A 54,170-nucleotide genomic window follows, 5' to 3' on the forward strand; every position below is an offset into this window, starting at 1 on the left:
TAAACCCAGATGTGGCTAAAAGTATAATCGAAAGTTATCAGTCCGTTTTAGCAAAAACAGAGCAGGATGGGTTAAATCCTATAACTGCAACTATTATTCGATTAGCGATAGATGGTCTTTATTATTCACAATTGTTAAATGTAGCTCCTTTAGATAAAGAAATGCAGCAAAAAGTAATTGAACAATTAGTTGATATGACAAGAAATGAGGAATAAAAATGAATGCTTATATATTATTAATTACGTCGGTTCTTTGTGAAGTATTTGGCGCTTCCATGTTGAAATCCTCAAATGGATTTAAGAAGCTTTTCCCTTCACTTGGCGTCGCAATTGGATATGGATTAGCTTTTTATATTCTCTCCTTATCACTCAAAACACTACCAATAGGTACAGCTTATGCGATATGGGGCGGATTAGGAACAGCTTTTACAGCGTTGATAGGAATGACGATATTTAAAGAAAATAAGAACCCTAAAAAGTTACTTGGCCTACTTTTTATTATAGGAGGAGTTATGATTTTAAAATTTGGAGGGAGTCATTGATTATGATGAAAGGAGAAAAGAATATGAAAAGTTATATTGCTTTAGCGATTGCTATTATCACAGAGGTATTTGCAACTTCTATGTTAAAAATGTCTGAGGCTTTTACAAATTTGCTCCCTTCTATTGGGGTAATTCTTGGTTTTGGGCTTTCGTTTTACTTCGTGTCACTTGCCCTTAAGACCATTCCTTTAAGTATAGGATATGCAATTTGGTCAGGGGTAGGAACCGTATTAACAGCATTAATTGGAGTTTTAGTTTGGGACGAACATTTTAATGTTTTTATTTTTGGGGGTATCGTAACAATTATAGTTGGGGTTGTATTAGTAAACTCACAAGGTAAATCAGAAGTAGAAAATCAAAGGTAGTTTTAATGTTAGATTTTTTTTAAACTACAACTTTATTTTATATTGTCTAAAAGAAAAATTAATCCTTGCAAACCTAATATATATCGTATACATTATGTATACGAAATGTATACCGTCTGTATACAAAATATATTAAGAGGTGAAAGTGATGGCAGAAACATATCGTAAAGCCAAGGTGTTAAAATTCCTAGAAAAATTGCGTGAAATGAAAGAGATGAATTTAAAATATTCACAAATGTATTTGATGAATTTAAAAGAATTAAATCTCCATATGGAGAAAGACATGTTGTTTCTGGAAAATGTAGAAGAAATGGAAGAGATTTTAGAAAATCTACAGTTTAAGAAAAATGCAGAAAACATTATTTTATCAACAGATCAACTAATGTCTTTTAAAGAAGCAACTAATGCAATAAGAACAATTAAAGATATAGATATTATTTTAGAAGAAGCTGGAGAGTTTTTTGACTTAGATATTCCTGAAAGGAAAGTAAAATCTGAAATGGTAAATTACACGATTCAATCTATTGACCCAATGGATATGACTGGTATTAAAAAGCAATATTATATTATGTTAGGAGAAATCGGTGTATCATACCCTGATGGAACAGGGGATGAAGAATTTGTAGCGGCCGCAAATAAAGTATTTCTGGAGTACGTTACACAAAAAGACATTACAAAAGTAGATGATGGGTTTATTGTTTCGCTACCAGTATATGCTTCTCATCAAGTGATAAAAGATTTAATGAATGCAGAACTATCAGTTCTTGCAATGGTTCCTATAAAAGAAAAAGAGTAAAATATAGTAGATAATAAGGGGAAAATAAGTAAATGGCTGAATTTAGAAATAAAGTATTAGATATTTTAGAAGAAATATGTGAAACCGGCATAGTAAAAGAAAATCTAGATGTTGAACTATTTGAAGAGGGTATTCTTGATTCCTTTGGTACGGTGTCCTTATTAGTAGAGTTTCAAGATCGTTTGGGTATTGAATTATCTATTTCTGATTTTGAGCGCGATCATTGGACAACGCCAAACATGATCGCTAGTAAACTGGGAGAAATGAGATGAAGCAACCAAAGTTTGGTCCGCTATTTTTAGCTTTATTTCTCTTTTTTGGAATGTTATTGATTCCACTTTGCTTTCTTACGCCATTAGTTAGTGAACAAAAGGTTGAAGATGCAACCACTTCACTAAAAAAAGAGATGTTTCAAGGAATTGTTTTACAGCAAAAAATGCTAATGGATCAGAAATATCTTCCTATGTATGGCTCATCAGAGTTTTCACGTTTAGATGTGTACCACCCCTCAAACTATTTTAAGATTAACAATCAAGGCTTTATCCCTTTTTTAGTTGGACGAGGTGGAACACAAAGTTTGACTCATGTACTAAGTCTTTCTGCATTAATGGATAATTTAGAAAACCGAAAAATGGTATTTGTACTCTCACCACAATGGTTTGTGAAAGAAGGCTTGGATGAATTACACTTCGCACCAAATTTTTCATCTCAACAAGCCTATCATTTTCTTTTCAATGATGAATTACAACCTGAGATGAAAAGACAGATCGCTAAACGCCTTTTAGAATTCGAGATTGTACAAAAAGATAAACTGTTAAAAAACTCATTAGAGGGTATTGTATATAATGACACAATTCATTCCCTAAAATCTACGATTTCTAAGCCGTTTGCATATCTATACCGTAATATCTTAGATCGCAAAGACTTAATGATGTCAATATTTGATATTAAATCTCGTAAGGCAAATGTTGATCCTGAATTAAGATTGCTTACCTGGGAAAAAATTCGTAACCATGCGGAGAATACTGGAGAAATGGAATCGGATTCTAATGCATTTGGTATTGTAAATCATTACTATAACAAAAATATTAAAAGTAAGTTAGATAACTTAAAAGGTTATCGAGCGCATGAGTCATATACGGAATCACCCGAATATAAAGATTTTCAACTTATATTAGATATTTTAAAACAAAAGAAAGCAAAACCACTCTTTATATCCGTTCCATTTAATGGACCATGGTATGATTATGCAGGCGTTCCAAAAGAGCGACGTGATGAGTATTATAACAAAATATATGCACAAATCAAAAGGGCTGGATTCCCTATTGTAGATTTTTCTAACCATGAATATGATAAGTATTTTTTAAAAGATACAATTCATATAGGTTGGAAGGGTTGGGTATATTTTGATGAGGAAATTCAAAAATTCTATCAAAATAAATAATGATTATTAATTGGATTTAACATAAATGATGCTTTCTGTTACTCTATTTAAGTAAAAAAATCTCATGGTGAAAAATGAATCTCAAAAATATTCTCTGTAAGAGAAGCGTTCCAAAATAGTGAAATGATTAACCGGCTTCATAATATATAAGGAACCAATTATCATAACAAATGTTCCTAGTAAGAAACTAGCTATATGTCTTATCAAGTTCAGTTCTCCTTTAATTATGTTTTCTATATAAATTCATATGGAATATAACGTATTTCTGAAAGATTGTCTTTATTTAAAATAATAATATAAATTTCTGTTAAGTTGATAGTGCATGTAGTCATTTCATGGAAATGAATATCTAAATTGAATATTTTAAAAAGCGTAGAAAGATTAAATTTCTACACTTTTTCTTCTTAAGAAATATTTATTGTTGTTCTAAATTTCTTATATAAGATTTTACAGCTTGTAAGACGCAAAAGAATGGAAAAAAGATTTATTAAGAAGCAAAGGTGTAAACGTTATTGAGTATGAAGCTGATTATAGTAAAGCAGTAGAAGAGGGGCGTCAGCAAGCAGATGTAGATCCTAGCTGTTATTTTGTAGATGATGAAAACTCACATGATTTATTTTTAGGATACGCAGTAGCAACATCGCGTTTACAAAAACAATTAGAAGAGTTAGAGATTGTAGTAAACGAAGAACATTCTTTATTCGTTTACCTTCCGTGCGGAGTAGGAGGCGGACCTGGCGGCGTCGCATTTGGTTTAAAGTTATTGTATAAAGACAACGTTCACTGTTTCTTTGCGGAGCCAACGCATTCTCCATGCATGTTACTCGGTTTAATGACAGGACTTCATGATAAAATTGCTGTTCAAGATATCGGGATTGATAATGTAACAGATGCGGATGGACTAGCGGTAGGAAGACCATCTGGATTTGTCGGTAAAACGATGGAACCATTTTTAAGTAGAAATTACACAGTAAGTGATGAAGAGTTATATAGATTGTTGAAGGAACTAGCAGATACAGAAAATATTTATTTAGAGCCTTCTGCGTTAGCAGGTATGATAGGGCCAGTGAAAGTATGTAAAGAAGATGAGTATTTACAAAAACAACAGTTAACTGTGAAGGTAAAGAAAGGTACTCATATTGTGTGGGGAACTGGTGGAAGTATGGTTCCCGAAGACGTGATGAATGGGTATTATAAACAGGTGTGGAAGTAACGTTAAAATAAAAATGGGGCTTTTTACAGCCTCATTTTTTTCATGTGCATAAAATTCTTTGTTATTTTCGCATGAGTTCATTATAGTATAGATATAAAGAATTAATATCAAATAAATACAACAAAAAGCTTTATTTTACATAATAAGAGGATGTGTATACGATGTCATTACAGACTAAATATATAGCGGGTATTTCGCTTGGGGTTATGGGAGTAGGTTTTGCGGCTTCTATTCCTTTTCAAGGGACGGTAGCTGGTGAGATTATACAAGGGGGATTTGAAGCTGGGTTAGTTGGCGGACTTGCAGATTGGTTCGCAGTTACAGCATTATTCCGTCACCCGATGGGAATTCCAATTCCGCATACAGCTTTGTTACCTAAAAACCGTAAACGAGTAACGAAAGGGCTCATCAATACGTTAGAAAATGAGTGGCTAACGAAAGAAAGTATTACGAATAAAGTAAAAGAAATGCAACTAGCACAAATGGTGCTGCAAATTGCAGAGAGAGAAATGCAGTCTGATGCTGTGAAAAAAGGGATTGTAACGATTGCGGAGAAAGCGATTGTTTCAATAGATACGGAAAAATTAGCGGTTATTATTGAAAAAGAATTAAAAACATATTTGCATACAATGAATACAAGTAACATTTTACAAGTGCTTGTTGATCAATTAGTTGTGCAAGAATATGATGAAAAGACACTTGATTACATATTAGTAAAAGTGAAAGACTGGACAGCGCAAGATGAAGCGCGTTACCAACTCGGAAGCTTAGGTATGAAGGCGATGGAAAATATAAAAGTAGATGGATTCTTGCAGTTTACTTTGAAATCATTTATGAATATTGTAGATGAAGATAAAATTGGCGGCATTTTGCAGAAGTTTATTATTAGTAATATTAACAGCTTACAAGATGCTGATAATAGCACGAGACAACTTATATTAGCGAAAATTCGTCAAGAAATTATAAATGTAAAAGAAAATGAAGCGTTGCTACAGGAATTAGAAAAATGGAAAGAAAAGTGGATTGCAAATTGGGATGGTACTGAAAAAATAAAAGAACTGCTTGAGCAAGTACAACAAAAAGCAGTTGCCTTTGTAAACAATGAAGAATTTGCGGATAAGTATGTTATTCCATTTTTACAAAAACAAATGAATAAAATAAAAGATGACGAAGTGACTGTTCAAAAAATAGAAGGTTGGTTACAAAAACAAGTTGTGAAGCTTGTTGAGAATAACCATTCGAAAATCGGAAAGCTTGTGCAAGAAAATCTTGATAAGTTAGATGATAAAACGTTAATTGAAATGATTGAAAATAACGTCGGTAAAGATTTGCAATGGATCCGAGTAAACGGAGCTGTTTGCGGATTTATGATTGGCTTAGTGTTAGAGGGAATTAAAGCGATTATATGAGAAAAACCTTCCGCAATTGCGGAAGGTTTTTTTTATTTTTCAATAACGCTCATATTTAAATTGTAAGCTTTCTCAATATTTAACTTGTATGTTCCATTCCCGGTTTTAATCGAATTTTTATACCAATGTTCTTGCCCGTTTAATTCTGGATTTTCTTCTGAAGTATTCTCTTCTTTTTTTGTTACATCTTCAACTTGTTCCCAAGGTGTGCTGCCATGTGGTTCCTTTTGATTTGTTACTGCTGTTAAAAATACATCACTCTCTTTTGCAAGATGGACAGACACTCTTGAGCTTTCTTGTACAAACCAATTATTTTGTAATTGACCTGGATAAAGGGATAGTTCGTTATTTGAAGCACGAACTTCTACATTTTTATTTTGTGGAAGAACGAGTGTCGGTTTGACCTGTGGTGCGGAATTCCATAACGTATGTTGAACTGGTAATGATTTTAAAGTGATATACATCGTTTCCCCGGCTGTTTGAACGGAAAGAAAATCTTCTTGTTTTAAATTAAGTTTTTCATTAGCTTTCGTCGTCATTTCATATGTTCCAAGAAGATGAATTTGATTTGTATCATTTCCCTCTATTGTTAGAGGGTGCTGTCCTGCATCCACTACAATTTTCTTTATAGATTCAGGTATATTAAGTTGTCCACTTGGAATATTACTCGTTTGGCGAGTGGTATGAATAGAATGACGAACCTCATCTAGTAATCCAGTTGATAATAAACAGTAAAAAGCAATGCCAACACTTCCTAAAACACCGATAAAGAAAATACTAAAAATATCATATTTAATAAATGATTGTTCCTTCTTAGAAATTAGAAGGTAAAGTAAAATTTCCACGCCAAGTATAATAAGTAAAACAGGCCACCATGCTGTTAAGGAATCTAATACCTCAGTACCTTTTATAACTGAAAATAGTAAGAAGCAACCTAATGCAATAATAGAAAGCCCCATTGAAAATGTTCCAACGCGCCATGTTCTCATTCTTTCGTACCACCTTTATTTTCTTTATTTCCAAGTAACAATTTAAAGCCGCCACCAATTAAGAGGAGTGCAACGATAGATGTTTGGAAATAGCGATAATACAGCTCGCTAAGATGAATGTTAAATATAGTTGCAAAGTAATCATTCAAAATAGGAAGGACTGTTTGATCTAATAAATAATAACCACCGAGTGTAATTAACCCAATACCGATCCATCTTTGATGATTGATAAAATAATCAATGATAGGTTCGTCATGTACACGTTCTTTTCCATACTTTGCGGTTTGCTGTAAAGCGTCAAAAAAGCTATAGAACCAAATGATTGGAACTAAAAATAAAAACGCAGAAAGTCTTAATAAGTCAAGTAAGTATATGGAAAGTAAAAAGGCTGCCATAAGCTGAAGACCGCGTCGCTGTAAGCCTAAATACATATGTCCTGCTCCGGGGAACATCGCTAAAATAGAAGCGAATGTTTTACTTTTCTTTCCTTGTTCACGGTGCTCTTCAAACTCTTCGAAAATCGTACGATCATCTAGTTGCTCGCCACGTTCTTTTTTCTGGAGTTGCTGAACAACATCGAAGAAATTGTAAATCCATAAAACAGGTAACGTCACGAGAAAGATAAGAAAACTTTCTTGAGATGTTAAAAGTGCAACGAAAATAATCATACTTCCGATTCCTGTGCAAGCTACTAAAAATGTAAGTCCACGTTGCATAAGTCCTAATTGAAAATGTCCAAGTCCAGGAATGATTGATAGAAGAATGATATAAAATCGTTCGCTCTCTTTAGAGGACTCTGTTAATTCTCCGGTTGCTTGTTTTTTCGATTGGTTAATAATTGTGATAACTAAATCTAGTAAGTTGACCACCCATAACACGGCTAGTAAAAATAGAGAAAGAAAAGCAAGTTCGCGCGCTATTAATTCTACTACGCAAAAAACTGCGAAAGAAAATAGTAATAAAGCTCCTCCGCTGTATAAAATAAACCGTCCAAATTTCTTTAAATATAAATGTCCAAGCCCAGGAATTAGCCCTAATACAAGTGCTAAAAAGGGATTTTTATTCATGCTTTGAACCTCCGTCCTTTTTTGATGTGTCTACTGATTTGTTTACAATTTGTTGTGAGATAGAAGACTCGTTATGTTTTGAAGATTTCTCTAAATTTGATGTCGCTGTAAAAATATATTGGAATAAACCACTTACCATAAAAATAATTGTAGCCGCAGTGGCAATTATGTAGTGAATCATGGTGCGCTTTAGTGAGTTTGTTTTTATATTTTCATTAGGTTGCAGCGTTTCAAAATCAATTTGCGTCATAACTTCATTCGTAAATGAATCATCATTTATCATTGGAAGGTTTTCCTGTTGTTCATCGATACTTTCCATATAAAGTGCTAAACAATGGTCACATGCATAAAGGTGTTCTTCCATAGATTCACGTTCATTGTTCTCTATAAAATCTAGTGTATAATTGCGCCAATCTTCTTTTGAATAATGCATCATAGAAACTCTTCCTCCTTCCAATGTTTTTTAATCCATTTTCTTGCCCGATACAGTTTCATTTCGACTGTTTTCACTTCGATGTTTTCCTGCAAAGCAATTTCGTGATAACTTTTTTCTTCTAAGTAATGTGCGAGAACGACGTCACGATAATTTTCAGGAAGTTCTCTCAGTTTTTGAGCAATGAGTAATTTTTGCTCTTTCGTCAATAATAAAGCCTCAATATTTTGAGAGGATTTTATATTTTCCTCAGTTTCTTTACATAAGGAGAGTTCTTCGTTTTCTCTAGCTTTTTTTCTCTTATAATCAATAGCGTGATTGGTGGCAATACGTGCCATCCACGTTTTTAATCCGCGAAATTGATAATTTGGGAGAGAGGCGTGAATTTTTACGAATACTTCTTGTGTAACATCTTTCGCATCTTCTTCATGTCTTAAAATAGAAAAGATAACTTGAAAAATATAATGACGATATGTTTGCACAAGGATACGAAAAGCATGTTCGCTTCCTTGCTGTGCTTTTTCAATTAATTGTTTTTCCTCAATGGGTCTCTCCCTCCTTTTTGACGCATTCTATTATATAGACGTAAGAAATGACTGGTCCCCCTACACATGTTGTAAAAAAAGAATAATATATTTTTAGAAAGGAGGCTATATGAAAAAAGGTGTGAAAAAATGGTAAAGAGAAGTATATAATGAGCAAGTGGGAAATGTTATAGGAAGAAAGGATGTGAATGTTAGTAGGGGAATGTCCATACTAACAAACATGAAAATAAAAATATTAATAGCAGATGATAATTCTTTTATTAGAGAAGGTATGAAAATTATTTTAAATACATATGAAGAGTTCGAAGTGGTAGATACAGTAAATGATGGGAGAGAAGCAGTGGACTATTGCAAAAAGAACGACATTGATATCGCCCTTTTAGATGTTCGTATGCCAAATATGAACGGGGTAGAGGCGACGAAATTCATTTGTGAAGAGACGAAAACGAAGCCACTAATTTTAACGACGTTTGATGATGATGAATATATTTTGGACGCAGTGAAGAACGGTGCAAAAGGTTATTTATTAAAAAATAATGATCCGGAGCGTATTCGTGATGCGATAAAAGGAGTATATAACGGCCAAACTGTTATGCAAGATGTAGTTCTCGATAAAATTAAGTCTAATTTAATGGAAAGTAAAGAGGAAGAATGTAAAATAGATAAAAGTCTTTTTACTGAAAGAGAGCTTAGTATTATCGCATTAATTGCAAAAGGCTTTTCGAATAAAGAAATCTCGAAGCAACTTTTCATATCAGAAGGAACAATTGCAAATTATATTACATCAGTTTTAGGGAAAACCGGACTGGAACATCGCACACAAATTGCGATTTATTACTTAACAGGGAAAGTAGATTAAAGATATGGAATTTTGGTTAATTGTAAGTAAATTAATTGTCTTTATATATATTGTGTTTAGTTACATTTATTTAAATGTAGAGAACTTACCATGGATTATACTTACTTTGCTTTTATATCTTTCTGTAAACGTGCTGATCTCTATATTTAAAACAGATACGTACAAAAACATATTAACTTGCGTATCAATTGGTCTAGTTATGTTATTTACATGGAAGATTCATTCGTTCTTTATTTTATTTTTACCATTGAACTTATATGAACTTATATTCCGTTATATAGAGAAGAAATGGCAACTCTTCATCATGATGATGATTCCTATTATATTTACAGATGAAAGTATTCGAATGACATATGGATTAATTGTTGCATTTTCTTTTCTCGTATTAACGATGGCAGAACGGTATATATCGCGTGTATTAAAACTTGAATCACAAAATGATAAGATGCGAAAAGATATGCAGCGATTGACGAAAAGCTTACATGAAAATAAAGAGTATATAAGGCAATCAGAATACACATTTAAGTTAGAAGAGAGAAATCGACTTTCTCAAGAAATTCATGATAAAATTGGTCATTCGATGACGGGTGCGCTCATTCAAATGGAAGCAGCAAAGAGATTAATGGCGATAGATAAAGAAAAATCTGCTGAGTTATTACAAAATGCAATTCATATTTCGAAAGATGGAATTGAAAGCATTCGGATTACATTAAAAAATATGAAACCACCAACTGAGCAAATTGGTATTCATCGTATGAAATTATTCATAGAGGAATTTGCCGGTAAGCATGATGTGAATATTCCTTTCGTTTATAAAGGGAACTTAGATATGATTTCACCGATTCAGTGGAAGATTATCGGTGAAAATGTTACGGAGGCATTAACAAATGCGATGAAATATGCTGATGCGACAGTCATTTCAATCGATATTCATGTACTTAACAAGATGGTGAAAGTGCAAGTGAAGGATAATGGAAAAGGTGCAACACTTGTTAAAAAAGGTCTCGGGATTATGGGGATGGAGGAACGAACGGCGTCTGTAAATGGTAAAATTATTGTAGATGGAACAAGTGGTTTTTCAGTAACAATGTTGCTACCGATATGAGGATGAATCATCTCATATGAAAAAAGTGAATAATCTCATGTGAAAAGAATGAACTTCTGCACTGAGCAGGTTCATTCTTTTTGTTTATACTAAAAGCAGAGAAACCGAAATAGGGGTGAAACGATGAATACTTTAGAAATTAAAAATTTAACGAAAAAATTTGGTGATTTCATCGCAGTTGATAATATGTCTTTATCTATTAAAGAAGGAGAAATATTTGGCTTTTTAGGATCGAATGGTGCTGGTAAGAGTACGACAATCAACATGATTGCTGGTTTGTTAAGAAGTAATGAAGGTGAAATTAGCATACTAGGAAAAAATATAAAGAAACATAATCGATTTGCGAAGATGAATATCGGTATCGTTCCGCAAGATATTGCAATTTATGAAGAGTTAACAGCTTATGAAAATGTGAAATTCTTTGCTGGATTGTACGGATTACGAGGAGCGGAATTAAAAGCTAGGGTCGAGGAAGCTCTTCAATTTGTAGGACTTAGCGATAAACAGAAAAGCTATCCAAAGAACTTTTCTGGTGGGATGAAGCGAAGACTGAATATCGCTTGTGCAATTGCTCATAGACCGAAGTTAATTATTATGGATGAGCCGACAGTTGGAATTGATCCACAGTCAAGAAATTATATCCTGCAGTCTGTTCGGAAATTAAATGAAATGGGAAGTACGATTATTTATACGAGTCACTATATGGAAGAGGTAGAAGAGATTTGTACGAAAATAGCGATAGTAGATCACGGTAAAGTGATTGCAGAAGGAACGAAAGAGCAGTTAAAAGCGATTATTACTGATACGAAAGATATTTGGATTGAAGTGAAATCGGTAGAGAATTTAGATGTAGAAAAATTAAAAGAGATAAACGGTGTGAAAGCTGTTCAAATTGAAGAGAACGTAATTAAAGTAAATTCTGATGCAGGATTAAATAATTTAAATAAAATTGTTCAGCACTTCATCAATCATGACATTGAAATCCGTTCGTTAGAGGAGCAGGCTCCTAACTTAGAAACGGTATTCCTTACGTTGACTGGTAGAAACTTACGAGATAAATAAACGGTAAATGAAGAAAAGGTAAAGGGAGGTTCATCAATTGAACATCTTCAATATTGCAATTATGCATATGAAAAGAGATTTCAGAGACGTAAGAACTTTAGTTTTTATGTTAGCATTTCCGATTGTGCTTATGCTTGTATTAGGAACAGCATTAACAAACGCATTTAATAGTGATAGTCATTCGATTAAAGATATACAAGTGCTATATAAGGATGAAGCAAGTAGCACGTTTTCTCAAACGTTTGAAGCATTTGCGAAAGAAGTTGATAAATCGGGTATTCATTTTAAAAAAGCTTCTGAAGGTATAGATGGGAAGGAAGCGGTGAAGCAAAATAAATATGCTGCTTATGTAGAACTAAAGAAAGATGGTGCGAAATTTTACGGAAGTGACAAAAGTAGTATTGAGGGAAGTATTGTGGAAGGCATGCTAACAACATTTGTTGATAAGTACAATGTAGCAGCCGAAGTTACAAAAGTTAATCCTAGTAAGGTGAGCGCAGTTATTTCAAATGGAAATCATAATGATTATATAAAAGAAACATCTTTACAAGCTGCGAATAAACCGGGTTCTATGGATTACTATGCGGTTGTAATGACGACGATGATTGCACTGTACGCTGCGATGGGAGCAAGTTTTCTAATTCGAGGCGAACGAATACGTAAAACAGGAGATCGCCTTATTGCTGCACCTATAAGTAAGGCTGAAATTTTCATTGGGAAAGTGCTTGGTAGTCTTGTAGCAAACGCCCTGTGCATATTGCTCGTCATGTTATTTAGTAAATTTGTCTTTCAAGCGAATTGGGGCGATCATCTTGGAATCATATTTCTTATTTTATTAACAGAAGTCTTTCTAGCAATTAGCTTCGGTTTAGGGATTGGATATATTACAAAAACACCTGAAGCGTCTAGAGCAATTATTATGGTGGTAGTGCAATTAGCTTCTATTTTTGGCGGTGCATATTTCGTAATAGAAGAAAATTTCGTTACGAATTTATCACCATTAACGTGGGCAAACACAGCTGTTATGAAAATTATTTATGCGAATGATGTAGGGGCAGCACTACCAGTCATTTCTTTAAACATTGGAATATCAGCACTCTTTTTATTAATTGCAATTATTGCATTACGTAGACGGGAGGGGCTATAGTATGAAAGATATTTTATGGCTCATACAAAAAACGTTATCTGTACTTTTGAAAAATAAAAAAGGGTTAATCATTATTATTAGTTTGCCAATAATCGGGACGCTCATCTCTTTTTCGATATACGGAAATGCAGGGCAAGGAACGTTAAATATCGGGATTGTAAATAAAGAAAATGAGCCGATAGCAAACGATACGATAAAGTTTTTAGAAGGATTAAATCATGTGAATGTGAGTAAGGTTAAGGAGTCTGAAGTAGAGGATAAACTCACTTCCAAAAAACTTGATGGAGTTATTACATTAGCTTCTGGTTTTTCAAAAAGTGTTCGAGAAGGGGAACCAGATCATATAGAAGTTGCATCGATTAAAGGTGATCAAGTAACGGGGTTTATAAAATCATATTTATACAACTATATAGATAATGTAGCAGCTATTAGTAAAGTAGCAGGAACAGATCAAAGTGCATTTAATAGTATGTACGCAGGGTATCAAAAAAGTTCATTTAAAATGAAAACGGAGACGCTAGAAGATACATCGAAAAATAAAGATATGACAAATCAAACGATGGGTTATCTTATTATGTTTATGCTGTTTTCAGCAGTGAACTTATCAGGATTTATTTTAAAAGAAAAAGAGAATAGAACGTACTTTAGATTATTATCAACACCAATTGACGGAAAGAAATTTATATTGTCCAACGTCGCGGTAAATATGATGATATTAACATTGCAAATTGTCATTGCAGTATTATTTCTGACGAATGTTTTTCATACAAATATTAATATGCCTTTCATAGTAATGATTGGTGTGCTTATGATATTCGCTTTAATTGCAATTGGTTTATCATTAGTCATTGTGTCTTTTTCAAAAAGTTCAGCTGCTTCAAATGCAATGCAAAATTTAGTGATAGTACCAACATGTTTGCTTGCTGGATGTTATTTCCCGTACGACATTATGCCAAAGGCGGTACAAAAAGTAGCTGATTTTCTTCCGCAGCGTTGGTTATTAGATACGATAGCAAAACTACAACAGGGAATACCGTTCTCAGAGTTGTATTTAAACATATTAATCTTATTTGCTTTTGCAATTGCATTCTTCTTAATTGCGATTTATAAATTTGGAAGAAATAATGATGCGAGAAACTTTGTTTAATACAAAAAAAGGGTGTGACGTAAAGTCACATCCTTTTTTGTATGAAGCATGAAATATAAATTGGAATGACAAAATAGAAAGGTGGAAAGAAAAGGAGCGGAAGGAAGTCAAAATGATAAAAAAAATATTACGAGTTACTTCTATTATTATTGCTATTGTTGTTTTTATTGTAATTTGGATGCATATTGATGTTACTTTAGGTAGGAAAATGGAAGCTGTGGAAAACATGCCGACAGAGTATGCACCTCATCATAGTGATTTTCAATTATATGTAGAAGGGAAGTCTTTTTATAAACAATTATTTACTGATATAAGAGAAGCCAAAAGCTCCATTTACACGTATTTCTTCATTTTGTCGGATGATAAAAGTAGCCATACTTTTTTAAACTTATTAAAAGAAAAGGCAAAAGAAGGAGTAAACGTCTATTTATCCGTTGATCGTATTAATGATTTATCATTCGAAAGAAAGATGATAAACGAATTGCGGGAAAGTGGTGTACATTTTACATATAGTAGAAAACCTAAATTACCATTCGGGTTTTATTCACTTCACCATCGTAATCATCGCCGTATTACGACAATTGATGGGGAGATTGGTTATACGGGTGGTTTTAATATAGGGGATGAGTACTTAGGGAAAGATAAACACTTTGGGTACTGGCGAGACTATCATGTACGGATAAAAGGAGAAGGCGCAAAAGATTTAGAAGAACAATTTGCTTTAGATTGGAAACGAGATACGAAAGAAGAGATAAAGAGGAGTACGAATAAAGCTAGTAAAGGGAATACATTACATACTATGACGAGTTACAATGGGCATTACGTTGCTGAAAAATATATAGAGCTCATTAAACAAGCTCAGCACTCCATTGTAATTGCAACGCCGTATTTTATAGCGAAAAATAAAGAATCAATGAATGCTTTAATTGCAGCACAAAAGCGTGGTGTTACAGTAAAAATACTTTGGTCATATAAACCAGATTTACCTCTTATAAAAGAAGCGGCGTATCCATATATACGTCAAGCTGTTAATAATGGGATTACTGTATATGGGTATAAAAAAGGAATGTTCCATGGAAAATTAATGCTTATTGATAATGAATTAACCGTTATTGGCACAACAAACTTTACTTCGCGTAGCTTCAATATAAATGATGAAATGAATTTTTATATTCATGGCGGTCCTATTGTAGGGCAAGTTAATAAGGCGTTAACAGAGGATTTTCGTGATTCAAAAGAAATGAGGAAAGAATTTTTTGAGAAGTTATCTTTTTGGGATCGTTGTAAGGAGAAATTTGCGGGATGGGTTGATTTTTATTTGTGATGATAAAGGAAGAAAGGGTGTCTAGAAAAGACGCCCTTTTTTGATGGGAAATAATTATTTTTCATGCACAAGCAATGAAGCATCATCATTAATCAACGTCCCCACATGTTCACCTAAGCAAATTCTTTTCATTACTCCAGGCTCATCAAAGTTAAAGACGTGTGCTGGTAAATTATAATCACGGGCAAGCAATAAAGCAGCTTGATCCATTACTTGAATGTTTTGCCTAACAACATCGTTATAGTTTAGTTTTCGATACATTTTTGCTGATTTATTATGCTTTGGATCACTAGTAAAAACGCCGTCGACTCCTTGTTTTGCAACTAATATGGCGTCACTATTCATTTCAATAGCCCTTTGAACACTTGGGTAATCTGTCGTAACGAACGGTTGCCCGTTACCACCTCCAAAAATAACGATATACCCGTTATCTAAATGGTGGACTGCACGTAGGCGAATGTATGGTTCAGCTACAGCATTAAACGGGATGGAAGTCATAACGCGCACTTCTGTATTTGTTTTACTTGTTAAAACGCCGCGTAGCATTAAGCTGTTAATGATTGTACCTAACGTACCGATATTGTCAGCTTCTACACGATCGATTCCCCATTCTTCCGCTAGATGACCTCTAAAAATGTTCCCGCCACCGATGACGATGGATACTTCGATACCTAAATCAACAATGGATAAAATTTCGTTTGCGATATGTTCTAATCGTTTGGAGTTAAAGCTATTTCCGGTTTGATCGGCAAGTGCACCGCCGCTTAATTTAATTAAGACACGTTTATATGGCCTCATAACAATTCCCCCTATATAGATCGCAATAAAAAAGGAACAAAGGCAAATGCCTTTGTTCCTTTTTAAGAAAATGAAAAAGAAAAGAAGAAGATAGAACGAATTTTTGCACATAATTTTTCATATCATCCACTCCTTTTCATTTTGATTTGTTGTAAGTATATATCTTTTTGATTATACGAAACAATCTGATTACTTATCAAGTATATTTTATAGTTTTTTAACAAAATGGTGTCAATGAAAAAAAGAAGAAAAATATTTGAATTTTTTGTGACGAACTTGTAGGTTTTTGTATGATTTTGTAGGTTCGCTTATAAGATGTGTGAGTAGCTTTTATAAATTCAAATTGAAAGCGTTCGCATGAAGGGGATGAACATAAATGAAAAAATTCGGATTGGCAACACAAATTTTTGTCGCGCTTGTTTTAGGGATTGTAGTAGGGGCAGTCTTTTATGGCAATAAAACGGCGATTTCTTATATCACACCAATTGGGGATATATTTATTCACTTAATTAAGATGATTGTAGTACCAATTGTTATTTCAGCATTAATTGTTGCAGTAGCTGGTGTAGGAGATATGAAAAAGCTTGGGAAACTGGGCGGTAAGACAATTCTTTATTTCGAAATTATTACGACGATTGCTATTTTAATGGGATTACTTGCGGCAAATATATTCCAACCGGGTACTGGCGTTGATATGAATAACTTACAGCAAAGTGATATTTCTTCTTATAAACAAACAGCCGATGCAACCGAGAAGAAAGGTTTTGCTGATACAATTGTTCACATTGTACCAAAAAACGTATTTGAATCGATTGCACAAGGTGACTTATTACCAATTATTTTCTTCTCAGTATTATTCGGTTTAGGAGTTGCGGCAATTGGGGAAAAAGGAAAGCCTGTCTTTAACTTCTTTGAAGGTGTACTCGAAGCGATGTTTTGGGTTACAAATCAAGTTATGAAATTTGCACCATTTGGTGTATTCGCATTAATTGCGGTTACAGTTGCAAAATTTGGTGTAGCAACATTACTTCCTTTAGGAAAACTAGTGCTAGCTGTATACGTAACTGTTATACTATTCGTTGTGATTGTATTAGGTATTAATGCACGAATGGTTGGCGTAAATATTTTTACATTAATGAAAATTTTAAAAGAAGAACTAATTCTTTCATTTACGACAGCAAGTTCAGAAGCTGTTTTACCTAATATAATGAGAAAAATGGAAGAGTTCGGTTGTCCAAAGGCAGTTGCCTCTTTCGTAATTCCGACAGGTTATACATTTAACTTGACTGGATCGGCTATTTATCAAGCGTTAGCGGCATTGTTTGTTGCACAAATGTACGGTGTGCACATGTCACTGACAGAGCAAATAACGTTATTATTCGTTCTCATGTTAACATCCAAAGGTATGGCGGGAGTTCCAGGTGCATCGTTCGTTGTTGTATTAGCAACGTTAGGTTCAATGGGGTTACCACTAGAAGGTATCGCGTTAATTGCGGGAATTGACCGCATTTTAGATATGATTCGCTCATCTGTCAATGTATTAGGAAATGCATTAGCGGCCATTGTTATGTCGAAGTGGGAAGGCGAATTCGATAATGAGAAAGCAAAACAATATGTAGAAACAGTCAAAGAAACAAAAGCAGCATAAGAAATCGTTAAGGAGTGAATAATCATGGCAACATTAACTGAAGTTAAAAATGGTGTTCGAATTGAAAAAGATTTTTTAGGTGAAAAAGAAGTACCAAACTATGCATACTACGGCGTACAAACAATGCGTGCAGTTGAAAACTTCCCAATTACAGGATACAAAATCCATGAAGGTTTAATTAGAGCGTTCGCAGTTGTAAAAAAAGCTGCAGCGCTTGCGAATACAGATGTAGGAAGATTGGAATTGAACAAGGGCGGCGCGATCGCAGAAGCTGCTCAAGAAATTCTTGATGGAAAATGGCATGATCATTTCATTGTAGATCCAATCCAAGGCGGAGCAGGTACTTCAATGAACATGAATGCAAATGAAGTCATTGCCAATCGTGCGCTTGAATTATTAGGGATGGAAAAGGGAGACTATCATTATATTAGTCCAAATAGTCATGTAAACATGGCACAATCAACAAACGATGCATTCCCAACGGCGATTCATATCGCAACATTAAACGCATTAGAAGGTTTATTACAAACGATGGGTTATATGCACGATGTATTTGAATTAAAAGCAGAACAGTTCGATCATGTGATTAAAATGGGTCGTACACATTTACAAGATGCTGTGCCAATTCGTCTTGGACAAGAATTTAAAGCATACTCTCGTGTACTTGAACGTGATATGAAACGAATTCAGCAATCACGTCAACACTTATATGAAGTGAACATGGGGGCAACTGCAGTTGGTACAGGTTTAAATGCAGATCCAGAATATATTGAAGCAGTTGTAAAACATTTAGCTGCAATTAGTGAACTACCACTTGTTGGTGCAGAAGACTTAGTAGATGCAACGCAAAATACGGATGCATACACAGAAGTATCAGCAGCACTTAAAGTATGTATGATGAATATGTCTAAAATTGCAAATGACCTTCGCTTAATGGCATCAGGTCCACGCGTTGGCTTAGCGGAAATTATGCTACCAGCTCGTCAACCAGGTTCATCTATTATGCCAGGAAAAGTAAATCCTGTTATGCCAGAAGTAATTAATCAAATTGCGTTCCAAGTCATTGGTAACGACCATACAATTTGCCTTGCTTCAGAAGCAGGACAATTAGAATTAAACGTTATGGAACCAGTACTTGTTTTCAACTTACTTCAATCAATTAGCATTATGAATAACGGTTTCCGTGCCTTTACAGACAATTGCTTAAAAGGAATTGAAGCGAATGAAGATCGCTTAAAAGAGTATGTTGAGAAGAGTGTAGGAATTATTACAGCCGTGAACCCTCATATCGGTTATGAAGCAGCAGCTCGCGTTGCGAAAGAAGCAATCGCGACAGGGCAATCCGTTCGAGAACTTTGTGTGAAAAATGGTGTACTGTCACAAGAAGACTTAGAATTAATTCTAGATCCATTCGAAATGACACACCCAGGGATTGCAGGAGCAACTCTTTTAAAGAAAAATTAAAAGAAGAGGGGGGACAAGCCCCTCTTTTTTGTTTACAATATAGAAATGCTATATATGAATAGAGGTAGGGATGTTATGAGCAAGTTTACAGTAGCTTCTAATGGTTCATTAGAAACGACATTAAGAGGAGTAGAAGTATTATCAACACCGCTTTTAAATAAAGGGGTCGCTTTCACGCAAGAAGAAAGAGAAGAATTAGGTTTAAAAGGGTTATTACCGCCAGCAGTTTTAACATTGGAAGAACAAGCACGCCGAGCATACGAACAATTTTGTTCTCAGCCGGATGATTTATTAAAGAATGTATACTTAACAGCGTTACATGATCGAAATGAAGTATTATTTTATCGTATTTTAACAGATCATTTACGCGAAATGTTACCAATCGTATATACACCAACTGTTGGTGTAGCGATTCAAAGATATAGTCATGAATATCGTAAACCACGAGGTGTGTATTTATCAATTAACGATCCGTCAGGTATTGAAGAAGCGTTTGCCAATATTGGTGCAACAGCAGAAAATATTGATTTAGTCGTTGTAACAGATGGAGAAGGTATATTAGGAATTGGTGACTGGGGCGTTGGTGGTATTAACATCGCAATTGGAAAATTAGCTGTTTATACAGCCGCAGTTGGAATCGATCCTAGCCGCGTATTACCGGTAATTTTAGATGTAGGTACAAATCGTGAAGAATTATTAGACAATCCATTTTATATTGGAAATCGTCATCCTCGTATAACTGGTGAAGCTTACGATGAATTTATTGATACGTTTGTACAAGCGGTAAGTAAGCAATTCCCGAAAGCACTTTTACATTGGGAAGACTTTAGTTCTAGAAATGCACGAAAAATTCTAGATAAATATCGTCATGATATTTGTACGTTTAATGATGATATTCAAGGTACAGGTGCAGTTTCACTTGCTGCTGTGCTATCGGCAGTGAAAGCTTCGGGTGTACCACTAAGTGAACACCGCGTTGTTGTGTTTGGTGCTGGTACGGCTGGAATCGGTATCGCAGATCAAGTTAGAGATGCGATGGTCCGCGTAGGCGTATCAGAAGAAGAATCATATAAGCGTTTCTGGTGTATTGATCGTAACGGATTAGTTACAGATAATATGGAAGATCTTCTTGATTTCCAAATTCCGTATGCAAGAAAAGAAGCGGAAGTAAGTGAGTGGAAACAAAATGGTGTGATCGGACTTGCTGAAGTTGTGAAACATGTGAAACCGACAATTTTAATCGGTACATCAACTGTTGCTGGTGCATTTAAAGAAGAAATTATTAAAGAAATGGCTTCTCACGTAGAAAGACCAATCATTTTACCAATGTCGAATCCGACGCCACTTGCTGAAGCAAAACCAGGCGATTTAATCGAGTGGACAGAAGGAAGAGCGTTAGTTGCAACAGGAAGTCCATTTGAACCAGTTACATATAACGGTGTAACGTATGTGATTGGACAATCAAATAATGCACTTATTTTCCCAGGTCTTGGTCTTGGAACAATTGTCGTACGTGCAAGCGTTATGACGGATGGAATGTTCGCAGCAGCAGCTGAAGCAGTTGCAAGTATGGTGGACACAAGTCAGCCAGGAGCACCTATTTTGCCAGAAGTTGAAGAATTACGTAATATCTCGGAAATGGTAGCAATTGAAGTAGCGAAAGTTGCTGTTGCAGAAGGTGTAGCTAGAGAGAACTTAAGTGATAACGATATTAAGATTGCAGTGAAAGAAGCAATCTGGGAGCCTGAGTATCGCCAAATAAAAGCGGTAGAAAAGGTTAGAATATAGAAATAAAGCCCGTTTATAATATAAGCGGGCTTTCACTTTTATTACTGAAAAAAGAGTATAGGAAGTGGCACCTTTGAGTTGGAATCAATTATGGAAGAAAGATATATCCCTTTTAATTATATTAATGGTAGTTGTTCCGATTGCAGGAGAGCTTAATTTTCATCCTTTTAATGATACGTTTCGGGTTAGCTTTGGGACGCCGTTATTCTTCTTTTTATTACTATTTTTAAGAAGAATACCAGCAGCTGCTGCAGGTATTCTTGTCGGTATATGTGTAGTCTTATTCCGCGTATGCCTTGACTGGGTCATGCAAGGCTCATTTCATATGACACAATCATTTTATTTGCGTTATCCTGTGTTCTTTTATTATTTTATTTATGGAAGTCTTTTTTCACTTTGTAGGGTGAATAAGTTTCATCAGAAGCCAATTGTTATTGGGTGCCTTGGAATTTCAATTGAAATTGTTGCAAGTATGTCGGAACTTGCGTTTTATCACATGTTAGTACTAGGTACAACAATAACAATTTCTGAAGTAAATAAACTCATCATTATTGCTATTTTCCGTAGCTTCTTTGCACTTGGCTTTTTAAATATGATGAATTTATATGAAACGAAATTAAAAGAATCACAAGTTCGAAAAGAAAATGAAAAAATGTTCATGCACCTTTCAAATTTATATGTAGAATCTGTTCATTTGAAAAAAACGTTACAAAATGCAGAATTAATTACACAAGAAGCGTATCAATTATATCGGAATTTACAAGCGAATGATGATTCCAGCAGTAAAACAGCATTGAAAATAGCAGGAGAAGTGCACGAAATAAAAAAGGATAATCAAAGGATTTTTGCAGGATTATCTAAACTGTTATTAGATAAAAATGTGGCTGAGTATGTAGAAGGTCATGAGCTTACAGAAATGATTGTAAGAATAAATGAAAAGTATGCTGAAATGTTAGAGAAAGATATACGTTTTTCTAAACATATAGAAGGTGAACACGCTGCATATCACGTGTATACAGTGCTATCAATTTTTAATAACTTAGTTGCGAATGCAGTTGAAGCAATTGAAGATAGAGGTCTCATTCGTATTAAGTTATATAAACGAGAAAAAAATGTAATCTTTGAAGTGATTGACGATGGCCCAGGTATCGCACAAAAGTATAAGAAATTAGTATTTAAGCCCGGGTTTACTTCAAAGTATGATCAAACAGGAACACCGTCCACAGGTATTGGACTTTCTTACATAGATGAAATGGTAACAGAGCTCGGCGGAGCAGTAAGGTTAGAAGACAATGAAAATGGGAACGGGTGTAAGTTTATCGTTTGTTTACCGGAGTGCAGTTTAAAGCGGGAAGGGGAATAGGTTTGTTTTATTATATTGTAGATGATGATGAAGTTTTCCGTTCGATGCTTTCGCAAATTATTGAGGATGGCGATCTTGGGGAAGTAATTGGAGAATCGGAAGATGGAGCGTTTATTGAAGCAGAACAGTTAAATTATAAAAAAGTGGACATTTTATTTATTGATTTACTAATGCCGATGAGAGACGGCATTGAAACAGTTCGCCATATAGCATCTTCATTTACTGGGAAAATTATTATGATTTCCCAAGTTGAATCGAAACAGCTCATTGGTGAGGCATATACACTTGGTGTGGAATATTATATTACAAAACCACTAAACAAAATAGAAGTAGTATCTGTTGTACGAAAAGTGATAGAACGTATTCGTTTGGAACGTTCTATATATGACATTCAAAAATCATTGAATAATGTGTTTCAGTGGGAAAAGCCGCAAATGCGTAGTGAAACAGTGCAAGAAGGGAAAAAGATATCAGATTCAGGACGCTTCTTACTATCAGAACTCGGTATTGCGGGAGAGAATGGAAGTAAAGATTTACTTAGTATGCTGGAATATTTATATGGACAAGAAAAGGCACAAACATTTGAATTTGGATTTCCTGCGTTAAAAGATATTTTCCACCAAATTACACTGAAAAAATTAGGGGAACTAGCTTCAGATGCAGATATAGAGAAGGAGAAAAAAGCATCTGAACAACGTGTAAGAAGAGCAATTTATCAATCATTAAACCATTTAGCTTCCCTTGGACTAACAGACTTTTCAAATCCGAAATTTGAAAGCTATGCTCCGAAGTTTTTTGATTTCACTGTAGTTAGAAAACGGATGACAGAAATGACAAAGGATGGGGTAGCGACTTCTGGCCATATACGAATTAATACGAAAAAATTTATTCAAGTGTTGTATTTTGAGGCGAAACGACTGATGGAGATAGAGTGAAAAGGTGCTTATAAATAAGCATCTTTTTTTGTTAAATCAACATTTTATATTTTCTCGTGAAGCATGTAAAATGTTAAGTAAGAGAAAATGGTTTTACATTAAGGAAGTGTCAAAACAATGAGTTTTACATTAAATAAATCGATTATTAAAGAAGTTTGCGGAGAAACCTCATATAAAAGAGGAGAAGCTTATTATAAATCAAATAAAGTAATCGTCAATCACTATGATGAAACGAAAGAAATTTGCGAGGCGACGGTAAAAGGGAACGAAGATTTTCATGTTACAGTAGAAAAAGCTAAGAAAGGTGATGTTGTTGCGAGATGTAGTTGTCCTTCGTTAGCGTCTTTTCAAACGTACTGTCAACATGTTGCAGCCGTACTAATACAAATAAATTATAACCAGCAAACGGGTGGAATGGGCCCTGTTAGTAGTAAAAATGATCAATTAACAAACGGGATGTTTCAGTTGTTTGCAGATAAACCACTGAGGCCAAAAAGTAAACAACATCGGTTTGATACACGTGAAATATTAGATGTTGCGTTTATATGTTTACCAGTAGCGACGAAAAGCGGTGGGGCTCTTCTTGGAATTCAGTTAAAACTTGCGAAAACATATTTTATAAATCATATTAGAGAATTTCTTTCTAAAGTGGAGAAGAGAGAGACTTTTCATTGTTCCAATGAATTTACATATACGCCAGATGTACACAGTTTTAAACAAGAAACAGACGCGATTATACAACAACTCATTAAAATATATCATAATGAAAAAATGTATGAAGATGCACTAGAAGTACATGCGAAACAAGATGAAAGTATGATATTTATACCGCCAGCTTCGTGGAATGATATGCTCTCTGCACTTTCTAGAGCCGAGTATGTACAGCTAAAACAAAATGAGCAACTGTTTCAGGGATTACACATTTCAAAAGGGTTATTGCCATTACATTTTGAGTTTACGAAAGGGAATAATGGCGGGTTTACCCTTCATATAGACGGTCTAAATCGTGTTCGAGTTATGGAGATGTATAACAACGCTCTTTACGATGGGAAATTATATCATTTACCCATGGAAGATTGTATGCGACTTATTGAATTACAAAAGATGATGAGTCGCTCAAATAGCAATCAGTTTTATATTCCTGAAAATAAGATGGAACATTTCGTAGCGAAAGTTGTGCCTGGATTAATGAAACTTGGAACAGTGCGCATTGATGAAGTAATATCCGATCGTGTTGAAACGCCGTTGCTAAAAGCAAAGCTGTATTTAGATCGAGTAAAAAATCGTTTGCTAGCAGGGCTCGAATTCCATTATGGAAACGTCGTGATTAATCCGCTAGAAGAAGACGGGCAACCTTCTGTTTTTAATCGTGATGAGAAAAAGGAAAAAGAGATTTTAGACATTATGAGTGAAAGTGCTTTTGCGAAAACAGAAGGTGGCTACTTTATGCATAATGAAGAAGCTGAGTATAACTTTTTATATCACATTGTTCCAACGTTAAAAGGTTTAGTTGATATTTACGCGACAACAGCAATCAAATTACGTATTCATAAAGGGGATACAGCGCCACTTATTAGAGTGAGAAGAAAAGAAAGAATTGATTGGTTATCATTTCGTTTTGATATAAAAGGAATACCGGAAGCGGAAATTAAAGGAGTATTAGTCGCTCTGGAAGAGAAACGTAAATATTACCGATTAGCGAATGGTTCTTTATTATCACTAGAGAGTAAAGAGTTTAATGAAATTAATCAGTTTGTAAAAGAATCAGGTATTCGAAAAGAATTTTTACGTGGGGAAGAAGTGAATGTTCCGCTTATTCGGAGTGTAAAATGGATGAACGGACTTCATGAAGGTAATGTTTTAAGTTTAGATGAGTCTGTGCAAGATCTAGTGGAAAGTATTCAAAATCCGAAAAAATTAAAGTTTACAGTGCCACAAACTTTACATGCTGTAATGAGAGAGTATCAAGTATACGGATTTGAGTGGATGAAGACACTCGCCTATTACCGTTTTGGCGGTATTTTAGCAGACGATATGGGACTTGGAAAAACGCTGCAAAGTATTGCTTATATAGATTCTGTTCTGTCTGAAATTCGAGAGAAGAAGCTGCCTATATTAGTCGTTTCACCGTCCTCGCTTGTTTATAATTGGTTTAGTGAATTGAAAAAATTCGCTCCACATATTAGAGCAGTTATTGCAGATGGAAATCAGACAGAACGGCGAAAAATCTTAAAAGATGTAGCAGAATTTGATGTCGTAATTACGTCATATCCATTACTGAGAAGAGATGTAAGATCGTATGCGAGGCCGTTTCATACACTATTTCTTGATGAAGCACAGGCGTTTAAAAATCCGACAACGCAAACTGCAAGAGCAGTGAAAACAATTCAAGCTGAATATCGTTTCGGACTAACGGGAACGCCTGTAGAAAATTCATTAGAAGAGCTATGGTCTATCTTTCACGTCGTATTTCCAGAATTATTACCAGGAAGAAAAGAATTCGGTGATTTAAGGCGTGAAGATATTGCGAAGCGCGTAAAACCGTTCGTATTAAGACGACTAAAAGAAGATGTATTACAGGAGCTTCCAGATAAAATAGAGCACTTACAGTCATCGGAGTTATTACCAGATCAAAAGAGACTATATGCTGCTTACTTAGCGAAATTAAGGGAAGAAACATTAAAGCATTTGGACAAAGATACGTTACGTAAAAATAAAATTAGAATTTTAGCCGGCTTAACGAGATTACGACAAATTTGTTGTCATCCCGCTTTATTCGTTGATGATTACAAGGGAAGTTCAGCTAAATTTGAGCAACTGTTAGACATATTAGAGGAATGTAGAAGTACTGGTAAGAGAATTTTAATCTTTTCTCAATTTACGAAGATGCTGTCCATTATTGGTCGTGAATTAAATCGTCAAGCAATTCCATACTTTTATTTAGACGGGAATACACCTTCGCAAGAACGTGTAGAACTATGTAATCGATTTAACGAAGGAGAAGGGGACCTATTCCTCATTTCTTTAAAAGCTGGTGGTACAGGTCTTAACTTAACAGGTGCCGATACGGTTATATTATACGATTTATGGTGGAATCCAGCTGTTGAACAACAAGCAGCAGATCGGGCATATCGAATGGGGCAAAAAAATACAGTACAAGTTATTAAATTAGTAGCACACGGAACCATTGAGGAAAAAATGCACGAACTGCAAGAGAGTAAGAAAAATTTAATTGCTGAAGTGATTGAGCCAGGAGAAGAGAAATTATCATCAATCACGGAAGAAGAAATTCGAGATATTTTAATGATCTAATAAAGAAAGCTATGCCTTCAAATATATGAGGGCATAGCTTTTTCGTTGTAATAATTATATTTTGTTTTGTACAAAGTAAAGAAACTAAATGTTATTTCTTTGTACCTTTACTTTTGTATGGCTTTGCAGCTTTCTTTTTCTTTGCACTTGATTGCCAACGGTTCCACCCTTTACTTCCTGTACCTTGTCCTACACCTTTTTTCGGTTTTGCTTTCGTTTTACTCATATAATCACTCCGTTATATAAAAATCTAATTTGATAATAGTCAATGATTTAGAAAATACTCTTTATAAATGACTATGTTTGCTTTAAGGAAAACAAACTGCTTGAATGCTATAGTATATCATGAATTTGCAAGTAAACTGAAAGGAATTACAAAGAAAATGAAAATAATAAGAAATACTGCGGATTCTATATTCCGAACGATCACATTAATTATTGTGTATACGTTAGTTTCGGTCAGTGAAACATTTTTTGGATTGACGAGGCAGAAAAAGTAAAGATGTTAAATTAACAACAATCAATAAAGCCGTAAAATAAAGAATTGAAAAATATTTTAAAACTTTTTGTTGACTTTCTTTATTTTTTGTATAGAATAATCATTAATAAAATGTTTCAGAGATGTGACAACAAACGACTATGAAAGGACGAGTAGTAGTAGGACGTAGTTTAAGCGAGTCAGGGGTGGTGTGAGCCTGATACGAAGCCTATTATGAAGAACCTCCTGGAGTTGCTAACCGAAATCCTTTATAGGAAAGTAGACTTAGCCGGGAACTTCGCCGTTACAAGAAGAACAGTATCGAGATATTTCATCTCCGTATTGTATAAGTGAGCAACCTCTGTTGCTAATTTGGGTGGTACCGCGGAACCAAAGCCTTTCGTCCCAGTTTTTTGGGAAAGAAGGGCTTTTTTTGTTGGCTTCTTTTCACAACATCCAAACATTTTAGGAGGAAACCACCATGTATCAATCATTAATGACAGTAAGAGAGACTCAAATCGCAATTAAGGAAGTTAAAACATTTTTCGAGGACCAATTAGCAAAACGCCTTGAACTATTCCGCGTATCTGCACCATTATTCGTAACGAAAAAATCAGGATTAAACGATCACCTAAACGGTGTAGAACGTCCAATTGAATTTGATATGTTACATTCAGGAGAAGAATTAGAAATTGTTCATTCACTAGCGAAATGGAAACGATTTGCATTACATGAATACGGATATGAAGCTGGTGAAGGTTTATATACAAACATGAACGCGATTCGTCGTGATGAAGAACTTGATGCAACGCATTCCATTTATGTTGACCAATGGGATTGGGAAAAAATCGTTCAAAAAGAATGGCGAACTGTTGAATACTTACAAAAAACAGTACAAACAATTTATGGAATATTCAAAGATTTAGAAGATCACTTATTTGAAAAATATCCGTTCCTTGGAAAGTATTTACCGGAAGAAATTGTTTTCGTTACTTCTCAAGAATTAGAAGATAAATATCCAGAATTAACACCGAAAGATCGTGAACATGCAATTGCAAAAGAACACGGTGCTGTCTTCATTATCGGAATTGGTGATGCACTTCGTTCAGGTGAAAAGCATGATGGACGCGCAGCTGATTATGATGATTGGAAATTAAACGGTGATATTTTATTCTGGCACCCAGTATTACAATCTTCATTCGAATTATCATCAATGGGAATTCGTGTTGATAGTAAATCACTTGATGAGCAGTTAACGAAAACAGGTGAAGACTTCAAACGTGAGTATGATTTCCATAAAGGTATTTTAGAAGACGTACTACCATTAACAATTGGCGGTGGTATTGGACAATCAAGAATGTGCATGTACTTCTTACGTAAAGCACATATCGGTGAAGTTCAATCTTCTGTATGGCCTGACGATTTACGTGAAGCTTGCAAGAAGGAAAACATTCATCTATTTTAATAGAAGAGAGAGAATAGCTTAAATATAGAGCTATTCTCTCTTTTTTTACTGTGTAAACGAATGGTTTACAGTGAGTTTTACTAATGGTTTCTTTCTTTTTTGGAACCTTTTATGTAATAATTTGTTAAAGGAGGCGACGTTATGAGCTTAGGACAACAACTTAAAAGATTACGAGAGTCACAAGGATTTTCACAGGAAGATGTTGCTAAGAAAATTGGTGTGACAAGGCAAGCAGTGTATAAAGTGAAACTTTAATCAGTGGGCGATTTATCCTACTGATTATTAGTTGAACCAATCGGGCTTTTATAGGCAGTTAATCGCATCTGGCTGCCTTGATTGTGCTTAAAAGCTTTGATGAGATTTACTGCCTGTTAAAGCGGGGTAAGTGGGAACATGATAAAAGCTGTCCGGATATTGATAATTTAATTTTGCTTAGCGAAATGTATAATGTCACGCTAGATGAATTAATAAAAGGAAACGAAAGCTTTAAAGAGAAAATACATATTGATGAAGATGAGGATTTTGAGAAAGAGAATGAGTTTGGTTTTTATATTGGGTTTGGTTTGCTAATTGTGAGTGCTTTCGTAGATTATGAAGGAATGCAAGAGATATTATTAGGAATAGCATTATTCATGATGGTTTTTTATTCTGACGTAAAGAAAGTTATGTTGAATGAGTTCAAATCGTTTTTCAAAAGAAAAGATATATATGATAAGAAGTGAGAAGAGTCAGTTATATTTCCTAGGAAAGATTATAACAAGTAACTGAATTGTTTTATGGTAATTTTGAGATGTTGATAGTATGTTAAAAAGTCCAAACAAGCATAACCCCGTTCTAAAGTTAGGACGGGGTTGAAAATCTAAGCTTTATTAAGAATGAATTTCTTTCAAATATTTTTCATTCAGTAAAACATTACTTATTTGTTACCGAGTTCTTCCGCTAAACCGATTAAAATGCCTTCCGTTCCACGAATATAGCAGAGTCGATACGAGTCCTCGTACTGAACTATTTCGCCAATGAGCTGAGCACCATGCTTAGTAAGTCTCGATACCATTTCGTCAATGTCCTCAACAGTGAACATGACGCGCAAATATCCGAGGGCATTTACAGGAGCTGTTCGATGATCTGCAATAGTAGGTGGTGTGAGAAATCGCGAAAGTTCAATTCGGCTATGGCCATCTGGTGTTACCATCATAGCAATTTCCACGCACTGAGAACCAAGTCCGGTTACGCGACCAGCCCATTCACCTTCGACAGTGGCTCGTCCTTCGAGGTTCAAGCCAATCTCCTCGAAGAAAGAGATTGCGTTATCAAGAGATTCTACAACGATGCTGACATTATCCATTCGTAGTAATTTGTTTTTTGCCATAGTCTTATCTCCTTATGTATAAAAGTTTATTATTTAATCATCCTCATAATTATACTACTAAGTAGTTACAAATTCCTTTCATTCAAAAACACCTTGTCACAGTATAGGAAAATGTGACAAGGTGTTTTTTTTATGTCATATAGCATCTTGTTAACGAACAGCTTTTGTTTAATTAGGAAGGAAGTAGATTAATATGATTTTTTTATATGTGTTACTGAACATATAAAATTAGATCATCTGCACTAAAGGCTCAATTTTCGCCATAAATGATTGATGCAGCGCCTCAACACCTGTCACTAAATGAAGGCGGTCAATAACGACAGACACTTTAATTTCTGATGTACTTACCATTTTAATATGAATATCTTCTTCTTTTAAAGTAGTGAACATATTCGCAGCAACACCTGGATTAGAGACCATACCAGATCCTACAATTGATACTTTTGCTAAATGATTTTCATATTCTACTGATTCATAGTGAAGTACCTCTTGATTTTGTTCCAATACTTCTAATGTTTCTCTTAAATCATTAGAATGGATGGAGAAGGAGAGGTGAACAGTTCCTTCATTTGTGATACTTTGAATGATGATATCTACATTAATATGTGCCGCTGCTAATGTAGAGAAAACAGTTGAAAGCGAGCCTTGTTCCAATCCTTTCACTGTGATGCGTGTAATATTATCTTCAAATGCAATACCTTTAACGATTGATTGTTGTTCCATGTTACATTCTCCTTTTACAATTGTTCCATTTTCTTGTTCCATACTTGAGCGAACTTCTAAAATGACATTATGATTTTTAGCAAACTCAACAGCACGTGGGTGTAATACACCAGCACCGAGGTTTGCAAGTTCTAACATTTCGTCATAAGAAATTTCATCTAATTTATAAGCATCTTTTACAACTCGTGGATCTGTCGTATATACGCCGGTCACATCTGTGTAAATATCACATTTTTTTGCGTTCAGTGCAGCAGCTAATGCAACAGCAGTTGTATCAGAACCACCTCGTCCAAGCGTTGTAATTTCATGGTTTTCACTAACGCCTTGGAAGCCAGCTACGATAACAATCGTACCTTCAGCAAGATAAGATTGAATTCGATCTGTATGAATGTCAGTAATCCGTGCACTATTATGTACAGATTCTGTCGTAATACCAGCTTGCCATCCTGTTAATGAAATTGCGTTATAACCTTTTGCTTGTAGTGCCATCGTTAATAATGAAATAGTCACTTGCTCTCCTGTTGATAGAAGCATATCCATTTCGCGTTTACTCGGATTTTCTGTAATCGCGTTAGCGAGTGCGACAAGTTCATCTGTACTTTTTCCCATTGCCGAAACGACAGTGACGATACTATGTCCTCTTTCATATTCTTCAATAATTAAATTTGCTACATGTTGAATGCGTTCAACGCTTCCGACAGAAGTGCCACCAAATTTTTGTACAATCGTTTCCATTACGAATTCCTTCTTTCATCCATTTTTAAGAATAGATTAGGACATATATAAATCCCAATATTCCTGTAGTTACCAGAGAAAAACAAAAAACACCATCTCAAATAAGTGAGGATGGTGCTGTTACAGGAAAAGGGAAACAGAAAACGGAGCTAATAAAAAAACCGCCAAAAAAGGAATACCATAAAAATGATATCTCTTTTTTGTAGATAGCTCTTCATACGTACACGTCTGTACATATGACAGTTCTGTTTCTATTCGAAAACAGCCCCAATCGATACATACAGAGAAATATATCGATTTCGGCAATACTTCCTTTCATCTAATTTCATAGACATCTCTGTGTCTCCATTAGAATACTCATAAGTATCGCAACCTCTATCTCACGTTTTAGGCGAGAGTGTTTGATTTATGAAGTTGTTGGTAACATTTGTTTTATAATAATTTAAATTTTTCGAGGAATCAAGTGTTTTATATATATTTTAAAAATTCTATTTTTTTATGAGGAAGTTTGTGAAAAATGTAGCAAAATAAATTTATTACATGTACATTAAAATTATAGTTCATTGGAGGTGGAAGAATGAAAGGGAAAAAGCCTATTTATGTTTCAGCAGAAATGAACACAACAATGGAGAAATTATGGGAATATACGCAAGAACCACATATACATACAGAATGGGATGCTCGCTTTACTGAAATTTCATATTTAGAGAAAAAAGAAGGAGAACCACAGAAATTTTTATATAAAACAAAAATCGGATTTGGACTTGAAATAGCTGGGGAAGGGGAATCGATAGGTGAAATAAGAAAAAAAACGGGTGAAAGAATTTCTTCTTTAAAGTTTTGGACGGATAATACATTATCTCTTATTCAAATAGGGCGTGGTTATTGGAAGTATACACCGTGTAAAGAACACATTCATTTTGAGACACAATATGATTATGATACGAGGTTTGGTCGTATAGGGAATGTAATAGATTGCTATATGTTTCGGCCGTTATTAGGCTGGGCGACTGCTTGGAGTTTTGACGCTTTAAAATTATGGTTAGAAAAGGGACTTCATCCTAGATTGCTCATTAGAAGAACAATGACGTATTGGCTCGTATGTTTTTTATTTGCTTTCGTATGGATGTATCAAGGAATAGTACCGAAACTAGTGTTTACTCATTCAGAAGAAGTAAAAATGCTATCGGTGATGGTTGGTTCAACTGAACATAGTGTTTTTGTACTTAAAATAATTGGATTACTAGAAATTATTTTTGGTGTCCTATGGCTGTTACCATTTCCAAAACGAAAAGTATTTGTCGTACATATTTTTATGTTAATAGCCTTAACGATAGCAGCAGGATTTACGAATATCGCAAGCTTTACAGAGCCGTTTAATCCAATTACGTTAAATCTACTTCTAATTGGATTATCGATTGTCGGTTATATAAATAGTACGAATTTGCCAAGTGCGAAAAATTGCAAGAGGAAGAGAAAGGGATAATGTATGGCTAATATGTATGAAAGATTATTAGGGAATTCTTATAAAAAACTTCATCCGAAATTACAGAAACGTTATGAGATTACAGAAGAAAATAGCTTTATTGGAGAAGGAAAGATGGATGAAATTTACGGTGGTTCTTTTTTCGTAAAATTCATATTAAAAATTGCATCGAAGTTTCGAATGTTTTTCTCTGAGAGAGGTAAGGGAGTGCCATTTACAATACATAATACCGCTGAGCGTGATGAACATGGACATGAACTTGTGCGGTGGAATCGTACTTTTTATTTTCATAATAAGAAAAGGTATTTTAATGCGGTAATGAAACTTGATGAAAATGAAATTGTAGATTATTTTGGTGAACCACATTTACTCGTCTCTACATTGAATTTTCATATTGATGAGTTAGGGGCAATGCATATTTCTTCAAAGAAACAATGGTTTTACATGTTTGGAAGAAAAGTTCCACTACCTAGATTCTTATACGGTGAGGCCAACATTGTAGAAAGTTATGATGAAACACAACAATGCTTTCGAATTCATGTTCAAGTACGCAATCCGTTAATTGGTTCATTATTTTCATATAAGGGAACGTTTGTGGAGAGGAAATAAATAATATGAAAAATATAATAGTTGGACTTGTTTGTTATATTATTTTTCTAATATGTGAGTGGTCAAATATAAACCCAGTGGAAGCAATTATTTTATTATCTATGTTGTTATTTATACCGATGTCATTTAGCATCATTGATAAGAAAACAAGAAATGGATCATATGTATTCTTTTATGAATTTGTATCGTTTTTATATCCAATCGCAGCAATTAGTGCAATGCTAGCTTTCGTAACAAGTCACTATTTTTTTGCGCTATTTTGGTTTGTATATACAGGAATTGTCGCGTTATTTGGTGTGAGTAGATTACTAGAAAGAGGATGGAAACCGTTAGAAGAAACGGCAATCGATAGTGCGTTTATTTATTTGTTTTTAGGTGGTTTCTGGTTTTTTGCCTCAGTAGCAAAGCTTTCCATTATGCACTTTAGTTCTGACATTGTTTTACTCACAGCTGCACACTTTCATTATTCGGCATTTCTATTGCCGTTATCGGCTGGTTTAATAGGGCGGAAGAGAGAAAAGAGCAGTAAAGTATATGATGCAATTATGTTTATTATAGTCATTTCACCGATGACAGTTGCGATTGGAATTACGCACTCAAGGGTATTTGAATTTTTTGCAGTGTTCCTATATTTATGTGCGATTTATGGGTATGGAATTTATGTTTGGCGGGCGAAATTTAATGCTATCAGCGCAAAAATCCTCCTAATCATATCGTCTAGTACACTCATGGTAACAATTATGTTTTCACTTATATATTCGTATGGGAATTTGAAACATGTAATGACGATTACAATTGCTCAAATGGTTTGGATCCACGGTGTTGTGAATGGAATTGGAGTAGCGTTGCCGGCATTTGTCGGCTGGATGATTGAAAAGAGTGTTCCGAACTATAAATATTACGGGAAACCAATGAGCAGATTAAGAGGAGAGGCGACAGTTGGTGAAGCATTTTTACATAACAGAAATGTAATAGATAGCAAGGAATACAAAGGTTTAGTTGATAAAATGAATGATTTCCATAGTGGGATATTTGATAGGGCCAAGATTCCTGTAAGTATTATTCGTTTTTATGAAAATACAACAGAGTATGAATTACAATCGCATATTAAATGGACTCGCTGGTTCCGCCCGTTTGCATTTTGTTATGAGAAAATGAGTAAGCGTGTAGGACAAATACATTTAGGAATGGGCGGAAAGTGGGAAACGATGCACGGCTCTATCATAGGGATAATGGATGAGAAGGATGGAAGGGAGAATGTAAGAGCTTGGTTAAGGAAAAATGAAGCAGGAGCATCTATTTTTGTAGCTCTTTACTCAAAACATACGTATAAGAATGAGACATATATGAATATCGCATTGCCTCTACCATATTCGAATATGACGGGGGTTTTAAAATTACGTAATGATAATAATAATTTAATTATTACTAGTAAGCTGAGAAGAAATGGTAAGGGAGATGAGGGGATCTATATACATACTCGTTTCTTTACAATCCGTTTACCGTTAGCAGAAACTTTTATTATTAAAGAGAACAAGGATCAAATATTAGTAGCAAAACATAGAATGTGGATATTCGGAGTTAAGTTTTTAGAAATTGATTATGAGATTAAGAAAATGGAGGAGAAGTAAGAAAAGCTTGGAGGGATTCCAAGCTTTTTTACGTATGGGTAAGGGTCATAGCAACTTGTTTATCTAAATCGCGATCCCAAACACGTTGAATTTCAAACGTACCTTTTTCAAAAAATAATGGGAATCTCTCTTTAAACCAATTTTGCATAGGAAGATTTAATGCTGTATCCATTGGCACCCATAATAATTCGCCCTCTGGAGGATTCATAAGAAGTTCGCCTTCAAATGAGTCTGTCCAATAATTGAATACCATATAGCGAACATTTTCTTTCGGATTTACATATTCATCTAATCCCTTAAAACTTCAATTTGAAACAAGTAATCCAGTTTCTTCTTTTACTTCCCGTTTAGCAGCGTGAACGATACTTTCTGGAAAATCTACTTTTCCGCCAGGAGCGATGTAGCCAGGGAAGCCTAGATGATCGGGGCGCTGTATTAGCAGTACTTCGTTATCCCGCTGAATCATACACATCGTGTAAATACGGTGTTCTATATTTTTCCAATTGTTGCTCATTCGAACCTCTCCCCTTATAAAACCTTATAATTTTTAACTATAGTTAAATATGACAAAAAATACAATAATAATACAAAATTATACAAATTACAATTGATTATTACTAATTTTCAGAACTATAATTAGTCTGTTATATAAATACATTGTACTTGAGAGGGGAATATATTCTATGAAAAATAGAATAATCGCAGCAGGCTTAATCGCAGCTAGTATATTATCTTATTCATCTAGTAGTTTCGCACAAACAAAAAAATTTCCAGATGTCCCAGCTAAACATTGGGCAGAAGATTCTATTTACTATTTAGTAGAGAAAGGTGCAGTTACAGGTAACGAAAAAGGAATGTTTGAGCCAGGAAAAGAAATCACTCGTGCCGAAGCAGCTACAATGATGGCTAAAATTTTAAACTTACAAATTGATACAAACGCTAAACCATCTTTCGGTGATTCTCAAAACCAATGGTATACTCCATTCATCGCAGCTGTAGAAAAAGCTGGCGTTGTTAAGGGGAAAGGAGCGGGCGTATTCGATCCAACTGGGAAAATTGACCGAGTTTCAATGGCAGCGATGCTTGTTGAAGCATATAAATTAGAGGCAAAAGTAAAACAACCAGTACAAACAAAATTTGCAGATTTAAATGATAGTTGGGGGAAAGATAAGGCCAACATTTTAGTAGAATTAGATATTTCACAAGGTGTAAATAAAACAGAGTGGTTACCTAATAAAACTGTAACGAAAGCAGAAGCAGCGAAGTTTATTGCAAAGACGGACTCGCTAAAAATAGGTAATCCTTTAGTAGAAAAGGTAGTTATTATTGATCCTGGTCATGGAGGAACAGATCCTGGGAAAGCGACACAAGGATTACATGAAAGTGATATTGTATTAGATACATCTAAAAGATTGCAAAGTTTAATAGAGAAACAAACTCCATTCCGCGTGATGTTAACACGTGAAACAGATATTCGCCTTGATGAAAAACAAGGAGAAGACCTTAAAAAGCGTGTGGATTTCGCAAAGGAACATAATGGAGATATTTTTGTAAGTATCCATGCAAATGCTTCTCAAAAACATGATGGATATGGAACAGAAACTTTTTATTATAAAGGATCTGAAAAGAAAGAATTAACTGAACGTGAAAAAGATAGTTATATGTTAGCTAATAAAATACAAAAGAGATTAGTTAAAGCTCTAGATACAAGAGATCGTGGTGTAAAACCAGAAGATTTTTATGTACTAAGAGAAAATGAAATGCCAGCAGTATTAACGGAGCTAGCATTTTTAGATAACAGCGCGGATTATGAGAAGTTAGCTTCAGAATCTGGAAGACAAGTAGCTGCTGAAGCAATTTTTGCCGGTATTTTAGATTATTATGAGTGGAAAGGTTTTGATGTTTCAAAATCTCGTTTAACGAAATAATAATGTTGATTGATAAGCTCATCTTCTATAAAGAGGTGGGCTTTTTATGTAAGTTTGTGTAATTTTGTATTGGAATAAAAAGATATATCGTATTATGTTAATTATAAATAAAATAATGGTAGATTAGTTTATTTTTATCACGTATACTTTTACTGTTGACTATTTAAGAGTTTGTTAGTTTAATAGGGAAAATTATATGATAAAGGGAGGCAAGTTAACACGGGACAAGCATATAAAAAACGTGTTAAAAAATTTATGAAAAAAGTTATTTCTAATGTGTTAGCAGTGACAGTCGCGCTTCAAGTAGTGATGGCTCCAGCAACTTCGTTTGCATCTACAAAAGAATTTCCAGACGTTCCAAAAAATCATTGGGCACTTGAAGCAATTACTGATTTAACGTCAAAAGGGATTATTGCAGGTTACGATAATGGTAAATTTGGCTTCGGAGATGTTGTAACTCGTGAGCAAGTAGCAGCATTAATGTATCGCGCATTAAAACCAGAAGCAAAAAGTGATTATAAAAATCCATACTCTGATATTAGTGCAGGAACGACAATGTTCCCAAAAGAAATTTTAGCATTAACAGATATGGGGATTTTCGTAGGTGATGGTAAAGGGACGTTTAGGCCGAAAGACTCGTTAACGCGTGCGGAGATGTCTGTTATTTTGCAAAGAGCATTTAAATTAGAAGTAAAAGCACCACATACATTTAATGATATAGATGCATCATATTGGTGGGCAAAAGAAGCAATTAGTGCATTGCAATCTAATGGTGTGTCAATAGGGAATGAGCTTGGAGGATTTGATCCATCAGGTGTATTAACACGTGAAAGCTATGCACAATTGTTATATAGAGCGATGCAAATTAAAAAGGATGTTCCTGCTGAACAGCCTTCATATATTAATCTAGATGTGACATTACCATCTAACGTAACAGCGCAAGAGATTGATAATTATATTCAAAGATTCCATCCAGATAGCCCGTTAGTTGGAATTGGACAAGACTTTATTAAAGCGCAAAATGAGTATGGTGTGAATGCACTATACTTAGCTGCACATGCAATTTTAGAATCTGGTTACGGTAAATCAGAAATTGCATATCGTAAACATAATTTATTTGGTTTAAGAGCATATGATCGTGATCCATTTGCATATGCAAAATATTTACCGTCATACGGACTAAGTATTTCATATAACGCTGATTATGTAAAAAAGAACTACTTAGAAGATGGTGCAAGATATTTCAAAGGTTACACATTGCCAGCAATGAATGTTATGTATTCAACAGATACAGCATGGGCTGGGAAAATCGCTAATATCATGGAACGCATTAAGCCTTTTAATAAAGCAGATTACCAAAATGCAAAACGACTACCGAAAAACCCTAATACATTAAATGTAGAAGTATTAAGTGAAGCGATTCCTTATACAGATTATGCAAAAGATGCAAAAGCTACTGTCCAATCGGTAGGATCTTACTATCAAGTTCCATTCCCGTTTAACAATCCAATTAAGAGTGTACCAAATGTGACACAAAATGAAGTTGGAAAACTAGAAAATGGTACAAAAGTAAATGTATATCGTGAAGATCCAAATGGCTGGGTAGAATTTTCATTTGAAAATGCGCAAGAAAAATATTGGACATTGAAGAAGAACTTAAAATTATAAATAAAAAAGGTGTTTTCACTTATGAAAACACCTTTTTTATTTATATTTAACATGTAATATTTTTAGATTCAGTATGAGTTTCTTTTTTATGTTTTTACCAATAATTAAACCGTTTCATATATAATTAAAAGTGTTGAAGATTGAATTTTCTGTTTTTTATTGTTAACTTAATTTGAAAAGAGGAGAGGTATATGCAAGGAGAAATACCAACAGAGAAAAGTTTAAGTTATATCGATAAATTGCTATTGCCAGTTAAAGCGTCACCACATTTTAAATTTTTATGGGTTGGGCAATTGCTTTCGACTTTAGGTAGTTCGATAACGATGGTTATTTTGCCAGTCGTTGTGTATTCATTAACTGGTTCAACAGTTGTAATGGGAATGACTATGGCAATGTACATGCTTCCTAATATTCTTGCGTTACCGTTTGCTGGATTAGTAGTAGATCGAATGGATCGGGTGAAAGTAATGTTATTTACAGATATAATTCGCTGCGTATTAATGCTATTACTTGCAATACTTATATTTATGGATGTATTAACAATTCCACTTCTATATGTACTTGTAGCATTATATGGACTTATGGAAGGGATATTTCAGCCAGCATATGCTGCTGTAAGAGCGAAAGTATTTGTACCAAAAATTCGAAATGCAGCTAATTCATTAACGCAAATGAGCAATCAAGGTATACGACTAATTGGACCGGCTCTTGGAGGATTGATCGTTTCAGTTGCATCTGCCGGAATAGGGTTTGGACTAGATGCAGTAACATATTTGCTATCATTTTTTTGTTTATTATTTTTAAGAGAAATAAAGTTTAAAAAAGTAAAACCTATTGAAAAGAAAAAAGTCGATTATAAACAAGAGTTTATGGAAGGTGTTTTTGTTTTAAAAAGTCATCCGTGGCTATGGATTACAATTTTAGTCTTTTCTTTCATCAATATTTGTTATGCAGGAATTATCGTCGTATTAATTCCATGGTTATTTAATGTTCATCATCATTTTGAAGCATATGTGTATGGATTAGGAATGGCATCCTCTGGTGTTGGAGCTGTAGTTGCTGCGCTAATATTCGGCGGGAGAGAACGGTGGTATAAGCGGGGAATACTTGCCTATGGTGGTGTTTTAATAAGTGGTTGTGCGCTTTTAATAATGCCGTTCATTACTTGGGCACCTGTTTTAATTGTATTAATGGCAATTGAAGGGTTCGGTATGATGATATTTGGACTCATTTGGGAAACGAGTTTACAAGAGCTCGTGCCAGAAGAAGCATTTGGAAGAGTGGCAAGCCTTGATATGTTAGGTTCATTTGCTTTATTGCCACTAGGTTATGTAGTTGTAGGATGGTTAGCTACTGTCATAGGTGGCGAGATAACGATTGTAACACTAGCTATTTTAGTACTTGTAACAATTGGAGTAGCATTATGTGTGCCGAGTATTCGAAGATTTGATTGATGATATAAGGGAAGGTGGGAACGACTTATATGCTTATAAAAAATTTGAACGATATAGTCGCAAAGGAATGGGACAACCAATATACTTTGCAGGAAAAGATCTTTGAAGCAAAAAATTTCACAGTCTATATTGCTACCCATAGAGAAAATAAGCTAGCATATAATCAACTAGTATTAATAAAACATTTTTGTAACGAAAAGCCTTCCGTGCATATTTGGCATAAGAAAATTAGCACCGATGCAACAAAACTGGACATCACAAAAGAAGTGACAGAAGCCATTCAAACTGGTTTTGTAAATGAAGAGTAAGCCCTAATTAAATTAGGGCTTACTCTTCATTAAATACAAATGTTTGTTTCAGTTTTTTACTTTCATTTACTGGATGGCCGTTGTAAGAAAAGTTCTTTTCTTCCCAAGTAATCACAACTTTAAAATTATGGCTATTAAAGTCTAATGGGAATACCATGTAGTCAAAGCTTGTATGACTTTTAGAAATATTTTCATTAGGTGTAGTAGGTTTAAAGGTAGCTTTAGAGGTAGGATTGTTATCAAGTATTTCCACGGATACGTTTGATACATCATGACCAATGTTTTTTACGAGTAAACTATATGTATCAAATACACCTTGTTTTGGCTGGATTGCTTGCTTGTTTACGTTATGAGATTTATCAATTTCGATATACCATTGTTTAGACTTTGATGCAATTGGTAGTGATTGAAATGTGTATGCACTAGCTTGTATTGGTAGTGCTAAGCATATAAGCGTAAAGAGAGTTAATATTTTTCGTTTCATTTTTTGAGAGCTCCCATTCTTTAATGAATTTGTTTGTTATTTTCTTCTCTTTTTGAGATAATATACCATTCGATTTAGGGGGGGGGAAGATATATTGAAAGAACTCGTAAGTATGGGAAGCAGTATTTTTCTACAATTATTATTTTTGTATATATTTATTTCTGGTGTTTTATTAGAACTCAATCCATGGTATGCAGTAGTTGTTTATGTGACTATTGCTATAATAAGTCTTCTTCTGGGGGTATACTCGATGATTTTCTCTATGAAGAGAAGGCCGAATACTCTTTTTCTAACATTACCAGGTGGAATTATAATAACATTATTTTCAATGTTAATCATTGGATTTACAGTATTTGCTTATTTTTTACCAGAAGGAGGTATTCCGCCTGTTATTCGTTTGTAGTATGATGAATCGATCGAGTTCCTATTTTTATTGTTAGTCTTTCTAAGTAAGCGACATATATCTTAAAAAAGGAAACTGTGTAGAGATTTTTTTGCATAGTCTCCTTTTTTGTTTTTGTAATTAATAATAGGTGTGCTTAAAAGTTATATTGGTGAAGTTAATTTATCGATATAAAAAAGTAGAGATTGTTTTTCGAAAAAAATTTTAATTTGAAAAAAATCCCAATGGATATGTTAAAATAACAGTGTCATACAACAAGGGGGATTTGTTTTATGGAAAATGTACATCTTGCTAAAGTAAATGTAACGAAAAGAATTGAATCGAAATCTAAGTACAATAAGAAACTTGAAAAATATCAAAGGCGCTTATTAGCGTTGCAGCAAATAGTAAAAGAAGAAAAAATCGCAGTTATGCTCGTTATGGAAGGCTGGGATGCGGCTGGAAAAGGCGGGGCGATTAAACGAGTGACGGAACACCTTGATCCGCGTGGGTTTCAAGTAAATCCAATTGGAGCACCAGCACCTCATGAAAAACGATACCATTACTTGCAACGTTTCTGGCGTAAACTTCCTCAGTACGGGCAAATTACTATTTTTGATCGCTCATGGTACGGCCGTGTGTTAGTTGAGCGGGTTGAAGGTTTTGCTACAAAGGAAGAGTGGACGAGAGCCTATGACGAGATTAATGATTTTGAAAAACTACTAACAGATGATCATTATATAATCGGGAAGTTTTTCTATCATATTAGTAAAGATGAACAATTAAAGAGGTTTAAAGATAGAGAGAACAATCCTTTAAAAAGATGGAAAATTACAGATGAAGATTGGCGTAACCGTGAAAAATGGGACGAGTATGTTGAAGCAATGGAAGAAATGTTTGAAAAAACAAATAGGCCAAATGCGAAATGGCAAATTATCGCGAGTAACGATAAATTATACGCTCGTTTGAAAACGTTGAAAGTGATTATTTCATTAATTGAGGATTACCTTGTAGAACATAATATAGAATTACCTTCGTATTATTATGAGATGAAAGAGGGTAAGACGGAAGGAATTGAATCTGTGCAAGATGCAGGAGTTAAATAGTAAAAGACCTGTATATGCGGTATGAATAGGGCTATCCCATAAGTATATTTATGGGATAGTTTTTTTATTATACTAGAGTGGATTTATGATCTTTGTTTAATTCATTAAACTTATGAGTATAATGCTTCTTATTATTAAAGCCAATAAAGTCAATTCCGACGCAAGGTTCTAAATTGCCGTCTACAATTGTAGAATCCAAGAAGCTTAAAAGCTTTAATTTAGGTAGCTCTTTAACGAATTGTAGATTTTGTATGTTACCACAACTTGATAGAATGACTGTTTCTATCTCTGTTAAATAACGTAAATAGTCGTGGTTTTTCATTTTACTGCAATTATTGAATTCGATGTATGTTAAAGTTGAAGCGTTGTGTTCAATTTCATCAATATGTTCTAAATTTCTTAAATAATTGATTTCTAAATGCTTTAATTTTGGGAATGCGCTACATCCCTTTAATGAGTTAATATTCCCTTGTGTAATGCTTAGTTTTTCAAGTTTTTGTAAAGACATTAATTCTTCAAGGTTTTTTTGTTTCGGTTTGTATTTCCAAATGTATAGTTCTTTTAAATTAGGACAAGATTCGAATCCTGTAATGTTTTTATTCCACTGTATGTAAAGTTCCTCCAAATTTGTATAGCTTTCTAGTGCTGTTAAGTTTAGTGGAACTTGTGATTCTTCTAGTGCTAAAGATTTTAAGTTTTTTAAATTATATAATGATGAGTAGTCAGTAATACATGTACTACTAATATGTAAGCTTTCAATTTGCGGGCAGCGTTCTAGAAAGTTAATATGATTTAAACTATACCTAAGATCATTAATGTAAACATCGGTAAAGTTATTTGTATTAATGAAGTCTACGTATTCATCCAGTCTATTTTCATGAATTTGTACGCTGCCATTCATAACTAAAAAGTTTTGTGATTGATTTGCTTCACCGGATTCTTCTATTTTATGTACTGGTTTTTGTTTGCAAGCCTCACATAATTCTAGGTTTTTTTTCATTGTTTTCTCCTTGCATATTGTAAATAGTAGTATTTTTAATATAGCATGAGATAAGTAGTCTATGGTTAGCAAGTGTTTAGAATGAAAAGAACGAATAGAAAATGTCGTTGTATATGTAATGGAAAACATAGTACATTAACAAGGGGATTTTATTTCAAAGGGAGGATGAGAACTTGTTAGATGAGGCGGGAACTTTAATAAGTAATCATATGTATACAGAAGAAGAACAAAAAAAATTATATAAACGAACGTTACTAATCGTAAGCATTTCACAAATGTTCGGCGGAGCTGGGTTGGCTGCTGGGATTACAGTAGGTGCACTTCTTGCGCAGCAAATGCTTGGGACAGATGCATTTGCAGGTTTACCGGCTGCTATGTTTACGATGGGATCTGCGATAGCGGCTTTCTTTGTTGGGAAGTTATCGCAAAAGTATGGTCGCCGCGTAGGGCTTGCAGGAGGTTTTATAGTAGGCGGGTTAGGGGCTATTGGAGTTGTGATGGCAGCTTTAATAAATAGTATTATTCTTTTACTAGTTTCTTTACTCATATATGGCGCGGGCACAGCTACAAATTTACAAGCGCGTTATGCTGGAACGGATTTAGCAGATAAGAAGCAACGAGCAACTTCTGTTAGTATTACTATGGTAATGACGACTTTTGGTGCAGTCGCAGGTCCGAATTTAGTAGGTGTAATGGGAAGGTTTGCTCATTCAATTGGAATTCCTGAACTGGCTGGTCCGTTCATATTATCAGCAGCGGCATTTATACTGGCTGGTCTTGTCCTATTTGTTATGCTTCGTCCAGATCCGTTACTTGTTGCTAATATGATAGAAACATATAAACAAGAGCATACATATAAAGGGCAACCAGTAATAGAAGAAGCGACAGAAAACAAACGAGGCATTACTGTGGGAGCTATCGTAATGATACTTACGCAAATTGTGATGGTTGCCATTATGACGATGACTCCAGTTCATATGGGGCACCACGGTCACGCTTTAAGTGCAGTAGGTCTTGTAATTGGTTTTCATGTAGGTGCAATGTACCTTCCATCTCTCGTTACGGGAATGCTAATTGATAAAATTGGAAGAACTACGATGAGTATAGCTGGCGGAGTAATTTTATTAGCAGCAGGTGTCATAGCTGCGATAGCGCCGAGTGATTCTTTAATACTAATAATCGTTGCTTTGTCTTTACTTGGATTAGGGTGGAACCTCGGTTTAATCAGTGGTACTGCTCAAATTGTTGATGCAACTATACCTTCCACACGTGCAAAAACACAAGGGAAGATAGATGTGTTTATTGCGCTAGCTGGAGCTTCAGGCGGAGCGATGTCAGGTATGGTAGTGGCGAATTCAAGTTATGCGGCATTATCATTAGCTGGAGGGGTTTTAGCTTTCATGCTTATTCCTGTTGTGATATGGTCTCGAAAAGGATAACGAAATTGAAGTGAGGTTCTAGTTACTAACTAGAACCTCTTTTTATAAACTTAAATTAAATTCCACTCCACAATAAGACCTAAATGTGTAAGACCGCCCCCAAATCCGTATAGTAAAAGTGTGTCTCCGTTATTTAATTTCCCTTCTTTTCTAGCTAAATCTAGAGCGAGTGGAATAGAGACAGAAGATGTATTCCCCATATATTCCACGCTCGTTAATGTTTTTTGTATTGGAATTTGAGATTTTTCACAAATAGATTCAATCATGCGTAAGTTAGCGCTATGAGGAATGAGCCAGTCTATATCATCTTTTTGCATATTTGCAGTATGTAATAGTTCTTTTATACCTGCTGGCACCGTACGTGTTGCCCATTTATATACTTCTTTTCCATTTTGAACGATTTTTTCATTTGTTTGCAGTGGGGTGTCATTCATAGTAGTAGATAAGTTTGTTCTATATAGATGAATTCCGCCGTCACCATTTGTGCCCATATGAGCAGCAATAAAGCTCGATTTGTTTTCATCTCTTTCTAATAAAATAGCGCCAGCACCATCGCCAAATAAAATGCAGGTCGTTCTATCGGTGTAATCAGTAACTTTTGATAATGTCTCTGTCGCTACGACAAGTACTTTTTTATGTGATCCAGAAGTAATCAAGCTATTACCGACGTGCAAGCCATATGTGAAACCAGCGCAAGTGGCATTTAAATCAAATGCCATTGTATGAGGTATGTTGAAGTATTGTTGTATTTGGCAAGCAACACTAGGGAAAACGTAATCAGCAGTAGTAGTAGCGACAATGATACAGTCGACATCTTCTAAGTTTTTCTTATATGTTGTACATAAATTTTCAACTGCTTTAATGGCTAAGTTTGAGGAGTATTCATCTTCGCTAGCGATTCTTCTTTCCTTCATTCCTGTTCTTTGTACAATCCATTCATCATTCGTATCGATCATTTTTTCTAAATCATTATTAGATAATATTTGATTTGGAACATGAGTGCCAATTGCAGTAATACGGGATTTAGAATTCATAGGAACAGCTCCTAACTTTATTTTATAACCTGATACTAATATCAGGTTATAAAAATGTCAATATAGATTTTTAGTGTATTGAACGACTTAGCTTACTATGAAGGAATTTAGCGAGTGTTGTAAAAATAATATACGAGAAGTTTCTAAAATTGATAATGAAGTGAGTTGAGCTCCTTGAAAACAATTTTACGTATGTTACCTTTTGTCATTATGTGTAGCTTTATTTTTATTATTTTTTCAGAGAAATCTTATGCTTGTGATTGTATTAACGTATCAGCAGAAGAGGCACTTCAAAAAAATGATGTAGTGTTTGAGGGAAAAGTAATTGAGGTTGGAAGGAAAGAAGGGGTTGGAATTGAAGTATTATTTGAAGTGAAGAAAATTTGGAAAGGGACAAATTCTTCGCAAATTATTGTATATACAAATGGTGGTGATTGTGTATTTCACTTTGTGAAAGGAGGAGAGTACTTAGTATATTCTTCTCAAAGAGGATTGGAAAAACAATTACACACAAATAGTTGTAGTAGAACGAAGAGATTAGATGAGGCAGGGGCGGACAAAGTGGCTTTAAGTCAAATTGCAAAAGAGTCTGTTCCAACGAAGAAAGTGGATTTAAAAGGGGAGATGGTGAGCGGTTTCAGTTGGTGGCAAGTTGCTATCATTTCCATTTGTCTATTATTAATCATTGTTTTTGTTGTGAGAAGAACTCGCAAAAAATGACGATTAAAGTAAATATATAAAGATTTTCTTTCTGTTTCTATAGGTGGTTTAATCTTGTGAAAGCGAATTACTTATGCTACACTTTATGTAACTTAAAATGAACGGAGGGGCTTCCTTTGATCTTAATCAGATTACGTCTCAATACTTTGTGCCAATAATTGAATAGCGCTCAAAGGCTCTGTCTGTGTGCAGAGTGAACGGGATTGGTCTGCCTATTTTAAAGGAACCCTTTATTAAGCTTATATGTGAAAAAGAGGGAGGGACGAATACGCCCTCTTTTTGTTTTGCCTTTATAAATAGAATGGGATTGTGTAGGTGAACACTTATAGTGGATACGTATACGATCTTGGGACTTTTTAACTATGAGATAGGATGAAAGCACAACTTTCTTCTATTTCTTTGGTGAACCCTTATCCGTTTACGAAAACACAGGCAGCGACCTGTGTTTTTTATTTTACGTAATCGAAATGGAGGAATAAATATATGGAAGAATTATTACAAAGAGCAGTTTTAGTTGGAGTGAATTTAGGTAATGAGGATGATTTTGCATATTCGATGGAAGAGCTAACGAATCTTGCAGAAGCTTGTGATGTAGAGGTAATTGGACAAGTGACGCAAAATTTGCAACGTGTAAATCCATCCCATTATATTGGAAAAGGAAAGATTGAAGAAGTAGCAGCCTATGTAAATGAAGTAGATGCAAATATGGTCATCTTTAATGACGAATTATCTCCTTCGCAAATTCGAAATTTAGAAGCGGATTTAGATTGTAAAGTAATTGACCGTACCATATTAATTTTAGATATTTTTGCGCAACGTGCGAAAACGAAGGAAGCGCAGCTGCAAGTAGAGGTGGCCCACCTTCAGTATATGATGCCTCGTTTAATTGGTCTTCGTGAGTCGTTAGGAAGACAGAGCGGCGGTGTTGGTACGAAAAATAAAGGTGTCGGTGAGAAGAAATTAGAGTTGGATCGTCGTAAAATTGAAGAACAAATTTCAGTTTTAAATAAAGATTTAGAAGCTCTTGTTGCGCAGCGTCAAACGCAGCGAAAACAACGTAAGAAAAATGAAATTCCTGTTGTAGCATTAGTAGGTTATACGAACGCAGGAAAATCAACGACGATGAATGCGATGCTTGAAATTTACAATGGTACAGAAGAAAAACAAGTATTTGAAAAAGATATGTTATTCGCGACGTTAGAAACATCGGTGCGAAATATTGATTTACCAGATAATAAATCATTCTTATTAACAGATACAGTTGGATTTGTAAGTAAATTACCGCATCATCTTGTGAAAGCATTCCGTTCAACATTAGAAGAGGTAGCGGAAGCAGACTTACTGATTCATGTTGTAGATTACGCAAATCCAAATTATGAACAGTTAATTGATATTACAAATGAAACGTTAAAGAAAATTGGAGTAGAAAATATCCCAACAATCTATGCTTATAACAAATCAGATATGGTAGATGTTGAAATTCCGAAAGTACAAGAAGACCGTGTTTATTTATCAGCGAAGAAACACGTTGGAATTGAAGAACTTGTAAAAATGATTCGCTCACACATCTATAAAGAGTATACGAAGTGTGAAATGTTAATTCCATATGATCAAGGACAGGTAGTTTCTTATTTCAATAATCATGCGCACGTTCTATCTACGAGTTATGAAAACGAAGGTACGAAACTAGAAGTAGAATGTAAGACGAGCGATTACGAAAAGTATAAGCGTTTTGCAATTTAATAAAAAAGGCGATCCTAATATGTTTTAGGACCGCCTTTTTCTTATTCTATAATAGAGGCCCACTTATAAGAATAAATTCCTGCAAATGGACGAACAACAACACCTTTTACTGTTGGACGTTCTAAATATACAAGTCCTGATTGGAAGATTGGAGCGATAGCTGCATCATCTTCAAGTAAGATTTTCTCAGCATCTTGGAACGCTTTCCAACGTGCTGGTAAGTCAGTTACTAAAGTAGAGCTCGTTTTTTCAATTAATTCGTCGTATTGTTTGTTTGAATAACTCATCTTATTAAATGGTCCGTCTGTGACAAACATATTTAAAAATGTTGTAGGATCAGGATAATCTGGTCCCCAAGTAGAAAGTGAAATTTCAAAATCACCATTTCCTTCACGATCTAAAAATGCCTTTACTGGAAGTGGTTGTAATGTAATTTTTAATCCAGGTAAGTTTTTCTCTAATTCACCTTTTAAAAACTCACTAATTTTTTTATCGTTAGATTCATCAGTTGTTATAATTGAAAGAGAAGCGTTTTGTAAATTTGTTTCTTTTTTCGCAGTTTCCCATAGTGTTTTAGCTTCTTTCACATTTGTTTCTACTTTAACATTACTTGTACTGCGAAAATCTTTATTGTCAGGTCCTTTTACGAATCCTTTTGGAACGAATGCATTCGCAGGTATAGAACCATTGTTTAAAATCGTTGTTGCGATTCCTTGTTTATCAAAAGCAAGAGAAATAGCTTTACGAGCATTTTTGTTTGCTAATAAAGTATTCTTTTGACTAAATCGGAAAAACGTCACAGAAGGACGTTCCATTTTCTTTAAGCTAGGATCTTTTTGATATTTATCAACAAACTCTGAATTTATCGTAATACGGTCTACTTGTTTGCTTTCAAATAAATTAACAGCTGTTGAAGTATCTTTTACAATATGTACATTAATTTCATTTAATTTCACATTTTTATTATCCCAGTAGTTCGGGTTTTTCGTCATTTTATAACTTGTATCATGTTTCCATTCACTTAATTGGAAAGGTCCGTTATACACTACATTTGCAGCTTCAAGTCCGTAATTTTTCCCTTGTGCTTCTACAACCTTTTTGTTTTGAGGATAAAATGTTGCAAATCCCATTAAACCTAAAAAGTATGGGACAGGGTGTTCTAACTGTACTTCTAATGTTTTATCGTCAATTGCTTTTACACCAAATGAGTCAATTGGCAATTCTTTTTTATTTATTTTTTCTGCGTTTTTAATATCGAACATAATATGTGCGTATTCAGAAGCGGTTTCTGGATTTACGGCACGTTTCCATGCATATTCAAAATCATGAGCAGTTACTGGATCGCCATTTGACCATTTTGAATCGTGTAATGTAAATGTATATGTTTTTCCGTCTTCACTCAGTTTGTATGATTCAGCAGCTGCAGGAACAGGTTTATTGTCAGGACCAGGCATATATAATCCTTCCATTACGTTGTTTAATGCAGCGTAAGAAAACCCATCGGTTGCGATAGATGAATCAAGTGTAGAAATTTCCCCAGCTTCTACAATGTTTAATACTTGTTTTGAAGATGCTTTTTTCTTTTCTCCGGTAGTTGTTGCCTCTTGTTTTTGACCACATGCTGTTAAAAACATAGATAATGTGATTGAGAGTGCAACGATCCCTTTTGTTTTTTTCTTCATATTTGTCAACCTTCCCTTCATCTCTGCCTTAGTATAAAAGAAAATATAGAAAATTTCTATAAATAAATCCGATAAAGCATATAGAAAAAATATATTATGTGAAAAGTGATATTTCTGGAAAAAGAAATGAAACCAGTATAGAATGGAAATGTTTCAAAAGTCAGAATTTATTACACTTACTGTAATAAATATATATTTTGTACAGGAAGGAGAGATTCATATATGCAGGCAGTTTCGCAAAAAAACAGAGTAGAAACACCGACAATATATCGAATATTATTTGCGATTAGTTTCGGTCATTTTTTAAATGATTCGATGCAAGCAGTTGTGCCGGCATTGTTTCCTATTTTGGAAAAAACGATGAATTTATCCTATATGCAAGTAGGGTGGATTGCGTTCGCGTTAAATATGACGTCATCGATTATGCAGCCAGTTTTTGGTATGTATTCGGATAAGAAGCCGTCACCATTTTTATTACCGCTCGGTATGTTTTCGAGTATGCTTGGGATGATTGGGCTTGCTTTTGCACCAAACTTTATTGTTGTCATTATTTCTGTTTTATTTATTGGATTAGGTTCTGCAGTCTTTCATCCAGAAGGGGCTCGGGTTGCTTATATGGCAGCCGGTGCGAAGCGAGGTTTAGCACAAGCGATTTATCAAGTGGGGGGGAATACCGGGAATTCCCTAGCTCCAATTTTTACAGCGTTAATTTTCGTTCCGCTCGGTCAAATTGGTTCTTTAGGGTTTACAGCCTTTGCAGCGGTAGGAATTGTATTATTAATTTTCGTATCAAATTGGTATAGGAATGAATTAGCTACTGGTGCTGTGAGGAGAAAAAAGAGGGCTGCACTTGAGGCTGAAAATGCGATTGTAAGTACACATATTAAATTTGTTATTATACTTCTTGTTTTTCTTACTTTTGTACGTTCTTGGTACGGTGCTGGTATCGGGAATTTTTATCAATTTTACTTAATTGAGCATTACGGTTTATCTATAAAAAATGCCCAGTATTTCGTATTCGCATTTATGATTGCCGGTGTATTAGGAACTTTCTTCGGTGGTCCATTAGCAGATCGATTTGGAAAGAAAACAATTATTGTATTTTCAATGCTAGGTTCGGCGCCACTTGCACTTTTATTACCTCACGTTTCACTCGTGTGGGTCGTACCGCTATTTTTATGTATCGGTTTTATTAGTTCAAGTAGTTTTAGTGTAATTGTTGTATATGCACAAGAACTTGTTCCTGGAAAAGTAGGGATGGTATCTGGATTAATTGTAGGGCTTGCGTTTGGACTCGGCGCTTTAGGTTCTGTAGTCCTTGGGAAATTAGCTGACATATATAGTCTTCAATTCATTATGTTACTATGTAGTTGTCTACCATTAATTGGACTTACTTCTTGGTTATTACCAAGTGATAAGAAAACGATAGAATAGGGGATGCACTATGAAATTATGTGAAAATATTACAGAATTAATAGGAGATACACCTGTCGTCAGATTATCTAAATTTATTCCAGAAGACGCAGCAGATGTGTATGTAAAACTAGAAATGTTTAATCCATCACGCAGTGTGAAAGACCGTGCTGCTTATAATTTACTGCACGTTGCAGAAGAAAATGGTCTCATCAAACCAGGAGATACAATTATTGAACCGACAAGTGGAAATACAGGAATAGGCTTAGCAATGAATGCAGCCGCAAAAGGATATAAAGCGATTTTAATTATGCCAGATAATATGTCAAAAGAGCGTATAAATTTATTAAAAGCATACGGAGCAGAAGTAGTTTTAACACCGGCAGAACAAAGAATGCCAGGAGCAATTGCGAAGGCGTTAGAATTGCAAAAGCAAATTCCAAATAGTTTTATTCCGCAACAATTTGAAAATCCGGCAAATCCGAATGTTCATCGTTATACGACTGCCCTTGAAATTTATGAACAAATGGATGGTGAGCTTGATGCATTCGTAGCAACGGCTGGAACTGGTGGGACGATTACAGGGACTGGGGAAACGTTAAAAGAGAAACTACCAAACTTATATATCGCAGTAGTAGAACCGAAAGGATCTCCCGTACTATCCGGAGGTGTTCCAGGTCCTCATAAACTAGTAGGAACAAGTCCAGGGTTTATCCCAAAGAACTTAAATACAGAGGTGTATAACGAAATTATTCAAATTGCAGACGAAGAGGCTTTAACGACAATGAGAAACTTAGCAAGACAAGAAGGTTTATTAGTTGGGCCGTCTTCAGGAGCTTCTGTTTACGCAGCGATTATGATCGCGAAACGATTAGGCGCTGGTAAAAAAGTTTTATGTATTGCACCTGATACAGGGGAACGTTATTTGAGTATGGGATTATTTGAATGAAAATGATAAAAACACCTTACTCGTGAAATTGTTACGAGTAAGGTGTTTGTTTTAGGTTGTAAGAGGGGGAGAATAAAAATGAAACTATTAAAACCAACACATGAATATAGTGGAGAAATTATGGAATATAAACATGCGTTTTTACAATCAGGAGAACAACCACACGGCAGTAGTTCTTTACAAAATTTTGATTCTCTCGATGAATGGTTTGAAAAAGTGAGCATACAAGAAGTGGGAGAAAACTTACAAGATAATCGAGTACCGTCTAGCCAATTTTTAAGTGTTGAAAAAGGGGAACTTATAGGTTGTGTGAATATTAGACATCGGTTAAACGAAGAATTATTGCGGGAAAGTGGTCATATTGGATATAGTGTCCATCCAAATAAACGTCGCCAAGGTTATGCGACGAAACAATTGAAACTTGCATTGGGTGAAGCGCAAAAATTAGGATTGAAGAAAGTGCTAATAACTTGCGATAAAGTTAATATCGCTTCGGCTAAAACAATTCAAAAGGTTGGCGGTGTGTTAGAAGATGAAGTGGTTTCTTCTCATACAGGCGAAATTGTTCAGCGTTATTGGGTAGAAATATGATCTAGTAGGAATTTGAAAAGCTAATATCGAAATAGATAAATGAAAAAGTAAAGATGTGCTGCAATTATAGGGGGAAATGAAGTGGGATTAAAAGAGAAAGCAATAGAAATGTCGGAGATTTATAGGCAAAATCCGAAAGTGGAGGCTATTATTTTAGCGGGCTCAGTAGCTAGAAAGCTAGAAGATGAACATTCAGATATAGAACTACATATTTTATGGTCAATGCCACCAGAGAATGAGGATCGTAAAGGGCCTATTAACTATATTGGTGGAACAATTTTGTCATATCATCCTTACGAGGAAGAAGAATGGTCGGAAACATATTTGACGAAAGAAGGAATTAAATTAGAGATTAGTAACTTTTTAACAGAAACAGTAGAGAAAGTTATTGAGGATGTGGTGGTTCAATATGATATAAGTTATGAAAAACAATGTATCGTATCATCCGTGCATGATGGAGTTAGTTTGTATGGGGAAGAGAAAGTAAATGAATTAAAAGATAGGGTGATGGCATATCCAGAAGACCTAGCGAAACGGATGATTTCAGAAAATCTTTGGTTAAGTAATCGCTGGCATAATCGAGAGGCACTTTTAAAACGAAAAGACTGGCTTATGCTATATGATGTTATTTGTGAAGCACAAAGAAATATATTTGGGGTCTTATTTGGTTTGAATAAAATGTATGTACATCACCCGGCGTTTAAATGGATGCCATATAATGTGGAACGAATGATTATTAAGCCTGAAAACTTATATGAGCGTATGGCGAATACGTTAATAGGGAAACCAGAGTATAGTATACAGGAGTTAGGAGTGTTAATCGAGGAGCTATTACAGTTAGTAGAACACCATGCTCCGGAATTACATATTGCTGAACAGCAAAAGCGTATTCAATATGCGAAGTGAAAAAGAGGTTGTCCCAAAAGTAGCTGAATAGCTACTTTTGGGCAACCTCTTTCTTTACAGAAAATATAAAAAAGAATCGTCCATCTTTGATATAATTAAGTCACCACAACCAA

50 protein-coding genes, 3 pseudogenes, 1 riboswitch and 1 other annotated feature (1 of these 55 running past the window's edge) are annotated in these 54,170 nt (G+C 34.7%); of the genes and pseudogenes, 40 read left to right on the forward strand and 13 right to left on the reverse strand.

What is annotated here, in order from left to right; translation table 11 throughout:
• The 8 genes and pseudogenes from ACTFSI_RS08950 to ACTFSI_RS08985 all read left to right on the forward strand — a co-directional run.
• On the forward strand, nucleotides 1-215 hold the 3' end of the coding sequence (locus ACTFSI_RS08950) for a TetR/AcrR family transcriptional regulator (RefSeq protein WP_000949575.1). The gene continues 334 nt to the left of window position 1, outside the view; 215 of the gene's 549 nt are visible here — the last part of the coding sequence; the start codon falls outside the window, past its left edge; it ends in the stop codon at nucleotides 213-215.
• Between the two features lie 2 nt (nucleotides 216-217).
• Nucleotides 218-541 (forward strand): DMT family transporter, encoded by a 324-nt coding sequence (locus tag ACTFSI_RS08955; protein WP_000995315.1) that lies wholly within the window; start codon nucleotides 218-220, stop codon nucleotides 539-541.
• Nucleotides 542-564: 23 nt separating this feature from the next.
• On the forward strand, nucleotides 565-906 hold the full coding sequence (locus ACTFSI_RS08960; protein ID WP_041184198.1) for a DMT family transporter: 342 nt from the start codon (nucleotides 565-567) through the stop codon (nucleotides 904-906).
• A 148-nt stretch (nucleotides 907-1,054) separates the two neighbouring features.
• On the forward strand, nucleotides 1,055-1,702 hold the full coding sequence (locus ACTFSI_RS08965; RefSeq protein WP_044790516.1) for a hypothetical protein: 648 nt from the start codon (nucleotides 1,055-1,057) through the stop codon (nucleotides 1,700-1,702).
• Between the two features lie 32 nt (nucleotides 1,703-1,734).
• Complete coding sequence (dltC, locus tag ACTFSI_RS08970) at nucleotides 1,735-1,974, forward strand: D-alanine--poly(phosphoribitol) ligase subunit DltC (RefSeq protein ID WP_044790515.1); 240 nt, start codon at nucleotides 1,735-1,737, stop codon at nucleotides 1,972-1,974.
• The gene (dltD, locus tag ACTFSI_RS08975; RefSeq protein ID WP_044790514.1) at nucleotides 1,971-3,146 is read left to right on the forward strand and encodes a D-alanyl-lipoteichoic acid biosynthesis protein DltD; all 1,176 of its coding nucleotides are present in this window, start codon (nucleotides 1,971-1,973) and stop codon (nucleotides 3,144-3,146) included. Before dltC ends, dltD begins: the two co-directional genes overlap by 4 nt.
• A 460-nt stretch (nucleotides 3,147-3,606) precedes the next feature.
• Nucleotides 3,607-4,370 (forward strand): annotated as a pseudogene (locus tag ACTFSI_RS08980) (D-serine ammonia-lyase); the annotation flags it as partial.
• A gap of 150 nt (nucleotides 4,371-4,520) precedes the next feature.
• Nucleotides 4,521-5,768 (forward strand): DUF445 domain-containing protein, encoded by a 1,248-nt coding sequence (locus ACTFSI_RS08985; RefSeq protein WP_044790513.1) that lies wholly within the window; start codon nucleotides 4,521-4,523, stop codon nucleotides 5,766-5,768.
• A gap of 32 nt (nucleotides 5,769-5,800) precedes the next feature.
• Here the strand turns inward: ACTFSI_RS08985 and exsE are convergent, their stop codons facing one another.
• The 4 genes from exsE to ACTFSI_RS09005 are packed head-to-tail and all read right to left on the reverse strand — an operon-like array spanning nucleotide 5,801 to nucleotide 8,739.
• Nucleotides 5,801-6,757: an exosporium protein ExsE gene (gene exsE, locus ACTFSI_RS08990; protein WP_044790512.1), complete on the reverse strand. Its 957-nt coding sequence runs from the start codon at nucleotides 6,755-6,757 to the stop codon at nucleotides 5,801-5,803.
• Complete coding sequence (locus ACTFSI_RS08995; protein WP_001039091.1) at nucleotides 6,754-7,824, reverse strand: hypothetical protein; 1,071 nt, start codon at nucleotides 7,822-7,824, stop codon at nucleotides 6,754-6,756. The genes exsE and ACTFSI_RS08995 overlap by 4 nt, the downstream gene beginning before the upstream one ends.
• A complete protein-coding gene (locus ACTFSI_RS09000; RefSeq protein ID WP_044790511.1) occupies nucleotides 7,817-8,260 on the reverse strand; it encodes a hypothetical protein in 444 nt (147 codons plus the stop codon). Before ACTFSI_RS09000 ends, ACTFSI_RS08995 begins: the two co-directional genes overlap by 8 nt.
• A complete protein-coding gene (locus tag ACTFSI_RS09005) occupies nucleotides 8,257-8,739 on the reverse strand; it encodes an RNA polymerase sigma factor (protein ID WP_265153271.1) in 483 nt (160 codons plus the stop codon). Before ACTFSI_RS09005 ends, ACTFSI_RS09000 begins: the two co-directional genes overlap by 4 nt.
• A 283-nt stretch (nucleotides 8,740-9,022) precedes the next feature.
• Between ACTFSI_RS09005 and ACTFSI_RS09010 the strand changes: the two genes are divergently transcribed.
• The 6 genes from ACTFSI_RS09010 to ACTFSI_RS09035 all read left to right on the forward strand — a co-directional run bounded on the left by ACTFSI_RS09010 (nucleotide 9,023) and on the right by ACTFSI_RS09035 (nucleotide 15,446).
• On the forward strand, nucleotides 9,023-9,661 hold the full coding sequence (locus ACTFSI_RS09010; protein WP_000694113.1) for a response regulator transcription factor: 639 nt from the start codon (nucleotides 9,023-9,025) through the stop codon (nucleotides 9,659-9,661).
• 4 nt (nucleotides 9,662-9,665) lie between these two features.
• Nucleotides 9,666-10,766 (forward strand): histidine kinase, encoded by a 1,101-nt coding sequence (locus ACTFSI_RS09015; protein ID WP_044790509.1) that lies wholly within the window; start codon nucleotides 9,666-9,668, stop codon nucleotides 10,764-10,766.
• Between the two features lie 123 nt (nucleotides 10,767-10,889).
• A complete protein-coding gene (locus tag ACTFSI_RS09020) occupies nucleotides 10,890-11,828 on the forward strand; it encodes an ABC transporter ATP-binding protein (RefSeq protein WP_001093819.1) in 939 nt (312 codons plus the stop codon).
• A 37-nt stretch (nucleotides 11,829-11,865) separates the two neighbouring features.
• The gene (locus ACTFSI_RS09025) at nucleotides 11,866-12,975 is read left to right on the forward strand and encodes an ABC transporter permease (RefSeq protein WP_001020173.1); all 1,110 of its coding nucleotides are present in this window, start codon (nucleotides 11,866-11,868) and stop codon (nucleotides 12,973-12,975) included.
• 1 nt (nucleotide 12,976) lies between these two features.
• Complete coding sequence (locus ACTFSI_RS09030) at nucleotides 12,977-14,122, forward strand: ABC transporter permease (RefSeq protein WP_044790508.1); 1,146 nt, start codon at nucleotides 12,977-12,979, stop codon at nucleotides 14,120-14,122.
• 112 nt (nucleotides 14,123-14,234) lie between these two features.
• Nucleotides 14,235-15,446 (forward strand): phospholipase D-like domain-containing protein, encoded by a 1,212-nt coding sequence (locus ACTFSI_RS09035; protein WP_440045337.1) that lies wholly within the window; start codon nucleotides 14,235-14,237, stop codon nucleotides 15,444-15,446.
• 54 nt (nucleotides 15,447-15,500) lie between these two features.
• Here the strand turns inward: ACTFSI_RS09035 and pyrH are convergent, their stop codons facing one another.
• On the reverse strand, nucleotides 15,501-16,244 hold the full coding sequence (pyrH, locus tag ACTFSI_RS09040; RefSeq protein ID WP_001248063.1) for a UMP kinase: 744 nt from the start codon (nucleotides 16,242-16,244) through the stop codon (nucleotides 15,501-15,503).
• 376 nt (nucleotides 16,245-16,620) lie between these two features.
• On the opposite strand from pyrH, the gene ACTFSI_RS09045 reads away from it, so the two are divergent.
• The 6 genes from ACTFSI_RS09045 (at nucleotide 16,621) to ACTFSI_RS09070 (ending at nucleotide 26,754) form a co-directional block, all read left to right on the forward strand.
• Nucleotides 16,621-17,892, forward strand: coding sequence for a cation:dicarboxylate symporter family transporter (locus tag ACTFSI_RS09045; RefSeq protein WP_000713288.1), 1,272 nt, complete (start codon nucleotides 16,621-16,623; stop codon nucleotides 17,890-17,892).
• 24 nt (nucleotides 17,893-17,916) lie between these two features.
• Entirely contained in the window at nucleotides 17,917-19,356 is a 1,440-nt protein-coding gene (gene aspA / locus ACTFSI_RS09050; RefSeq protein ID WP_000224205.1) for an aspartate ammonia-lyase, read from the forward strand.
• A gap of 75 nt (nucleotides 19,357-19,431) precedes the next feature.
• Nucleotides 19,432-21,144: an oxaloacetate-decarboxylating malate dehydrogenase gene (gene malS / locus ACTFSI_RS09055; RefSeq protein WP_440045338.1), complete on the forward strand. Its 1,713-nt coding sequence runs from the start codon at nucleotides 19,432-19,434 to the stop codon at nucleotides 21,142-21,144.
• Nucleotides 21,145-21,208: 64 nt separating this feature from the next.
• Complete coding sequence (locus ACTFSI_RS09060; RefSeq protein ID WP_440045339.1) at nucleotides 21,209-22,507, forward strand: sensor histidine kinase; 1,299 nt, start codon at nucleotides 21,209-21,211, stop codon at nucleotides 22,505-22,507.
• A 2-nt stretch (nucleotides 22,508-22,509) separates the two neighbouring features.
• On the forward strand, nucleotides 22,510-23,442 hold the full coding sequence (locus ACTFSI_RS09065) for a response regulator (protein ID WP_044790484.1): 933 nt from the start codon (nucleotides 22,510-22,512) through the stop codon (nucleotides 23,440-23,442).
• 117 nt (nucleotides 23,443-23,559) lie between these two features.
• The gene (locus tag ACTFSI_RS09070) at nucleotides 23,560-26,754 is read left to right on the forward strand and encodes a DEAD/DEAH box helicase (RefSeq protein WP_000011071.1); all 3,195 of its coding nucleotides are present in this window, start codon (nucleotides 23,560-23,562) and stop codon (nucleotides 26,752-26,754) included.
• Between the two features lie 91 nt (nucleotides 26,755-26,845).
• Here the strand turns inward: ACTFSI_RS09070 and ACTFSI_RS09075 are convergent, their stop codons facing one another.
• A complete protein-coding gene (locus ACTFSI_RS09075) occupies nucleotides 26,846-26,980 on the reverse strand; it encodes a DUF3934 domain-containing protein (RefSeq protein ID WP_000047591.1) in 135 nt (44 codons plus the stop codon).
• A 100-nt stretch (nucleotides 26,981-27,080) separates the two neighbouring features.
• On the opposite strand from ACTFSI_RS09075, the gene ACTFSI_RS09080 reads away from it, so the two are divergent.
• The 4 genes from ACTFSI_RS09080 to ACTFSI_RS09095 all read left to right on the forward strand — a co-directional run bounded on the left by ACTFSI_RS09080 (nucleotide 27,081) and on the right by ACTFSI_RS09095 (nucleotide 29,419).
• Nucleotides 27,081-27,254: a hypothetical protein gene (locus ACTFSI_RS09080; RefSeq protein WP_041184099.1), complete on the forward strand. Its 174-nt coding sequence runs from the start codon at nucleotides 27,081-27,083 to the stop codon at nucleotides 27,252-27,254.
• Nucleotides 27,255-27,384: 130 nt separating this feature from the next.
• Nucleotides 27,385-27,643, forward strand: a binding site (T-box leader).
• Between the two features lie 70 nt (nucleotides 27,644-27,713).
• Nucleotides 27,714-28,697 (forward strand): aspartate--ammonia ligase, encoded by a 984-nt coding sequence (gene asnA / locus ACTFSI_RS09085; protein WP_000284917.1) that lies wholly within the window; start codon nucleotides 27,714-27,716, stop codon nucleotides 28,695-28,697.
• Between the two features lie 141 nt (nucleotides 28,698-28,838).
• Entirely contained in the window at nucleotides 28,839-28,952 is a 114-nt protein-coding gene (locus tag ACTFSI_RS09090) for a helix-turn-helix transcriptional regulator (RefSeq protein ID WP_000052042.1), read from the forward strand.
• Between the two features lie 83 nt (nucleotides 28,953-29,035).
• Nucleotides 29,036-29,419, forward strand: coding sequence for a helix-turn-helix domain-containing protein (locus ACTFSI_RS09095; protein ID WP_044790481.1), 384 nt, complete (start codon nucleotides 29,036-29,038; stop codon nucleotides 29,417-29,419).
• Between the two features lie 194 nt (nucleotides 29,420-29,613).
• Here the strand turns inward: ACTFSI_RS09095 and ACTFSI_RS09100 are convergent, their stop codons facing one another.
• Both ACTFSI_RS09100 and ACTFSI_RS09105 read right to left on the reverse strand, forming a co-directional pair.
• Nucleotides 29,614-30,066, reverse strand: coding sequence for a VOC family protein (locus ACTFSI_RS09100; protein WP_440045340.1), 453 nt, complete (start codon nucleotides 30,064-30,066; stop codon nucleotides 29,614-29,616).
• Between the two features lie 228 nt (nucleotides 30,067-30,294).
• Nucleotides 30,295-31,524 carry an aspartate kinase gene (locus tag ACTFSI_RS09105; RefSeq protein WP_440045341.1) on the reverse strand — a complete coding sequence of 410 codons (1,230 nt, stop codon included), beginning with the start codon at nucleotides 31,522-31,524 and terminating at the stop codon, nucleotides 30,295-30,297.
• Between the two features lie 199 nt (nucleotides 31,525-31,723).
• A riboswitch (Lysine riboswitch) is annotated at nucleotides 31,724-31,910 on the reverse strand.
• A gap of 191 nt (nucleotides 31,911-32,101) precedes the next feature.
• Between ACTFSI_RS09105 and ACTFSI_RS09110 the strand changes: the two genes are divergently transcribed.
• Genes ACTFSI_RS09110 through ACTFSI_RS09120 form a run of 3 tightly spaced genes read left to right on the forward strand, consistent with a single transcriptional unit; the run spans nucleotide 32,102 to nucleotide 35,250 of the window.
• Entirely contained in the window at nucleotides 32,102-33,010 is a 909-nt protein-coding gene (locus ACTFSI_RS09110; protein WP_113760085.1) for a DoxX-like family protein, read from the forward strand.
• Nucleotides 33,011-33,013: 3 nt separating this feature from the next.
• On the forward strand, nucleotides 33,014-33,619 hold the full coding sequence (locus tag ACTFSI_RS09115) for a DUF4166 domain-containing protein (RefSeq protein WP_113760084.1): 606 nt from the start codon (nucleotides 33,014-33,016) through the stop codon (nucleotides 33,617-33,619).
• Nucleotides 33,620-33,624: 5 nt separating this feature from the next.
• The gene (locus ACTFSI_RS09120) at nucleotides 33,625-35,250 is read left to right on the forward strand and encodes a YndJ family protein (protein WP_440045342.1); all 1,626 of its coding nucleotides are present in this window, start codon (nucleotides 33,625-33,627) and stop codon (nucleotides 35,248-35,250) included.
• Between the two features lie 28 nt (nucleotides 35,251-35,278).
• On the opposite strand, the pseudogene ACTFSI_RS09125 reads toward ACTFSI_RS09120, so the two are convergent.
• Nucleotides 35,279-35,764, reverse strand: a pseudogene (locus tag ACTFSI_RS09125) (8-oxo-dGTP diphosphatase).
• Between the two features lie 169 nt (nucleotides 35,765-35,933).
• Here ACTFSI_RS09125 and ACTFSI_RS09130 point away from each other — a divergent pair.
• From ACTFSI_RS09130 to ACTFSI_RS09145, 4 genes are all read left to right on the forward strand, one after another.
• Nucleotides 35,934-37,178: an N-acetylmuramoyl-L-alanine amidase gene (locus ACTFSI_RS09130; protein WP_138322196.1), complete on the forward strand. Its 1,245-nt coding sequence runs from the start codon at nucleotides 35,934-35,936 to the stop codon at nucleotides 37,176-37,178.
• A gap of 255 nt (nucleotides 37,179-37,433) precedes the next feature.
• Nucleotides 37,434-38,846, forward strand: coding sequence for an S-layer homology domain-containing protein (locus ACTFSI_RS09135; RefSeq protein ID WP_044790472.1), 1,413 nt, complete (start codon nucleotides 37,434-37,436; stop codon nucleotides 38,844-38,846).
• A gap of 191 nt (nucleotides 38,847-39,037) precedes the next feature.
• Nucleotides 39,038-40,300: an MFS transporter gene (locus tag ACTFSI_RS09140; protein WP_440045343.1), complete on the forward strand. Its 1,263-nt coding sequence runs from the start codon at nucleotides 39,038-39,040 to the stop codon at nucleotides 40,298-40,300.
• Between the two features lie 29 nt (nucleotides 40,301-40,329).
• Nucleotides 40,330-40,608: a hypothetical protein gene (locus tag ACTFSI_RS09145; RefSeq protein ID WP_000905834.1), complete on the forward strand. Its 279-nt coding sequence runs from the start codon at nucleotides 40,330-40,332 to the stop codon at nucleotides 40,606-40,608.
• A gap of 19 nt (nucleotides 40,609-40,627) precedes the next feature.
• On the opposite strand, the gene ACTFSI_RS09150 is transcribed toward ACTFSI_RS09145, so the two are convergent.
• Nucleotides 40,628-41,092: a hypothetical protein gene (locus ACTFSI_RS09150; RefSeq protein WP_000823325.1), complete on the reverse strand. Its 465-nt coding sequence runs from the start codon at nucleotides 41,090-41,092 to the stop codon at nucleotides 40,628-40,630.
• Nucleotides 41,093-41,186: 94 nt separating this feature from the next.
• Here ACTFSI_RS09150 and ACTFSI_RS09155 point away from each other — a divergent pair, with 94 nt between their 5' ends.
• Nucleotides 41,187-41,495 (forward strand): hypothetical protein, encoded by a 309-nt coding sequence (locus tag ACTFSI_RS09155; protein ID WP_000661601.1) that lies wholly within the window; start codon nucleotides 41,187-41,189, stop codon nucleotides 41,493-41,495.
• Between the two features lie 272 nt (nucleotides 41,496-41,767).
• Entirely contained in the window at nucleotides 41,768-42,580 is an 813-nt protein-coding gene (locus tag ACTFSI_RS09160; protein WP_440045344.1) for a polyphosphate kinase 2 family protein, read from the forward strand.
• Nucleotides 42,581-42,647: 67 nt separating this feature from the next.
• On the opposite strand, the pseudogene ACTFSI_RS09165 reads toward ACTFSI_RS09160, so the two are convergent.
• Nucleotides 42,648-43,496: pseudogene (locus ACTFSI_RS09165) on the reverse strand (hypothetical protein); the annotation flags it as partial.
• A 257-nt stretch (nucleotides 43,497-43,753) separates the two neighbouring features.
• Between ACTFSI_RS09165 and ACTFSI_RS09170 the strand changes: the two are divergent.
• Entirely contained in the window at nucleotides 43,754-45,019 is a 1,266-nt protein-coding gene (locus tag ACTFSI_RS09170) for an MFS transporter (RefSeq protein ID WP_440045345.1), read from the forward strand.
• A 50-nt stretch (nucleotides 45,020-45,069) separates the two neighbouring features.
• Here the strand turns inward: ACTFSI_RS09170 and ACTFSI_RS09175 are convergent, their stop codons facing one another.
• On the reverse strand, nucleotides 45,070-46,053 hold the full coding sequence (locus ACTFSI_RS09175) for a ketoacyl-ACP synthase III (RefSeq protein ID WP_440045346.1): 984 nt from the start codon (nucleotides 46,051-46,053) through the stop codon (nucleotides 45,070-45,072).
• Between the two features lie 174 nt (nucleotides 46,054-46,227).
• Between ACTFSI_RS09175 and ACTFSI_RS09180 the strand changes: the two genes are divergently transcribed.
• Complete coding sequence (locus ACTFSI_RS09180; protein WP_270363806.1) at nucleotides 46,228-46,773, forward strand: cobalamin biosynthesis protein CbiN; 546 nt, start codon at nucleotides 46,228-46,230, stop codon at nucleotides 46,771-46,773.
• A 483-nt stretch (nucleotides 46,774-47,256) separates the two neighbouring features.
• Nucleotides 47,257-48,516: a GTPase HflX gene (gene hflX / locus ACTFSI_RS09185; protein ID WP_071722928.1), complete on the forward strand. Its 1,260-nt coding sequence runs from the start codon at nucleotides 47,257-47,259 to the stop codon at nucleotides 48,514-48,516.
• Between the two features lie 41 nt (nucleotides 48,517-48,557).
• Here the strand turns inward: hflX and ACTFSI_RS09190 are convergent, their stop codons facing one another.
• Complete coding sequence (locus tag ACTFSI_RS09190; protein WP_098227768.1) at nucleotides 48,558-50,198, reverse strand: peptide ABC transporter substrate-binding protein; 1,641 nt, start codon at nucleotides 50,196-50,198, stop codon at nucleotides 48,558-48,560.
• A 222-nt stretch (nucleotides 50,199-50,420) separates the two neighbouring features.
• Between ACTFSI_RS09190 and ACTFSI_RS09195 the strand changes: the two genes are divergently transcribed.
• The 4 genes from ACTFSI_RS09195 (at nucleotide 50,421) to ACTFSI_RS09210 (ending at nucleotide 54,057) form a co-directional block, all read left to right on the forward strand.
• Nucleotides 50,421-51,632 carry an MFS transporter gene (locus ACTFSI_RS09195; RefSeq protein ID WP_277617014.1) on the forward strand — a complete coding sequence of 404 codons (1,212 nt, stop codon included), beginning with the start codon at nucleotides 50,421-50,423 and terminating at the stop codon, nucleotides 51,630-51,632.
• 10 nt (nucleotides 51,633-51,642) lie between these two features.
• Nucleotides 51,643-52,560: a cysteine synthase A gene (cysK, locus tag ACTFSI_RS09200; RefSeq protein ID WP_044790461.1), complete on the forward strand. Its 918-nt coding sequence runs from the start codon at nucleotides 51,643-51,645 to the stop codon at nucleotides 52,558-52,560.
• Between the two features lie 78 nt (nucleotides 52,561-52,638).
• Entirely contained in the window at nucleotides 52,639-53,151 is a 513-nt protein-coding gene (locus ACTFSI_RS09205; RefSeq protein WP_440045347.1) for a GNAT family N-acetyltransferase, read from the forward strand.
• 81 nt (nucleotides 53,152-53,232) lie between these two features.
• Nucleotides 53,233-54,057 (forward strand): DUF4037 domain-containing protein, encoded by an 825-nt coding sequence (locus ACTFSI_RS09210; protein ID WP_138322184.1) that lies wholly within the window; start codon nucleotides 53,233-53,235, stop codon nucleotides 54,055-54,057.
• Nucleotides 54,058-54,170: the final 113 nt, after the last annotated feature.

The sequence above is a fragment of the Bacillus cereus group sp. MYBK101-2 genome, assembly GCF_051918845.1.
In the GTDB taxonomy this organism is placed as follows: domain Bacteria; phylum Bacillota; class Bacilli; order Bacillales; family Bacillaceae_G; genus Bacillus_A; species Bacillus_A paranthracis.

Excerpts from the sequence above, each read along its gene's own strand:
- cysK (WP_044790461.1), top strand. The coding sequence starts at position 51,643 with ATGAAATTATGTGAAAATATTACAGAATTAATAGGAGATACACCTGTC.
- ACTFSI_RS09090 (WP_000052042.1), top strand. The coding sequence starts at position 28,839 with ATGAGCTTAGGACAACAACTTAAAAGATTACGAGAGTCACAAGGATTT.
- ACTFSI_RS09075 (WP_000047591.1), bottom strand. The coding sequence starts at position 26,980 with ATGAGTAAAACGAAAGCAAAACCGAAAAAAGGTGTAGGACAAGGTACA.
- ACTFSI_RS09145 (WP_000905834.1), top strand. The coding sequence starts at position 40,330 with ATGCTTATAAAAAATTTGAACGATATAGTCGCAAAGGAATGGGACAAC.
- ACTFSI_RS09015 (WP_044790509.1), top strand. The coding sequence starts at position 9,666 with ATGGAATTTTGGTTAATTGTAAGTAAATTAATTGTCTTTATATATATT.
- ACTFSI_RS08960 (WP_041184198.1), top strand. The coding sequence starts at position 565 with ATGAAAAGTTATATTGCTTTAGCGATTGCTATTATCACAGAGGTATTT.
- ACTFSI_RS09190 (WP_098227768.1), bottom strand. The coding sequence starts at position 50,198 with ATGAAGAAAAAAACAAAAGGGATCGTTGCACTCTCAATCACATTATCT.
- ACTFSI_RS09150 (WP_000823325.1), bottom strand. The coding sequence starts at position 41,092 with ATGAAACGAAAAATATTAACTCTCTTTACGCTTATATGCTTAGCACTA.
- ACTFSI_RS09130 (WP_138322196.1), top strand. The coding sequence starts at position 35,934 with ATGAAAAATAGAATAATCGCAGCAGGCTTAATCGCAGCTAGTATATTA.
- ACTFSI_RS09120 (WP_440045342.1), top strand. The coding sequence starts at position 33,625 with ATGAAAAATATAATAGTTGGACTTGTTTGTTATATTATTTTTCTAATA.
- ACTFSI_RS09135 (WP_044790472.1), top strand. The coding sequence starts at position 37,434 with ATGAAAAAAGTTATTTCTAATGTGTTAGCAGTGACAGTCGCGCTTCAA.
- aspA (WP_000224205.1), top strand. The coding sequence starts at position 17,917 with ATGGCAACATTAACTGAAGTTAAAAATGGTGTTCGAATTGAAAAAGAT.
- ACTFSI_RS09070 (WP_000011071.1), top strand. The coding sequence starts at position 23,560 with ATGAGTTTTACATTAAATAAATCGATTATTAAAGAAGTTTGCGGAGAA.
- malS (WP_440045338.1), top strand. The coding sequence starts at position 19,432 with ATGAGCAAGTTTACAGTAGCTTCTAATGGTTCATTAGAAACGACATTA.
- pyrH (WP_001248063.1), bottom strand. The coding sequence starts at position 16,244 with ATGAGGCCATATAAACGTGTCTTAATTAAATTAAGCGGCGGTGCACTT.
- ACTFSI_RS09115 (WP_113760084.1), top strand. The coding sequence starts at position 33,014 with ATGGCTAATATGTATGAAAGATTATTAGGGAATTCTTATAAAAAACTT.
- ACTFSI_RS08965 (WP_044790516.1), top strand. The coding sequence starts at position 1,055 with ATGGCAGAAACATATCGTAAAGCCAAGGTGTTAAAATTCCTAGAAAAA.
- asnA (WP_000284917.1), top strand. The coding sequence starts at position 27,714 with ATGTATCAATCATTAATGACAGTAAGAGAGACTCAAATCGCAATTAAG.
- ACTFSI_RS09205 (WP_440045347.1), top strand. The coding sequence starts at position 52,639 with ATGAAACTATTAAAACCAACACATGAATATAGTGGAGAAATTATGGAA.
- ACTFSI_RS09105 (WP_440045341.1), bottom strand. The coding sequence starts at position 31,524 with ATGGAAACGATTGTACAAAAATTTGGTGGCACTTCTGTCGGAAGCGTT.
- ACTFSI_RS09195 (WP_277617014.1), top strand. The coding sequence starts at position 50,421 with ATGCAGGCAGTTTCGCAAAAAAACAGAGTAGAAACACCGACAATATAT.
- ACTFSI_RS09010 (WP_000694113.1), top strand. The coding sequence starts at position 9,023 with ATGAAAATAAAAATATTAATAGCAGATGATAATTCTTTTATTAGAGAA.
- ACTFSI_RS09160 (WP_440045344.1), top strand. The coding sequence starts at position 41,768 with ATGGAAAATGTACATCTTGCTAAAGTAAATGTAACGAAAAGAATTGAA.
- ACTFSI_RS09020 (WP_001093819.1), top strand. The coding sequence starts at position 10,890 with ATGAATACTTTAGAAATTAAAAATTTAACGAAAAAATTTGGTGATTTC.
- ACTFSI_RS09030 (WP_044790508.1), top strand. The coding sequence starts at position 12,977 with ATGAAAGATATTTTATGGCTCATACAAAAAACGTTATCTGTACTTTTG.
- exsE (WP_044790512.1), bottom strand. The coding sequence starts at position 6,757 with ATGAGAACATGGCGCGTTGGAACATTTTCAATGGGGCTTTCTATTATT.
- ACTFSI_RS09000 (WP_044790511.1), bottom strand. The coding sequence starts at position 8,260 with ATGATGCATTATTCAAAAGAAGATTGGCGCAATTATACACTAGATTTT.
- ACTFSI_RS08955 (WP_000995315.1), top strand. The coding sequence starts at position 218 with ATGAATGCTTATATATTATTAATTACGTCGGTTCTTTGTGAAGTATTT.
- ACTFSI_RS09110 (WP_113760085.1), top strand. The coding sequence starts at position 32,102 with ATGAAAGGGAAAAAGCCTATTTATGTTTCAGCAGAAATGAACACAACA.
- dltD (WP_044790514.1), top strand. The coding sequence starts at position 1,971 with ATGAAGCAACCAAAGTTTGGTCCGCTATTTTTAGCTTTATTTCTCTTT.
- ACTFSI_RS08995 (WP_001039091.1), bottom strand. The coding sequence starts at position 7,824 with ATGAATAAAAATCCCTTTTTAGCACTTGTATTAGGGCTAATTCCTGGG.
- dltC (WP_044790515.1), top strand. The coding sequence starts at position 1,735 with ATGGCTGAATTTAGAAATAAAGTATTAGATATTTTAGAAGAAATATGT.
- ACTFSI_RS09140 (WP_440045343.1), top strand. The coding sequence starts at position 39,038 with ATGCAAGGAGAAATACCAACAGAGAAAAGTTTAAGTTATATCGATAAA.
- ACTFSI_RS08985 (WP_044790513.1), top strand. The coding sequence starts at position 4,521 with ATGTCATTACAGACTAAATATATAGCGGGTATTTCGCTTGGGGTTATG.
- ACTFSI_RS09175 (WP_440045346.1), bottom strand. The coding sequence starts at position 46,053 with ATGAATTCTAAATCCCGTATTACTGCAATTGGCACTCATGTTCCAAAT.
- ACTFSI_RS09100 (WP_440045340.1), bottom strand. The coding sequence starts at position 30,066 with ATGGCAAAAAACAAATTACTACGAATGGATAATGTCAGCATCGTTGTA.
- ACTFSI_RS09035 (WP_440045337.1), top strand. The coding sequence starts at position 14,235 with ATGATAAAAAAAATATTACGAGTTACTTCTATTATTATTGCTATTGTT.
- hflX (WP_071722928.1), top strand. The coding sequence starts at position 47,257 with ATGGAAGAATTATTACAAAGAGCAGTTTTAGTTGGAGTGAATTTAGGT.
- ACTFSI_RS09045 (WP_000713288.1), top strand. The coding sequence starts at position 16,621 with ATGAAAAAATTCGGATTGGCAACACAAATTTTTGTCGCGCTTGTTTTA.